General features: G+C 43.0%; 43 protein-coding genes and 5 pseudogenes (1 of these 48 running past the window's edge). 22 read left to right on the top strand and 26 right to left on the bottom strand.

What is annotated here, in order from left to right; genetic code table 11:
• The 10 genes in view from PSE7429_RS23155 to PSE7429_RS00185 are tightly spaced (at most 39 nt apart) and all read right to left on the bottom strand, a layout consistent with a single transcriptional unit that may run on beyond the window.
• Positions 1–458 carry the 5' portion of a hypothetical protein gene (locus tag PSE7429_RS23155; RefSeq protein ID WP_144052464.1) on the bottom strand. It extends 118 nt beyond the left edge of the window, so 458 of the gene's 576 nt are visible here — the first part of the coding sequence; its start codon is at positions 456–458; its stop codon lies beyond the left edge, outside the window.
• A 39-nt stretch (positions 459–497) separates the two neighbouring features.
• Entirely contained in the window at positions 498–1,997 is a 1,500-nt protein-coding gene (locus PSE7429_RS00220) for a TrbI/VirB10 family protein (protein ID WP_009625007.1), read from the bottom strand.
• Between the two features lie 31 nt (positions 1,998–2,028).
• Positions 2,029–2,862: a hypothetical protein gene (locus PSE7429_RS00215; protein WP_009625006.1), complete on the bottom strand. Its 834-nt coding sequence runs from the start codon at positions 2,860–2,862 to the stop codon at positions 2,029–2,031.
• 5 nt (positions 2,863–2,867) lie between these two features.
• Positions 2,868–3,905: a hypothetical protein gene (locus tag PSE7429_RS00210; RefSeq protein ID WP_009625005.1), complete on the bottom strand. Its 1,038-nt coding sequence runs from the start codon at positions 3,903–3,905 to the stop codon at positions 2,868–2,870.
• Positions 3,906–3,916: 11 nt separating this feature from the next.
• Complete coding sequence (locus PSE7429_RS00205; protein WP_009625004.1) at positions 3,917–4,882, bottom strand: hypothetical protein; 966 nt, start codon at positions 4,880–4,882, stop codon at positions 3,917–3,919.
• A gap of 31 nt (positions 4,883–4,913) precedes the next feature.
• Positions 4,914–7,661: a hypothetical protein gene (locus PSE7429_RS00200; protein ID WP_009625003.1), complete on the bottom strand. Its 2,748-nt coding sequence runs from the start codon at positions 7,659–7,661 to the stop codon at positions 4,914–4,916.
• On the bottom strand, positions 7,648–7,968 hold the full coding sequence (locus PSE7429_RS00195; protein ID WP_009625002.1) for a hypothetical protein: 321 nt from the start codon (positions 7,966–7,968) through the stop codon (positions 7,648–7,650). Before PSE7429_RS00195 ends, PSE7429_RS00200 begins: the two co-directional genes overlap by 14 nt.
• Positions 7,969–7,972: 4 nt before the next feature.
• The gene (locus PSE7429_RS00190) at positions 7,973–8,554 is read right to left on the bottom strand and encodes a hypothetical protein (RefSeq protein ID WP_009625001.1); all 582 of its coding nucleotides are present in this window, start codon (positions 8,552–8,554) and stop codon (positions 7,973–7,975) included.
• Entirely contained in the window at positions 8,551–8,691 is a 141-nt protein-coding gene (locus tag PSE7429_RS26130) for a hypothetical protein (protein WP_158467597.1), read from the bottom strand. Before PSE7429_RS26130 ends, PSE7429_RS00190 begins: the two co-directional genes overlap by 4 nt.
• Positions 8,692–8,730: 39 nt before the next feature.
• Positions 8,731–8,979 carry a helix-turn-helix domain-containing protein gene (locus PSE7429_RS00185; RefSeq protein ID WP_009625000.1) on the bottom strand — a complete coding sequence of 83 codons (249 nt, stop codon included), beginning with the start codon at positions 8,977–8,979 and terminating at the stop codon, positions 8,731–8,733.
• A gap of 373 nt (positions 8,980–9,352) precedes the next feature.
• Between PSE7429_RS00185 and PSE7429_RS00180 the strand changes: the two genes are divergently transcribed.
• The gene (locus PSE7429_RS00180; protein ID WP_009624999.1) at positions 9,353–9,793 is read left to right on the top strand and encodes a hypothetical protein; all 441 of its coding nucleotides are present in this window, start codon (positions 9,353–9,355) and stop codon (positions 9,791–9,793) included.
• On the opposite strand, the pseudogene PSE7429_RS00175 reads toward PSE7429_RS00180, so the two are convergent.
• Together PSE7429_RS00175 and PSE7429_RS26775 are read right to left on the bottom strand one after the other, a co-directional pair.
• Positions 9,776–10,538 (bottom strand): annotated as a pseudogene (locus PSE7429_RS00175) (IS1 family transposase). The gene PSE7429_RS00180 and the pseudogene PSE7429_RS00175 overlap by 18 nt on opposite strands.
• 22 nt (positions 10,539–10,560) lie before the next feature.
• Positions 10,561–18,351 (bottom strand): Ig-like domain-containing protein, encoded by a 7,791-nt coding sequence (locus tag PSE7429_RS26775; protein WP_009624997.1) that lies wholly within the window; start codon positions 18,349–18,351, stop codon positions 10,561–10,563.
• Between the two features lie 685 nt (positions 18,352–19,036).
• Between PSE7429_RS26775 and PSE7429_RS00165 the strand changes: the two genes are divergently transcribed.
• Positions 19,037–21,181 (top strand): Tex family protein, encoded by a 2,145-nt coding sequence (locus PSE7429_RS00165; protein WP_009624996.1) that lies wholly within the window; start codon positions 19,037–19,039, stop codon positions 21,179–21,181.
• A 219-nt stretch (positions 21,182–21,400) separates the two neighbouring features.
• On the opposite strand, the pseudogene PSE7429_RS27690 reads toward PSE7429_RS00165, so the two are convergent.
• The 4 genes and pseudogenes from PSE7429_RS27690 to PSE7429_RS26125 all read right to left on the bottom strand — a co-directional run.
• A pseudogene (locus PSE7429_RS27690) lies at positions 21,401–22,239 on the bottom strand (NF041680 family putative transposase); the annotation flags it as partial.
• Between the two features lie 23 nt (positions 22,240–22,262).
• A pseudogene (locus PSE7429_RS24065) lies at positions 22,263–22,947 on the bottom strand (IS1 family transposase).
• Between the two features lie 36 nt (positions 22,948–22,983).
• Positions 22,984–23,109: a hypothetical protein gene (locus PSE7429_RS27500; RefSeq protein ID WP_009624990.1), complete on the bottom strand. Its 126-nt coding sequence runs from the start codon at positions 23,107–23,109 to the stop codon at positions 22,984–22,986.
• A 661-nt stretch (positions 23,110–23,770) separates the two neighbouring features.
• Entirely contained in the window at positions 23,771–23,944 is a 174-nt protein-coding gene (locus tag PSE7429_RS26125; RefSeq protein WP_009624989.1) for a hypothetical protein, read from the bottom strand.
• 445 nt (positions 23,945–24,389) lie between these two features.
• Here PSE7429_RS26125 and PSE7429_RS00150 point away from each other — a divergent pair, with 445 nt between their 5' ends.
• The 8 genes from PSE7429_RS00150 to PSE7429_RS00115 all read left to right on the top strand — a co-directional run bounded on the left by PSE7429_RS00150 (position 24,390) and on the right by PSE7429_RS00115 (position 35,047).
• Positions 24,390–27,473, top strand: coding sequence for a DUF499 domain-containing protein (locus tag PSE7429_RS00150; protein WP_009624988.1), 3,084 nt, complete (start codon positions 24,390–24,392; stop codon positions 27,471–27,473).
• Positions 27,473–28,204: a DUF3780 domain-containing protein gene (locus PSE7429_RS00145; RefSeq protein ID WP_009624987.1), complete on the top strand. Its 732-nt coding sequence runs from the start codon at positions 27,473–27,475 to the stop codon at positions 28,202–28,204. The genes PSE7429_RS00150 and PSE7429_RS00145 overlap by 1 nt, the downstream gene beginning before the upstream one ends.
• A gap of 18 nt (positions 28,205–28,222) precedes the next feature.
• Positions 28,223–28,993 (top strand): ATP-binding protein, encoded by a 771-nt coding sequence (locus PSE7429_RS00140; protein ID WP_009624986.1) that lies wholly within the window; start codon positions 28,223–28,225, stop codon positions 28,991–28,993.
• A 138-nt stretch (positions 28,994–29,131) separates the two neighbouring features.
• A complete protein-coding gene (locus tag PSE7429_RS00135; RefSeq protein ID WP_009624985.1) occupies positions 29,132–29,479 on the top strand; it encodes an STAS-like domain-containing protein in 348 nt (115 codons plus the stop codon).
• Between the two features lie 2 nt (positions 29,480–29,481).
• Entirely contained in the window at positions 29,482–30,156 is a 675-nt protein-coding gene (locus PSE7429_RS00130) for a hypothetical protein (protein ID WP_009624984.1), read from the top strand.
• A 175-nt stretch (positions 30,157–30,331) separates the two neighbouring features.
• Entirely contained in the window at positions 30,332–31,447 is a 1,116-nt protein-coding gene (locus PSE7429_RS00125; protein ID WP_009624983.1) for an ImmA/IrrE family metallo-endopeptidase, read from the top strand.
• A gap of 40 nt (positions 31,448–31,487) precedes the next feature.
• Positions 31,488–32,066, top strand: a complete 579-nt coding sequence (locus tag PSE7429_RS00120; protein ID WP_144052463.1) for a hypothetical protein — start codon at positions 31,488–31,490, stop codon at positions 32,064–32,066.
• Between the two features lie 89 nt (positions 32,067–32,155).
• Entirely contained in the window at positions 32,156–35,047 is a 2,892-nt protein-coding gene (locus PSE7429_RS00115) for an anti-phage-associated DUF1156 domain-containing protein (RefSeq protein ID WP_009624981.1), read from the top strand.
• An 11-nt stretch (positions 35,048–35,058) separates the two neighbouring features.
• On the opposite strand, the gene PSE7429_RS00110 is transcribed toward PSE7429_RS00115, so the two are convergent.
• Genes PSE7429_RS00110 through PSE7429_RS00100 form a run of 3 tightly spaced genes read right to left on the bottom strand, consistent with a single transcriptional unit; the run spans position 35,059 to position 36,984 of the window.
• Entirely contained in the window at positions 35,059–35,568 is a 510-nt protein-coding gene (locus PSE7429_RS00110) for a hypothetical protein (RefSeq protein WP_052017618.1), read from the bottom strand.
• Positions 35,553–36,161 (bottom strand): hypothetical protein, encoded by a 609-nt coding sequence (locus PSE7429_RS23145; RefSeq protein WP_009624979.1) that lies wholly within the window; start codon positions 36,159–36,161, stop codon positions 35,553–35,555. The genes PSE7429_RS00110 and PSE7429_RS23145 overlap by 16 nt, the downstream gene beginning before the upstream one ends.
• On the bottom strand, positions 36,151–36,984 hold the full coding sequence (locus tag PSE7429_RS00100) for a TIGR04255 family protein (RefSeq protein ID WP_009624978.1): 834 nt from the start codon (positions 36,982–36,984) through the stop codon (positions 36,151–36,153). The genes PSE7429_RS23145 and PSE7429_RS00100 overlap by 11 nt, the downstream gene beginning before the upstream one ends.
• Positions 36,985–37,136: 152 nt before the next feature.
• On the opposite strand from PSE7429_RS00100, the gene PSE7429_RS00095 reads away from it, so the two are divergent.
• The 3 genes from PSE7429_RS00095 (at position 37,137) to PSE7429_RS26960 (ending at position 40,857) form a co-directional block, all read left to right on the top strand.
• Complete coding sequence (locus tag PSE7429_RS00095) at positions 37,137–39,884, top strand: phospholipase D-like domain-containing anti-phage protein (RefSeq protein ID WP_009624976.1); 2,748 nt, start codon at positions 37,137–37,139, stop codon at positions 39,882–39,884.
• Between the two features lie 89 nt (positions 39,885–39,973).
• Positions 39,974–40,570 carry a ParA family protein gene (locus tag PSE7429_RS00090; RefSeq protein WP_009624975.1) on the top strand — a complete coding sequence of 199 codons (597 nt, stop codon included), beginning with the start codon at positions 39,974–39,976 and terminating at the stop codon, positions 40,568–40,570.
• The gene (locus tag PSE7429_RS26960; protein WP_009624973.1) at positions 40,567–40,857 is read left to right on the top strand and encodes a hypothetical protein; all 291 of its coding nucleotides are present in this window, start codon (positions 40,567–40,569) and stop codon (positions 40,855–40,857) included. The genes PSE7429_RS00090 and PSE7429_RS26960 overlap by 4 nt, the downstream gene beginning before the upstream one ends.
• Before the next feature lie 205 nt (positions 40,858–41,062).
• Here the strand turns inward: PSE7429_RS26960 and PSE7429_RS00080 are convergent, their stop codons facing one another.
• From PSE7429_RS00080 to PSE7429_RS00065, 3 genes are all read right to left on the bottom strand, one after another.
• Positions 41,063–41,278 (bottom strand): Nif11-like leader peptide family natural product precursor, encoded by a 216-nt coding sequence (locus PSE7429_RS00080; RefSeq protein ID WP_009624972.1) that lies wholly within the window; start codon positions 41,276–41,278, stop codon positions 41,063–41,065.
• 502 nt (positions 41,279–41,780) lie between these two features.
• Positions 41,781–41,960, bottom strand: coding sequence for a hypothetical protein (locus PSE7429_RS00070; RefSeq protein WP_144052462.1), 180 nt, complete (start codon positions 41,958–41,960; stop codon positions 41,781–41,783).
• A gap of 87 nt (positions 41,961–42,047) precedes the next feature.
• Positions 42,048–42,713 (bottom strand): recombinase family protein, encoded by a 666-nt coding sequence (locus tag PSE7429_RS00065; protein WP_009624969.1) that lies wholly within the window; start codon positions 42,711–42,713, stop codon positions 42,048–42,050.
• Positions 42,714–42,909: 196 nt separating this feature from the next.
• On the opposite strand from PSE7429_RS00065, the gene PSE7429_RS00060 reads away from it, so the two are divergent.
• The 3 genes from PSE7429_RS00060 (at position 42,910) to PSE7429_RS00050 (ending at position 44,905) form a co-directional block, all read left to right on the top strand.
• A complete protein-coding gene (locus tag PSE7429_RS00060) occupies positions 42,910–43,227 on the top strand; it encodes a hypothetical protein (protein WP_040686776.1) in 318 nt (105 codons plus the stop codon).
• 110 nt (positions 43,228–43,337) lie between these two features.
• A complete protein-coding gene (locus PSE7429_RS00055) occupies positions 43,338–44,219 on the top strand; it encodes a hypothetical protein (RefSeq protein WP_009624967.1) in 882 nt (293 codons plus the stop codon).
• A gap of 350 nt (positions 44,220–44,569) precedes the next feature.
• Positions 44,570–44,905 (top strand): hypothetical protein, encoded by a 336-nt coding sequence (locus tag PSE7429_RS00050; RefSeq protein WP_009624966.1) that lies wholly within the window; start codon positions 44,570–44,572, stop codon positions 44,903–44,905.
• Here the strand turns inward: PSE7429_RS00050 and PSE7429_RS00045 are convergent.
• The 3 genes from PSE7429_RS00045 to PSE7429_RS00035 form a co-directional block, all read right to left on the bottom strand.
• Entirely contained in the window at positions 44,902–48,354 is a 3,453-nt protein-coding gene (locus PSE7429_RS00045) for a plasmid replication protein, CyRepA1 family (RefSeq protein ID WP_009624965.1), read from the bottom strand. The genes PSE7429_RS00050 and PSE7429_RS00045 overlap by 4 nt on opposite strands.
• Positions 48,355–48,761: 407 nt before the next feature.
• Positions 48,762–49,406, bottom strand: a complete 645-nt coding sequence (locus PSE7429_RS00040; protein WP_009624964.1) for a hypothetical protein — start codon at positions 49,404–49,406, stop codon at positions 48,762–48,764.
• Between the two features lie 34 nt (positions 49,407–49,440).
• Positions 49,441–49,635 (bottom strand): ribbon-helix-helix domain-containing protein, encoded by a 195-nt coding sequence (locus PSE7429_RS00035; protein ID WP_009624963.1) that lies wholly within the window; start codon positions 49,633–49,635, stop codon positions 49,441–49,443.
• A gap of 159 nt (positions 49,636–49,794) precedes the next feature.
• On the opposite strand from PSE7429_RS00035, the gene PSE7429_RS00030 reads away from it, so the two are divergent.
• From PSE7429_RS00030 to PSE7429_RS23135, 4 genes are all read left to right on the top strand, one after another.
• Complete coding sequence (locus tag PSE7429_RS00030) at positions 49,795–50,067, top strand: hypothetical protein (protein WP_009624962.1); 273 nt, start codon at positions 49,795–49,797, stop codon at positions 50,065–50,067.
• Positions 50,064–50,216 (top strand): hypothetical protein, encoded by a 153-nt coding sequence (locus PSE7429_RS26120; protein ID WP_009624961.1) that lies wholly within the window; start codon positions 50,064–50,066, stop codon positions 50,214–50,216. Before PSE7429_RS00030 ends, PSE7429_RS26120 begins: the two co-directional genes overlap by 4 nt.
• Positions 50,197–50,517, top strand: a complete 321-nt coding sequence (locus tag PSE7429_RS00025) for a hypothetical protein (RefSeq protein ID WP_009624960.1) — start codon at positions 50,197–50,199, stop codon at positions 50,515–50,517. Before PSE7429_RS26120 ends, PSE7429_RS00025 begins: the two co-directional genes overlap by 20 nt.
• A gap of 69 nt (positions 50,518–50,586) precedes the next feature.
• Entirely contained in the window at positions 50,587–52,230 is a 1,644-nt protein-coding gene (locus PSE7429_RS23135) for an FtsK/SpoIIIE domain-containing protein (protein ID WP_009624959.1), read from the top strand.
• A 250-nt stretch (positions 52,231–52,480) separates the two neighbouring features.
• Here PSE7429_RS23135 and PSE7429_RS26955 read toward each other — a convergent pair.
• Positions 52,481–53,760: pseudogene (locus PSE7429_RS26955) on the bottom strand (NF041680 family putative transposase); the annotation flags it as partial.
• Positions 53,761–53,864: 104 nt separating this feature from the next.
• Between PSE7429_RS26955 and PSE7429_RS00010 the strand changes: the two are divergent.
• Both PSE7429_RS00010 and PSE7429_RS24915 read left to right on the top strand, forming a co-directional pair.
• Positions 53,865–57,428, top strand: a complete 3,564-nt coding sequence (locus PSE7429_RS00010) for a polymorphic toxin-type HINT domain-containing protein (RefSeq protein WP_009624956.1) — start codon at positions 53,865–53,867, stop codon at positions 57,426–57,428.
• A gap of 34 nt (positions 57,429–57,462) precedes the next feature.
• Positions 57,463–57,671 (top strand): annotated as a pseudogene (locus PSE7429_RS24915) (transposase); the annotation flags it as partial.

Below are 57,671 nucleotides of genomic sequence, written 5' to 3'. Positions count from 1 at the left end.
TTCAGGACTAATTGAAACTGATAGAGATTTCTCAGCCCACCTGCGCCCGTAGTGATTACAGTTAGAGAGGTGAGATCGCCTCGTGCTGAGGTAGGTAGATTCATATCCAAATCAATCGGTTGGGCAAGTTGGCGCAGATTAATTACCGTTGCCCCGCAATTGCTGTCTTTTGTGCCGTCCTTACAGAGGGGACTGTCATAATCCATGACCACCTTAGAAGGATTGCCCAACCATACCTTTTTGATAATCTCGCCTGTCTTGATGAAGCTAATATTCAAAGACTGCATTGGCGATAGGCTAACTACCGAGGTTACGCCGCTTACACCCATCGCTTGACTGATACCAATCTGCCGCTTGGCAGGAAAGATCGGTTCGGCATGAGCGATCGCAGGCAGTGACAAGACTAGAAAAGGGACAATCCCTGAAATGGCATATTTTCGACATGGCAAAAAGTTCATAACCATAGAACTGGATCGTTGATAGAAGATTGGTATTAGCTAGAAAGTCACAGTTTGATTGACAAACACTTGCAGTTCCTTTCCTGCGGGGATAAAGAAGACATTAGGACGGGTTTTGATTTCCTCGATCGCCTCTTGACTGCGACGATTCAAAGTTTCCGAGAGAACGCCAAAGCCACCACTGATCGCTGCACCAAGATAGTTTGGCGGCGGCGCAGTACTGACCGTGGCACTACCGCCAATTGACGAGATGCTGCTGGTAGTTGTGGGACTATTGGTAAGTTTGCCAACTTCCGCTAATGCCGAAGTAATAAAGGTTGCCACATCCATACCGCTAATTTCCGACCCGCGATCGAAGTACTTGTCCGCGACTAAAGGCGAACCATCTCCACCACGAATGGAGATGGCATTGGGTGGAGGAATCAACTCGCGACCATTGATCGCTATACCCACCACATCTAATTCAGCAAGTCCCGACTTCGCATCAAGGGGACGCGCGGTGACAATTAAAACTGCATCCGCAGGAATCACAGGCTTACCATCCGCTGTAGTGATTGGTTCTTGGAGAGTGACGATAAATTTAGGAATGAGTCCAGGGGCGCTACCCATAATCCGACTACCATCGGTGGAGAACACAACTGATGTTTTCAAAGCGGCTTTAGCCGTTGTCCCGACCAGCAAAGTATTCGCAGGTGTGGCGCTTGGTAAAGATTTTTCTGCTTGGGCAAGATAGTTGGTGAGCGAATTTAAGGAAGGCTTCTCAATCGGGGGACTTGCAGAATTGGGATTGTTAACACTATTCGTAGCAACGGGACTGACAGCGATCGCTTTCGGTATTTCCGCAGGTGCAGCCAGATTGCCATAACTGCCAATACTTGCCAAGCGCTGCCATTCATCGGCGGGATTTTTAGCTTCAGGTGGACTCGCGGAAAAGTTACGAGGCGGAAGCATCACAGGTGTGGGCTGTGACATCACCTGTCGCATCGGTATTGGCTCAAGGGGTGGAGCCGATAGATTTCTCACGGGTGAGACGGTTGGGAGATCGGTAGACTGTGCAGGATTGGCTTCTAACTTGTCTTTGGAATCAGCTTTAGAAGCCAATACATCTGACTTGGGTAGATTTGCTGGACGCGGCGGTTTTGATTTACCCGCAGAAAGCTGACTGCCTAAAGCTAAATCCGTTTTAAACTTGGCAATTTCGGCATCCTTCGGATCAGCGGTCGAGGTCAGGGCAAGCTTTTCATCACTGGATTTAGCCGTTAATTGCTTCGCATTAGATGGCGACATGATGCTATTCATGAATAGCCCCACCAGCAAAAATCCTAGAGAACCAACCCCACCAACCAAAGCCATTTTAGAAAAAGGACTACCAACAATACCCCTAATTGTCCGATGTTGCTCTGGATCTGGGGCTTTACTGAAATCATCGATCGCCAAGTCCGCATCATGGTTAACATCGAGTTGAAACCCAGTTAACTGAGCAAAGTCAATCTCATCGCTTAAGCTTGCTGATTGTGGTTCTGGAACTTCGGTAATCATCACAACTCCTTCAAGTATCGACAGGGAAAGGTTATTTCAAATCATTTCGGGTGAGATCCCGCATGGCATAGATTTCTAGCCCAGAGGATCTCACTTTGAAAATGGCTTGCTCCAGAGGTGAAGCATCGGCTTTCAGATTTGGTACATCGATCGCCTGAATAAAGATTTCCTTATTGAAGGGAACCGATTCGCCAACTTGATTGAGGGGACTGAAAGTAACCAGATTTGCCACCAGATTCACTTTCCATTTCCCTTTCTCAATCTCTTCAGGAGTGGTAATCGTCTGCGGTACGAGGATTACCTTGCTGCCACCTGAGAAGACTTCAATCGGCGTGAGTTCCGCGATTGACGAAAGCAATCCCTTACGGAAGTCTTCGGAAAAAGCAAAGCTAGCTTGCCACGCAGTCGTGGTGATTTTCTTTTTTAAGCCCTTGTCCGCCGTAACTTCTACGCCAGTATCCAAAAATGGCTTGCCATTTTGACTAGCATCCGAGGGCAGTTCGCCTGTCCACGTCATTAGCGCCATCACCTGTTGCGTGACAAACTGCTTCACCACTTCAGGAGATCTGGTTTTATTCTCACTGGTGATCGCCGTAATCGCTTTTCCTCCCGACAATTGCACCAGCGTAGGCGGTTTCTGGGAAGCAAGGGAAGCATAGGCTCCAATCAGAGCGATCAGCCCTAAACTATTGAGCGCCGATAAGCCAAGTATGCCGAACAAAATCGATACCACCAATACGTCTTTAGGAGTTTTGGCTTTACCACGGTGGGATAGACCAGCAGGAATAAAGCGATGGAAAGCATTAGTTTCATCTGTTTCTGGGTTTAGTTCAGTATTCACTTCTGTATTTGGATATGAGTTCATGGGGATTACCTAGAAATGCGTAGACCGATGTTTAAACCTGCGGAAGCGGCGGCACTTGCCGCCGAGAGAATGGCGCTAAAGATTGCCATGCCACCACCTGCCGATAGGGATAGCGCCAGAATTGGCGCAAGGAGTCCCAGAACAATCGCAATCGAGAGCGTATCCATCTGTGCTGAAGCGGCGATCGCGGTGGCGGCAAGTCCTGTGACGATGTTCAAGCTCAGCTTTGCCATCCCCAATGACCAGAATCCCGTCATCCATGCATAGAGTGGTTTTGCGCCAATCGGTAGTAAGGAAGCACCAACTGCAAGAGGACCGAGTAGACCTGTAAGCAGAAACCCGACCTCAATCAAAGCTTGAAACGCCGACTGCATCGCTACCATAAAAGTCTCAATCGCCGCCAGCATAATTGACCTTGAAATCACCGTGCCAGGGAAGAGATTAGTAACGGCTTCGAGAGGATTTTCACTTGCCTTCTGGATTTGTTTTTGTAACTTGCCAACCAGAGCCGCAGCAACCGCACCATAGTTAGATTGATAATTACCGAGCAGAGCCTGAGCTTTGGTATTCACCTCTTGCAAGCAGACCTGCATCTCCTCATTTTTGGTGAGTCCATTGCATTGCTGACGGTAAGCAATGATTTGCTCTTGGGTGACTGAGAAATCAGCCAGGGCTGATAGGGTTTTCTCCAATTGGGCGGTGGAGGTAATTGCGCCTAAAACTGAGTTATTGGCATTGTTAATCACCGTCCGCATCCCATTGGTGAGTCCGATCAGGTTTTGACCACCATTGGTGAGCAGCACAATCACAATTACTGGCCAGATTAACTCACCAAACTGACGATAGCTCTGGTCATCAATCAGGTTTTTCGTGAATTGGATGATCCATAGCAACAGTGAAGCCACGGCAATGATTAATCCCAAATTGGTGAGCGCTTGATAGAGAGTGCCATTAAAGGCAAGTTCCCAAGTGTTCTGCCATGCGCCTTGAACCGCTAGCGACACCTCTTCGGAATTGTTGACAATCGCTTGAGCAATCAGCATGGGCTATCTCACTATCTTAGAAAGGTATAGGGCATCCGTTGTTGCACGGTGGAGTTACGCTCGATCAGCCGATCTTGGCGATCGCCCTTGAGTGAGGAGTTAATCTGGTCGAGGTTGAGCAGAGATGTTGCTCCCTGTTGGGTTTGTTGCACTTGCAACGCTAATTGTTGAGCATCAATCTGAGCGCGTTGGCTATTCTGTTCGGCAAGCTGGGAGTTTTGCTCCGATAGCAACCCCAGTTGATTGGCGACATTCCCAACCTGATTGGCATTGTTACCAAACTGGGAAGCAATATTGGCAAGGATTGCCGAATTACCAGCATTTTGTTGCGCCACGATTTTCAAGACATCCTGTGTCGATATAGCAGCTTGCGCCTGCTGCGACAAGCCATCTACCTGTTGAGAACGGGACAATGAGTTCTGAGCAAAGGTGACGGAGTTCGCCGCGATCTGTTGGGAGACATCCGCGATCGCGGTGCTATTTTCTGCACCTGTCGCTGTATTCAAAGATAGCTGCCCGACCTTCTGAGCATTGACGAGCATATCTTCAAGGGTTTTCTTCAGCCTTGCTTGTCCTTCTTGTCCCAATACATTTTGGATCGAGGTATTCGTAATTGCCGAGGTGACGACACCTTGATTGATCGATGTGCCATTTAGCCCCGCACTGTTAAATGCTCCCTCAATCTGGGCGAGGACAGTAGCTTCGGCTTTACTGGGATCTGGTAATCCCAGTTGCCCGATTGACTGAGTAATGGCGGCTTGTACCTGTGGTAAATACTGCCCCAGTAGTTTGTCCATCTGAGCTTTTAAGAAATCGCCAGAATTGATCGAGGTAATCAGTTGGTTGACCTGCTGGATCAATCCTGTGAGTTCAGGTGGTAATGGCACTTGAGCATCCGCAGGGTGGGGACTAAATAGCAAAAGCGAACAAGTTGCGAGGCTAATGACTGAAATCTGACGGGGGTTTCGTTTGTTCATGGCAGTGTCAGGAGTTTCTAGAGGTGAAAAATTAAGCAGCCAGTTCGGGTAATTTCAGCTTGCGCCCATCCCTCAAAGCGCTTGCCATCTCGCGTGAAAAAGCAGCCAGCCCTTTGTAGGGATCTGCCATCGCCAGCATGTAAGCGGTACGCGCCTCTTGCTCATCGGGATTGTTTGCCACTACGCCCAGTTGGATATAGCTAGGGAAAAAGCGCACGAAAGTGTAAATACCCGCATCATCCAGCAGCCATTGCGAATAGATCGCCTCGCGTTTGGGAAAGAAACGCTCCTCCGCATTCTGGGCAATCACCTCTCTGGGATATTTGAGGATGCTCACAAAACTATCCACAGCCGAAGGTTGGATGCGACCAATCAATCGGGTTGATAGGTTTTGGAGAATCTTCGGAGCCGAGGGCGATCTAGCAATCGTGTCAGGATCTTGTGCCGAGATAATTACCTTGATTCCTGCCTTGGCGCCATTGGCACAGAGCCTTGCTACCATCTCGGATATGGTCGGATATTCAAATAGAATCGGTGCTTCATCGATGAATAGGATGCTGGCTGGGGATGATAAAGCGCGTCTCAGGGCGGCGGAATATGCTGATAAAGCTAAAATCGCCGCATCCTCTGCTTCCGATAGGTTTCGCAGGGCAAACACCAATAGTCGGGCATCACTGCGAAAAGTTGATGGACGAGAAATGGCGCGACCAATTCTAGAGTTAAGCCAAAATCGAAGCTGAATCACAATTTGATTCGTCGCCTGATCGATCTGTTCGCTATCGGCAACATCGGATGTAATATCCGCTTTGCCCTCCGTCAAAAAGTAATCGAGAAAGTCCGACAGCGTGGGCATATTACTCCATGCCTCTGTACCGAATCCATCAGCGATCGCCTGATCGTATCTGACTTTAATTTGCGGATCGTCAAAAAAGGCATTGACCACAGGCACTAACAAAGCCCTGATTAACTGCCGCAGTTGTCTTTCCGATGAGGACAGGTCATGCTGACTTGCACCAAATACCATCGTCATCAGCGCCGATTCCACAAAGGATTTGAAATCCCGTAGCCTTTCTTCTGCTTGCTCAGTATCGAAGGTGCGTAAATCTGGCAGTTCCAGCAAATTCGATGACTCTTTACTGATATCAAAATAGGCTCCCAGTTCGCCTATGAAATGGGTATAGTCCGTAAACGTACTCGTGCCATCGGGTTTTGGGAAATCGAGAGCCACAATTTGCTGTTCGTGACACAGTGCTTGAGACAAAACCGCCGATACCAATACCGACTTACCCGCACGAGTAGTCGCGAAAATACCGATATTCCGATGCTTTCGCACATCGATATATAAAGGCATCCCGCCTTCTTCCGTAATCAATTCAAAGCCAGTTTCATCAACCGATCTGGGCATCACACAGCCCGTAAAAGCAACTGCTTCATCTGATAGATAAACATGACGACGGGGGAATGGTTGAGCCAGTAGATTACCCACTGTCACTGGCAAGGTCTGTTTCCACATTAGCCATGCATATTCAGTTTCCCGTTCTACCCATGCTGGACGCTGGAAGCAACTGCAAAAATAACGACAGGCATCATCTAGGGTAATCAAGTTAGGACGGCGAATCAATACCGCCACCGCCACGTTAATTGGCATTGCGCCTTCGTAAAGCGCTTCCTGTGCCTTGACCGCTTTTTGCTGCTTCAGCGATGCATTGACATTGATGTTATTCAATGAAGCAGACTGTTCTTGCGAGACAATGCTCTGCTTGGTAACACGCTGCATATTTGCTTTGACAATCGTTTCATTGGCTCTTGTGAACTGACAGAACACTTCCGTATTTGCCACAGAGTCGCGGGCGATCGCCTCCCAGAGGTAGCGCATCTGCTTACCCTTAGATACCCAGCCGCCTGGTTTATCCATGAAAGTCAGTACACCGATATATTCACCCTTCAAATGCACAAACCCATTGTCAGCAAAGGGAATCGAATCGGGACGCTCTAGCAGCATTGTTTTCAGATGCACTTGGGTATTGATGCGCTCCTCCACACCACGCTCGGACATCACCAACAGTTGGGGAATCGCAGGAGGATTGCTGCTATTGAATTGCCGCCAGAGATACTCCCAGAGTTCATGCTCAGTCATTGGGCGCAGGTCTAAACCCATGCGATTCACCAGAATCTGTTCCCAGTTCAAGAAACCATCGGTAAAGGCTTTGGCAAAAGCAATCTCATGACGCTCCTGCTCAATTTGCTTTTCCTGCCCCATCAGTTGCTGTGATAGTTTCTGTATCCAAGCCAGTGCTTTTTCCAGAACATCATTGCCTTCAGCCGTGGAGCCACGCAGGGTATAGGTGGCATAGAGTCTCAGGAATTTTGGTTTGCGTAGTCCTGATTTGGATAGCTCCTGCACCCTTTGCTTTTCACCCATCACCAGAAACTTGAGCTGCGGAGTATCCGCTTGTTCGTAAAGTTCTTGGAGTTGCTGTTGGCGATCGCTGTCGGAGCTAACCGAACCAAAATGCACTGTCAGCTTTTCACCGTCAGGAATATCTTTCAAGCCTGACTGAATTGCCTCAAATAGGGATTCCTCCTGCTCGGTTGAGAGGGTAGTATGAATCCCCTTTGACTCCCAACCAAATACAAACTGCAATGATTCTAGAGATGATTGACCTTGCTTGAGGACAAAACAACTGACAGCACGACCACGTAGCTCGAACTTGAGCAAACATTCTACGGCTAGCTCTTTTTCAAAGTGTTTATATCTCTTCTGCTTAACGTTCTGCATACTTTCTTACCTCCTGCTTATTCATCCCCCTGTACTGATAAACGCCTCGCGTCCATCGCGGTACAGGGACAAATTTTGATAAAAATCGATAGGGCTTTGAACCTGTCAAAATCCACCATGTTGCATCGCCCCAAGCCACGATCAGCAATACCCACAACCAAGGCAGATTCAGGACTACATAGCAAATCATGAACAGGGTAAAGCTGATAATCGCCCAAGGAATGATTAGCTCGGTGGGAAAAGGTCCAATCTTAGGACTTGCACCCAAAATGGCATTGACCTTACGGAATTTGTACTCTTCGGTCATGACTTTAGGCTGCACCCGTGATAATGCCTGCCAAAATGTCGCCCATTGTCACCGTCACTACCAGAATCAATGGTGTCCTTGCCATCTGCTGCCAGTCATCATCGTTTCTGGCGGATTGAATCACCTTCACAAGTCCAATTCCTAGATAGATTACAAACAAGGCTCGCAATACGTTGAAGATTAGGGCAACTAGTCCTGTATTGATACCAGGAATTGCACCTGTCATCCATGTCTGGGTCTTATTGAAAAACTGGGCTTGGGCTGGCTCTACTGTAAAGAGCAAAAGCAAACCAATCAGAAAGCCGATCACTATGCCCAGTAATAAAACGGGACTGTACTTGTAATGCCGAATCAGTTGCTCGAATTTGCCATAGAGCATCAGCAATACTTTCGGGAAGGCTAACAGCAACCCAATCAAGGCGAGTAGCGCCGTGAGATACATCCCTTTAGAGCAAGTAAAGGTGATGATGATTCCCACAATTGCGGCAGTCAAAGCGGCTAACTGGGGATTTTGAATTTGGTTGAGGAAGTTGCTGCGGTGGGGACTATGGGTAATTCTCATAGGATTACTTAGATTGTTTTTCATAGTGTTTCGCTAGGAAAAATTTGAGATGTGATGCATAGATAGGCAGAAGCCACAAACAACAAGGCGATCGCCTTGCCCTTGGATATTTGTTCTTGAAGAGCATTCTGATCGATAGTTCTTTTCTCGTCAATAACCACACGTCATACCCACAGGCGATTTAGGCTATATTTGAAACATCACGATCGCCGCCGCCGATCTGCTAAAGCATCATTTAATCCACCTTGCAGATATTGCTTCCGCAATCGCCAGAGACGGGTTCTTTTAACCCGCAGCACTCGCATCACTTCTGAGATATCCACACCGTCATGCAGGGCTAGTAATACTTGTGCGCGATTGATCGTTGACACGTGACCATGCCCTTTTAGGCATAAGGTTACGCATTGGCGATAATCGGCTGTAGTGAGGGTGATTTTTAGTTTTTCCATGTTTCAAATAACGTTTTGTAAAGTTTTTCGTAAAGAAATATGCATCCAAATCAATCTTTTTGACGAGTTTTTTGGTGTTTTAGTCTGCTATCCTTGCTTTGTCGGACAATTATTTGTTAATCCCTTTAGTCGTAATGTTTCATATAATTATATCCTTTGATAGTGAATGGAACATTTTCAAGAGTGCGTGGTATGTGTTAGTCAACTCATTCCCAATTGTTTTCTCAATCTCTTACTTCGATGGTGTAGCTATACATCAAGGGAAAAAGCAGAAATTAAATAAGTATTTTTACTTATTGCAAGTTTACCATATATTAATCATAATATATTCGCTTATTGGAATATCCACTCTAGAGACAGAAAAGTAACGATTATGAGTCCTGATGTCAATTTTCTGAACGTATCTGCTTCACCTCTTGCCCTACCCGTTCAAACATCAAACTCATTAATCCCAACTTTACAATCAAACAACTCCTTGAGCATGGCTTCCTATGCTATTCGTACAGACCAAACTGTAACTATTAATGGTGGGGGAGATTTAGATGGTAATCCATTGCTAGCAAATGATGATGCCCTGATTTACGCAGCAAAAGGATTTACATTCAATAACGTCCCTATTCTTCCAGTCAATCGAAATACTAATGGAGATCCCATATATGATGCATTAACAGGAAAACAAGTTCTTGTCGATAATGCCGTAACTGTAGCCAGTGGATATACCACTATTAATGCGAATAATAATCCCTACATCGGACTGCTCCCACCCAAAGTAGTTGCACCTGAAATTATGGTAGTCCTAAAAAGGAAAGGATGACCGAGCAGGTAAAGAAGTGTTGTAATGATGAATAAAACTCCAAATGGCCCCAATGTGATTTTCCAACTTCTTAGAAAAGGATAAGGTCTTTCTAACTAGTCTAGATACTCGTTGACGTAACGTACAGTTGAATCGCTCAATATAGTTGGTCTTTCCCGTTTCTTTACCGACTGCCCTATGACGTTTGCTGGGAAGGACAACTGGATAAGACGAGTAGAAATCAGTGTAAATAATCGCACATTGTCGATAGACACTAGGCAACGATTCCCATAACTTTTGAGCTGAGTCCCCAGAGCGATCGCCAATATAACAACCGACAATTTCACGAGTCTCGGCATCAATGGCAAGCCATACCCACTGTTTATTGCCTTTGTCGTCCACAAAAGACCATAATTCATCCATCTGTACGATCAAACGGTCGTTTTGGTTTGGTTCTACCTCCACCTGCTGAGGAACGTTTTCATATTTATGATTGACGTAACTCTGCAACCATTTCTCTGAGACCTTGAGGACTCTAGCTATTCCAGCTAGTGGGATTTTTTCTAGTCAGTAGTCTCTCTAAAAGGTCATAAGTGTCTTGGATACGCTCTGAAACTCTCTGCCACTGTGGATTTTCTACAAATTGACGACCACAGTCCCGACATTTATAATTTTGTTTTGTCCATGCCGAGTACTACCGTTTTTAACCTACTGATACGGACTGGCAGGATGGACATGATGGACATGATGGACTTGACTCTGACATTGCTTTAATCTGTAACAACCATCTAGATATTTTCCCTCATCCTTTCCTTTTTAGGACTACCAGTTTCTCGGCTACCATCAGCATGAATCGTGGCAATAAGACGATTACGAGCGTCATACTGGTATTGGGTGCGGCGACCAAGTTGGTCAACCATCGCGGTCTGATTACCGATCACATCGTACTCATAACGTGTTTCTGGAGACAGTAACACGCCTGCACCATCGGGGTCAGGTTCAGTAGTTTTGATTAGGCGATCAAGAGCATCATAGGTAAATGTAGTGCGTCTTCCTAGTTCGTCAATTGTGGCAATTTGATTGCCAAATGCGTCATATTCACTCTTAGTTCTAGGATTATCAGCTAATGTAGCTGGCGTTTCGTCTGGATAGATGGTTTCAATTAGACGATTAGCCAGATCGTAACGATACTCAGTACGCCTACCTAATTCATCAATCGTTGCAGTTTGATTTCCTGCGAGATCGTATTCAAATTGTTGAGTTGCTTCATCAGCTGTTCCTTTCGCAAAAGTGATCTTAATCGTGCGTCCTTGGCTGTCATAGTCATAATCAACGATCTTGCCCATTGGGTCGATGATGATATCTTGTAATCCTTTGGCTGTATAGCTATAGCTCGTAATCAGGTCGTCATCTCCACCGACTGCGCCCACTACACGAGTGGTGGTGCGGACATGCCCTGTAAGTGGATCGATGTCGTAGAGTGTCTTTCTGCCTAGTTCATCAGTTTCGCTGGTGACTTGATTGAAAATCGGGTCGTAACTATATTGCCTTGAACCATTGCTTGTGCTGGTGGCGATCACATTCCCTATTGCGTCATAGGTATAGCTGGTGATATTTCCACGGCTATCTATTTGTCTTGTAACCAGATTATCCTGATTGCGTTGAACTGAAGGTAATACCCCAACTGCATCAGTTGCCGAAACTGTCTGCCCTGCTTTATCGATAACTTTAACAGTCTGGTTCCCATTTGCATCGGTATAGGTTGATGCAACTTGACCTAATTGGAAAGCGACTGGTGCATTGACTGGATCAATTGTGCGATTTGCTTCATACAAACCCTGCACTTGAACTGGATCAAATGTTAATACAGAGCCATCTTTGCGAATTGCACTCTTGGCTCTGCCTGCAAAATCATAAAAGGTCTGTTCGCGATCGCCCCGCTTATCTACTTCCGCGATCATGTGATGGTTTGCATCATATTCCCATGTCCGACTTGTACCATCTGGGTCGGTAATTTTGGTCAAGTTACCGTTACTGTCATAAGTTAAGTTGGTAATGCGTCCTGCGGGATCGATAATGGCACTAATCCGATCGCCACTATAGGTAAAGGTGGTTTCTAATCCCACGGGGTCAACCATTTTGATCAAATTGCGATTTTGATAGATGTATTTGGTTTCGTTAGCATAGCGATCGCTTACTTTTGTTAGCAAATTGTCACTATTAAAGCTATAAACCGTCTCATCTTTCATCGTGCGTCGGAATGTGCCGTCACTCAGCTGTTCTAATACTGAGTAGTCACCTGGGGGTGAGTCATAGCTATTATCGACTTTCTTCTCAAATAATAATTCGCCACCATCACCATCAATAATTAGCACTGAACCATCGGGATTGACCACGAGTTCTTCTAATCCTGCTAATCCCCATCCACTTCCAAAGTTACTATTGCTAGTATTTACATGCAGAAATTTACCTTGACTGGTCGAAGTTGTGCCATTTAATTGATTATTGGTAAATCGCATTAATCCTGTCGTTAGGTCATAATCATAGCGACCAGAGGCTAAATCTCGTAAATCTGCTTGCAATGCTGCATCAATCTTGCCGCCACCATTAGGGATTTTCCAGAAGTTTTCGCCTCCATTTAATCCATATTCTCCTCCTGCAAAACCTGGTACTTCTAAGCTGAAATCCCCACGTCTAATCGACAATTCTGCCATCAGTCTTACATTAGAGTCTGACTGGACGTTGTTATAGCCAAAATGCAATATTGGTCTAGCATCTGCTCGTTCAGAATCAAACTTGAGTGTTAATCCTCGACTAACTCCTTGCGATTGATAAGAGATTAATTCATGGGTCTCGATTACAGATCCTGAGTGCAGTTGTACTTCTGATGTGGCTGGCGCTGTAGCTTTGCATTCATTACATCCATCGTCTGGATTGCGTGGATCGGCATTGGGATCGTTAGCGATTGGAGCGGGTGGTGCAAAGAAGTGCCAGCTACTATTCCTAATTCCTCCAGCAATCGTGTTGACGACTTGACCATTTGCACTGACTTGACCCGTACCAACGTTGTCAAAAAATCCTGTGATAGGGTTAATCGACCATAAATCCATTAATGTCCCTGGTGGATATCCTGCTAGATTTGGCAAACTTAGGGGGGCTGGCGTTGAGAACCTCATTTCCCCAGGTTGAATCGTTACCACCAAATCGGGGAAGAGGTTGCTTGGCAAAGCGGCTGGGGTTAATGCTGTCGGCACTTTGGTAATGCTGAGCTGCTCGGTATAGGGATACCCTTCTTCATCAAATAGACTGTTGGCGGCAACAAATACAGAGGAACCAGGTATCGCAGCGCTGGTAATTGTTTGGTTGATATTGGGGTTGATAGTTTGGGCATTAGCAACATCAATAGCTGGCAGATAAATGGGACGGTCTATGATATTTGCCACATTCCCATAAACATCATGCCCCAAGAGTAAAGGCAACTTCTCGGCAATGGAAGGATAAACTACCCCATTGACCTCTTGACCGGGCTGAATGATTAAAGCAATTCCATCGGGAGGGGCTTCTGGTAGTGTCAGGATAAATGAACCATCTGAGCCTGTCGTGACTGAGAAATTACCGATTGTAACCACAACCCCTTCTAAGCCAACCCCATCAGTACTCTTAATCACACCAGAAATACGAGTAGTAGTATTGGAGTCAGCTACGACATTCAAATTGAATTCCTGAGTGGTAACAGTACTACCATCGCGAGCGATCAAATTAAATTGATACGTGCCTACTTGATCTGGTGTGGGTTTAAAAGTCAGCGTGCCATCCCCTTGCAACATACTAACGGGAAGGTCGCGATCGCTGAATAAGGAAAAATTAGCCGTTTTGCCAAAAACAACCTTAGAATCAATTTTCAACTGTTCTCCAGGCTTCACGCTCAACTGAATAACTTCAGGCGGAATCTCAACGCGATTCACAGTACTGGCAAACGTGCTGATATTTCCTGCAATATCTTTAGCCTCAACAGTAAAGGCATTAGCTCCTATATTTAGCGCCACATTCGCAAACGCAAATCCACCCGAAGCATCTGCCGTTGCCGAAGTCCCTGTCGTCTGTCCAGCAACGAATAATGTCACTGCTGCCCTAGCTTCAGTTTGCCCCGTAAGCGTCACATTCGCCGCCGTAGTTTGAGAATCACCTACAGGAGATGTATCAAAGGCGGGGTCAAGACCGAACCTAGGAAATAGCGGCGCATTCCTATCGAGCGTGAAGCCCAAATCTATGAAGTTCAGATTACCGAGGTTATCCATTGCCGAAATCTTCAGCGTCTTCAGCCCATCAGTTAACGTACTCCCCGCAATTTGATTCAGGCGATTAGCATCTAGGGTAAAGCTGCCATTACTATAATTGCTGAGAATATCAAAACTAGCCGTAGTACCAAATCCCGCCTTAAGTTCGACAATCGTTCCCGCAGCCGTTATCGTACCAGTAATTGCAGGATTACTCGTGATTGTATCATTGCTATTGCTACCCGTATCTTGTTGAAGTTGAGCCGTGATCGCTAAGGGATTGAGATTTTCATTCACATCAAGAATCGAAATCGTGAAGATTTTCTCGGCATACGAACCATCCCGATCCGTAGTTCTCACTCTGATGCTATAGGTACTCTTTGTTTCAAAATCAGGCGAACTAATGATATGTAACTGATTGTCGATTAGAGTAAAAGCAACATTATCTGTACTGCCAACCCCAGCTACTAAACTGTAGGTAAAACGATTAGATTCTGATGTCGTGTTAAAAGCACCAATCAGAGAATCAGCAAGCACATTCTCAATCGTTGAATTATTACTTAAAGTTGTTAGCGTAATCACAGGAGCCAATGCATTTTGTAGAATGTAATTCCCCACACTTCTACCCGTCGCCAATCCATCGACATTGGAAAAGTAAAAGTGAATCCCACCATAGATACGACTGATACCTGCCTCATTCGCCGCACTGGTAAAATTGTCGAAAGTGCGATAGATGCCAGGTGTACCAAGGGAATTAGTCGTAAAGCTGATATCGCTTCCTAAGAGCGCCGACAAAATCGTCTCAGCAGTTCCACTAAAAGTACTGTGACCTGAAACATACTCTGGGAAAGGAGGTGTTGTAATTAAAGGCTTCCAATTGGGGTCGGCAAGCGTATTAGAATTGCCATCAGTATCAGCTTGCTGAATCGCCGTAATCGGTCGCCATGAGTTGTAGGTATATTTGGCATCCCAAGCCGCAATCCCCGCATCGGCTAGCCCTATATCTAGCAAAGCAAACAGACGGGCATTATCTAATAAAGAATTCCCCTGATTTGCCACTATATTTTGGGCGATTTGATTCCAATGTCCCGGAGGGGTATAAGTTCCCGCTCCATCAGCCCAGAATTTAGCAATTTCGGTTTGGTCAGCAGTACGGGTGGTGCTGTTAAGACTGCCTAAGTCTTTGACTTGATTAAAGTCAGTCGTATATTGGTCGCTGGTTAAAGCTGGATCTCCTGCTGGGCGGAACTGCGAACCACTAGTTAAGCCAAAGGGTGTCACCAGTCCCCAGTTGGGGAGTAATGCTGTAGCAAAAGATGGAGCGGTGGGTTTCCAATCACCGAGAGTTGTACCAGGGATGTAAGTAGCTGGGTTAGATGACCCATCAGTGCTACGGAAGGCAAGAATATCATCGGCGACGGCGCGACCAAAAGCGACACCAGCCTCCTCAGCAGTACCATCGGCAATTTGGGCTAGGGATGTGGCAAGGGCAGAGTCAAAGTAAACAGTTTGGGTGGGATAGAGGTTGACGAGTGTGCGATAGGCGGCTGATGCGGCGGCGGCTTCGATCGATGCACCCGCTGGTGCTAGTCCCGCGAAATGATAGTTTTTATAGGTGTTGGTAAAGCTATTGATCGCATCAAATATGGCTGTTTGCACGATCGCCATGTTGCGAGAAGCGGTCGGTGGGGCAGACTTATCTATAGCGATCGCATTCAAGAGCGTCGCATTCCAATCTAAAATCACGTCGCTATTATCTTGAGCAACTCGCTTTACAAGTATGGTCGATGTACCATTATTTCCAGTGGCATCTATAGCATTTACTGTGAAGGAGTTATCGCCCAAACTGAGAGCGATATTATCAAAGGCAAATTTACCCGTGGCATCTGCCGTAACGGAAGTTCCCGTGGATTGTAAAGTAACTGTGGCATTTGCAAAGGCTAATCCGACCAGCTTGACCGTTGCAAATGTAGTCTGAGAGTCTCCAATCGGTGCAGAGTCAAAAAATGAATCAAGCATAAACCCTACAGGTTTCATTTCATTGAAATCTGTAATGCCTACTGTGAATACCTTCTCGAAAGATAAACCACCTTGATCCGTCGTTCTAACCCTGATGCTATAAGAACTCTTCGCTTCAAAGTCAGGGGAACTTAGAATACGGAGTTCGTTGTTAACAATTGTGAATGCAGCATTATCTGTACTTCCAGTTCCAGTAGCTAAGCTGTATGTAAAAGTATTACCCGAATCAGGGTCTGTGCTTGCAAAATTGCCGATCAGAGAATTAGCTGCTACATTTTCTGGAGTAATGTTATTGCTGAGAACTAATGCGATCGGCGCTTCATTGACATCAGTGAGATTGACTGTGAATATTTTCTCGTAGGATAGACCGCCTTGATCTGTAGTCCTAACACGAATACTGTAAGAATTCTTAGCTTCAAAGTCAGGAGAGTTTACGATGCGTAACTCATTATTAATGATCGCAAAAGAAGCATTATCTGTACTACCAGTTCCAGTTACCAAGCTATAGGTAAATGTATTACCCGAATCAGGATCTGTGCTTGTAAAGTTACCGATTAGAGAATTTACCGCTACATTCTCTAGAGTTGTATTATTGCTGAGAACTAATGCGATCGGCGCTTCATTGATGTCGGTAATATTGACTGTAAAAACTTTCTCATAAGTCAGACCGCCTTGATCTGTAGTCTTAACTCTGATGCTGTAAGAATTCTTAGCTTCAAAGTCAGGAGAGTTTACGATGCGTAACTCATTATTAATGATCGCAAAAGAAGCATTATCTGTACTACCAGTTCCTGTAACCAAACTATAGGTAAATGTATTACCCGAATCAGGATCTGTGCTTGTAAAGTTACCGATTAGAGAATTTACCGCTACATTCTCTAGAGTTGTATTATTGCTGAGAACTAATGCGATCGGCGCTTCATTAACATCAGTGATACTTACAGTAAATACTTTCTCAAAGGATAGCCCCCCTTGATCTGTCGTTCTAACCCGAATACTGTAGCTATTCTTGGCTTCAAAGTCAGGAGAATTTACGATGCGTAACTCGTTGTTGACAATGGAGAAAGAAGCATTATCTGTACTACCAGTTCCTGTAACCAAACTATAGGTAAACGTGTTACCCGAATCAGGGTCTGTGCTTGTAAAGTTACCGATTAGAGAATTTGCGACTACGTTCTCTGGAGTTGTATTATTGCTGAGTGAAAGATTTGTCGGAGCAGAGTTGCTACTAACTGCCGTAACATATGCCCCTCCATTAAAAATAATATTCTGCTTTGCATTGATGCTGCCAAAGATAAAAGCAGTACCATTCGCAATGAAAGTGCCTTTACTAAGGAAATCACCTCTAGTGTCTAAGGCTCCATTAAAAGTAATATTTCCCTGAGAAATAACCTTGATTGCATCAGCATTAGTTGTGGTTTTGGTAGCTCCATCAAAAGTAATATTGTTACTGTTATTAGCAATCAAGGTCTTCCCACCAAAACGGGCTTGACCATTCATGTTGATTGCACCTGAAGCAAATACGGAGAGATTATTAGATTGAACTTTGCCTAAGTTAATATTGCCATTGCTGGTAACGAGTACAACGTTATCGAGAATGTTACCGTTCCCATTAAAGTTAATATCACCATTATCTACAGTAATGATGTAGTTGCTGAGATTAACTCCGTTAGGTATGTTGAGTCCACTACCCGTGACTCTGACTACTTTTGGATTAGTGCTAGTTCCTGGCTGGGGAAATTTGTTGTTCCAGTCGTTAACATTGTTGATCGGATTGTTACTGGCATTGAAGGTAATAGTTGATGCACCTAGCGGAGTACGAGCATTTAATTCCTGAGTTTTAGTATCGCTATAACTGGGAATAGTGATCGTTTCTGGGGAGACTACTTTAGGGGGTAGTAAGCCTATGTACGGATTATTATTCGCATTGATCGCGGTATAGCCACTGGCTACTGTAACAGCATTATCGACGAGAACTTGTTTACCTGTTAATGGGTCAAATATCGGATCACCAGTAGTAGTTCGGTTAACTGGAAGAATCGGGACGTTATTGAAAGTAAACCCTTTAGCTGCATAAATTAGGGCATCATCATACGGTAGTAATGGGTTGCCATCTAGGTCTCCACCACCATTTATCGTAATAGTTTGGTCAGTACGGATGGCGTAGGATGCCATACTAAGTGTATTACTTGATTGTTGGGTAGGAATTAGTAAGTTCGATGGTTGAACATTGAGAGCAAGGGGTGAAGCGGCAATGTTCAGAAAATTTACATCGGGACTCATAAATCAATTACCCTTATCTGTTTTTTAAGCAATTTACATAAATTATAGGTAGTTTAAGCATAAATTGTCTATAAAATAAAAGCCTTACATGTAATCAAACAAAAATTCTCAGGGTAAAACTGAATTTTGTTTTTTTTCATTGCCGCAGACGGTAAAAAACTGCTGTCAAATTTATGATGTCGTCATTTCTTAAAGCGCTTTGTGCTGTAAATTTACCTTTGTGATTGGAATCGCTCTAAATACATTGACCTAATCCAAACGTTCAGATGCCTCCAAGAAAGCACGTTTCGCCGCTACGCTGAGCAATCGTCCACAAACGCAGGCAAGCGCTCTGTAGCTGACAACATGTAGTGAATGTCAGGCTTACAAGGACCAGCAGTATTAAACCATTTTGGCATAACGACAACTAACTAACAAAGCAGATACCCCTTCAATATATCGCAACACGCCAAGCAAAATCCTCAAACTTAGAATTTACGTTGGCAGCAATGAGTATTTATACTTATTCGTTTAAATTTAATGGCAGATAAGTAATTATTATTTGCTCTAAGACGTTTCTGTGACAAGTTAGACCTAAAATTTCAAAAATGATTGTTTTTGGAATTATGGTCATCAAGAATACAGGCAGAGGCGATCGCACATCTGGTAAAGTTAGCAAGAAGCCTAGTGAAAGTTAAAACGATTAATGCAGAACCTTGAACAACTGATTGCACAAGAACTTTCGCTACGCCCCGAACAAGTCAAAAATGCCCTAAAGCTATTTGCCGAAGGAGCAACTCTCCCCTTCGTTGCTCGCTATCGTAAAGAGCGCACAGGGGAAATGAACGAGATTCAATTAAGAGATCTGCAAGATCGTTATGCCTATCTGACCGAGCTACGCGATCGCCAAGCTGTAATCATTCAAGCAATCTCCGAGCAAGGCAAGCTTACGGATGTTCTGCAAGCCAAAATAGAAGCGTGTTTGCAGAAGACAGAACTTGAAGACCTGTATTTGCCCTATCGCCCCAAGCGAAGAACTAAAGCGGCGATCGCTAGAGAAAAAGGATTAGAGCCACTTGCCGAAGCTATAAAAGCATTCAATCGTCCCAACATTAACACTGCCTCATTGCCTCAAGAAGCCGCCAAATATTTATCTGAACCAGTGAAAACGGTCGAAGAAGCTCTTAAAGGTGCATCAGATATTCTTGCTGAGGAAGTCGCTGAGAATGCCGAATATCGAGCCTACATAAGAAACTACCTGATCCAGACAGGAGTATTTTCCTCAAAAATCAAGGCAGCACATCCAGTTGGCACAACTAAGTTTGAGATGTACCGCGACTATCAAGCAAAAGTAAAAGCGATCGCTGCCCATAACCTGCTAGCTCTATTGCGAGGTGAAACTGAAGGAATCCTTACTCTCACCCTAGCTTTTGACGAAGACCATGTATTAACTTACCTAGATTCGCAGCAAATTCAGGCTAAAACCCCAGCCATCAGGGCTTTTTATCAAGATATGCTTAAAGATGCCTTTAACCGACTGATGAAAACCTCCGCGATCGCTTCAGTAATTGCTGAAATGAAAGCATGGGCAGAAGTCGAGTCAATCAAAACTTTTGAAGCCAACTTACGAGATTTATTACTAGCGGCTCCCGCAGGTATGAAACCGACCCTCGCGATCGACCCAGGTTTCCGTACAGGTTGCAAAACTGCGGTAATTAGTGAGACAGGCAAATTTCTGGAATATCAAACCATCTTTCCCCATCAGGCAATTGCCCAAAGAGAACAAGCAGCCCGTACCTTGAGAACCTTGATTGAGAAGTATCAGATTCAATTAATCGCGATCGGTAATGGTACGGCAGGACGAGAAACTGACAGCTTTGTAATGGAAGTGATTCAAGGACTAGAGAAACCTCCAATCAAAGTAATGGTTAATGAATCAGGTGCTTCAATTTATTCGGCAAGTGTCGTGGCGATCGCGGAATTTCCTGATTTGGATTTGACAGTACGGGGTGCAATCAGCATTGGCAGACGACTGCAAGATCCACTTGCCGAACTTGTAAAGATCGATCCAAAATCGATTGGCGTGGGACAGTATCAGCATGACGTAGATCAAAAATTATTAAAAAAGAAGTTAGAGGAAACCGTTGAGAGTTGCGTTAATTTTGTCGGTGTAGACCTAAATACAGCTTCCAAAGAACTGCTTACTTTTGTGTCAGGACTGAGTGCCAGCGTTGCCAATAACATCATTACCTATCGTAATCAAAATGGCGCTTTTCGCGATCGCCGTCATTTGTTGAAAGTACCCAAATTAGGCGCAAAAGCCTTTGAACAAGCAGCAGGATTTTTACGGATTCGTGGTGGCGATCATCCTCTAGACAATACCGCCGTGCATCCTGAAAGTTATAAAGTTGTAGAAGCGATCGCCCGTGACCTAAATGTCCCTCTCTCAGACATCTCACAGGCAGCCGATAAACTGAAAACGGTTAACCTGCAGCAATATGTAACTGATGCGATCGGCGAACCGACTTTGCGGGATATCCTGCGAGAACTAGAAAAACCAGGAAGAGATCCTCGTGCCGAGTTCAAATACGCTACCTTCAGTGATGCTATCCAAAAAATCTCCGATCTGCAAGTTGGCATGGAGATAGAAGGCATTATTACCAATGTCGCTAACTTTGGAGCATTTGTCGATATTGGTGTGCATCAAGATGGATTAGTCCATATTTCGCAGTTAGCCGATCGCTTTGTCAGCGATCCGAAGCAAATAGTTAAAGTCGGACAGGTGGTAAAAGTGCGCGTTTTAGAAGTAAATGAATCTTTAAAACGGATTGGTTTATCGATGAAATTGTAGTTTGGTAATGTTTCAGACTTGTTTGGGAACAAATAAAACTTGGAAGTTATGATCAATAGCTGACTTGTTTTTCAGTTTTTATCCAATTTTCTGCTCTAACAACTTTGACTGGAGTTTAGACTAAGGTGATTGAGATAAGCAGAAAAAGAGCAGGAAAAAGTAACTCAGAGAATAAAGAACTGAGGAAATCTAAGAGAATGAAAACGAGAATATTGAGGGTTAGGAATTAAGGTTGTCTTTGTTGACCTTTTTGGGACGAGAAACCCGTTTTTTGATGATAGGAAAGCGAGGAAAAGGAGAACGCTTACGCCCAGATTTCCAACCAAGGGACTTACCACGAGGTTTCGGAGAACAAGCAGGAGAGCCGATCCTGACTAAAAGTGCGGCAAAGCCCTGAGCGACTCGACCAAAGGAGAGATTGGTTTGGGGTTTCTGCCAAGGTAAAGGACTATCAATAACCAGTTGACGGGCTAACCACAATTGCCAAGACAATAGAGGCATAAGATCGCTCCAACGCAAAGCCTGTTGAGGAGTCAACAAAATGAGGCAGAGTCCAATGTAAACGTTGTTTGGCAAAGCGATTCCAATGGTCGATAGCAAAACGACGTAAGTACAAACGCCAAATCTGGACTAAAGATGGCATCTGCTCTCCCACCCAAGCTAACCACAAACCAGAGCAATGGGGATGGGTGACTCGAATAACTTGGAAATGGCGTTGGGCAGCTTTTTAAAGTGTAAATCAGACCATTGCTGGATTTGCACCTGTCCGACTGTCTCATCTTCTAAGCTAAAAGTTGCCGATGGGTCTCCCCAACTATCAGCATTGGCAAGTTGGAATTTATCCCCATGCTTGCGGGGACGACCACAGCCTCTATAGGGTGCAGGAGCTTTGTATAAGCATCGGTTAGGACGTAGACGCAGCAGTAAGTCTGCGGGAATATCCTCGGTCAAAATTCATAAAAGGCCGCACTACCATATTCACTGTCATAGGTGGCGATCGGTCTTACAGACAAGTCTCGACATACTTGCCTCAGTTGGAATGCACCTCTTTGGGCTGGGCGTTGCACAAATGAAAGATGAATCAAGCAAAGGTAGTAAATGATTTGTACTTAAGATAGTGAATTAACAAACGAATTGAATACCTCAACATTCTTCCGATTTTGAATAACATAAAGTTTCTGTGTAATCTGGCTAAATAATGTCTAAGTCTTGTGTTTCACCCTCAACTCTTGTCATGTAGGTCTTGCTGATAATTTGATCCTCCGAGTTGATAAACATTTTTGTAGACGCAGTAGCCATCAGTAACCCAGAAATAGCATTGCCAAACTTTAATCAATGCCCACAAGTTTTTAAAGGTTTGGCTACTCCTATCCCCTAATACCCAAGCCAATATGCCTTGACTAAAATGATTCACCGCAGTCCATAGCCAAATCAAGTTTTTTTTGACCCAACAAAGGTCTGGAGTTCATCTAGTTCACCCACATCAGGAATAGTTTCGATGGGGGGATGCTCTGGTAATTGTTGAGCTGCTTGCTTAACCCAGTTGATCACCGAGTTATGACTAACATCGGTACATCTCTCAATTTGTCTAAATCCCATGCCGTTGCAGTACATTTTTAGGCATATCTTTTGACATCTTGCGAATATCCAAGCACTGAGTAGTTATCAATGAACTGACGACCGCAATCAGCACAAATATGATTTTGTTTGTCTCCTCGTTTCCCATTTTTACGAATATGTGTTGAACCACACTTTGGACATTTCATTGTTTTCATTGCTAAAACTCGTTATCTTTTATTTACTCATTCATCTCTCATTTGTGCAACGCCGGTTAATACTGCATCCATCAGGTCAAATATTGCATCCCGTCCGTTTCCTAAAAATCTATATACCTGTTGACGAAATTCTTGTAGTTTGTCAATAATCATGACTGTAGATGTCCTTTTTCTTTTTCATCTACTTTAGGCAGTTTGTATCTCTTTTACTCTGCCTTTTTTTCCTTTTTTAGTCTAAACTCCAGTTATTGTCCGACAAGCAACATAGCTTGCTCCACATCCCACACATCCCTCAAACGGCGCAAACTCGTTCGCAAAAAGTTACGACTAATATACAGAACGCCTACAGGAGAGTCTAGCTAATCTCTATTAGAAGTCTATTTATAGACTACTGATGGTCTACTCAAAATTTATGATTAATCTACGAAAAGTCTACTGACACTCTACGCAGGGACTACTAATAGTCTACAAAAGACTACACAAAGCCTATCAACAATCAATCAAAAATCTACTGAAAGTCAACAAATAGTTATCACTAAAACTAACAAAAAACTACAGATTGCTATCCAAGGTCTACAGGGAGTCTACAAAGAATTTATCAAGGTCTATAGGGAGTCTACAAAGAATCTATGAACTCCCTATAACTTTTTGCGAAAGAGTTTGCGCTGTTTCAGGGGACATCTCCTTTGGCTTTCCCCGCAAAAAAAATCAAGTTTTTTTGCGGGGAAAGCCAAAGGAGATGTATGGCAGTGAAGAGAAGTTAGTTAGGTTAGGTCAGGTGTCCGCTTATTCCGTGATAGTCCTGTTAGTGAGATTAGGCAATATTTTCAATGGTTGGCTGACAGAGGTTATTTGGTTGTTCGTCGTGCGGATGATGCTCTGGAATTTTCTGTGAATTAGCGATCGCCTTTGCCAGACTGATTTTAGATTGGTTGCTAGTGAGTCCCAATTTTGTCTGTTTGCTATCCCAAAGTTGTCCCAAAATCATTCCAGCTTTGTCCCAAAGTTGTACTCAAGTTTTACCAGAGTTGTACTGACCGATACTATCTCTACAACGAGTTTGCGTGCTTTGAGGTATGTGTAAAACTCCTCGCGAGCTATGTTGCTTGTCGGACAAAAAATTGCACTACCGTTTGTTTTTTATCCAACAGCAACATGACGCTTGCCAAAAGGGGACACCCCCTTTGGATACCCCCATCACAAATTTGGTAATAACTTGGGACGAAGAAACCTCTTGAATATAGACGCGCTTGTACCTGAAACATGCGTTGAAAGACTTTGATCCTAAAATCATAAAAAATCAAAAATACTACAGGTTATCTCCTTACATGACTTGATAGTATTACTGGGTTTAAGCTAAAAAATATCTGATACAGTGCATATAGCACTTGATTAGCTCTTCTTAGTCATGAAGACACAACCATAACTAAACTATGAAAACTCTCAGACAAGCCTGTAAACCGAGACAAAGTGTTTTCGATCGCTCCAAACAAGATACGGCTCTTGACCTTAAAAAATTATTGGATGGGCGTATCGACCCAGAAGTTTTTTTTAAAGAAAACTACGTCACGAAGGGGATGCAGTCACTTCTAGAGGGAGCTTTTCAGCGTTTTACAGGATTTTCTGATAATGGCATTTTCTTACTAAAGCAATCAATGGGCGGAGGAAAGACCCACAGCATGATTGCTTTAGGGTTGCTATCTAAATACCCAGAGATTAGAAATGCTGTATTAGGCAGTCTGTATAAGGTCAATTTCGGTGCGGTGCGTGTTGTTGGTTTTACTGGCAGAGAATCGGATTCTCCGTTAGGTGTTTGGGGGGCGATCGCTGAACAGCTTGGCAAAAAAGAAGTTTTTAATGACTATTACTCACCATTGCAAGCCCCTGGGCAAACGGCTTGGATTAATTTACTCAAAGGAGAGCCATTATTAATATTGCTTGATGAGTTACCTCCCTATTTTCAAGGGGCAAAAGCAAAGCAAATTGGAAACACCGATTTGTCCTATGTGACATTGCAAGCATTGGCAAATTTGTTTGTGGCTGTTGGTTCGGAAGAACTAAAAAACGTTTGTATCGTTATTTCCGATCTGAATGCTACCTATGAAGATGCCAGCGAACAAATTAATAAAGCATTACAAACATTAGCGGCTGAGGTGGGACGTGGGGCTGTCCAACTTGAGCCAGTGGGGATGAATACGGATGAGATTTACCATATTCTCAGACAGCGTTTATTTGAGACGCTACCCGATCGCGCCGATATTTTAAAGATTGCTCAAGCCTATTCTCAGTCTGTTCGCGATGCGAAGCAAATGGATATTACTAATGCTTCCCCTGAAAAGTTTATTTCGCAAATCCAAGAGTCCTATCCTTTTCACTTTGGAATTCGGGATTTATATGCAAGGTTTCGCCAAAATATAGGATTTCAGCAAACTCGCGGCTTAATCAAACTGATGCGGGCAGTGGTGGCAAATTTATATGGTGAAGAGCAAAATAAAGCAGATCGTCAGTATCTTATCCATGCCCATGATATTGACCTTAACGATAGTTGGGTTGTTCAAGAAGTTCAGAATATTAATAACACGCTTTCTGAAGCGATATCTCATGACATAGCCTCTAATGGCAGCGCGATCGCAGAAATTCTAGATTCACACTTGGGTAGTACCGATGCTCAAGATGCTTGTAAGTTAATTTATGTGGCTTCCTTAGCTAACGTCCCGAATGCCATTTTGGGTTTAACTTTGCCTGAAATTATTTCCTTTCTTTGTACCCCAGGGCGGGAATTATCACGCCTGCCTAAAGAAGTTTTGGGGACACTAGCGACAAAAGCTTGGTATTTGCACACAGATAACGAGGGCAAGCTTTATTTTCAAAAAAACCAGAATTTAGTTGCGACCTTAAGCAGCTACACAGATTCTTTTCGAGGCGAAGCTTCACGGAAAGAATTAAGGCAGTTTCTATCTCATGCGTTTACGCCAATTTCTAGCTCACTCAAAGATTGTTACCAACAGGTTTTAACTTTTCCGTCCTTAGATGAAATTAAGCTAGTTGTCGATAAAGTCACTTTGGTGATCGTTGAACCCCATCAAGGTGGCTTAAGCCCTGATTTAAAGAAATTTTACGAAGATCTGGATTACAAGAATCGCATTCTATTTCTTACAGGAAACCGTGACACAATGGAGGCTTTGTGGCAAAATGCGGCAGAACTCAAGGCAATTCGCTATATCTTGGCAGAGATGAAGTCCAAGAAATTGTCAGATAGCGATCCACAGGTGACAGGAGCAAAGGACTTAGAAGGCAAAATCTTATTTGCTTTACTCAGTGCGATGCGTGAGACATTTTCGACTTTGCACTATCCTTCGAGTGAGGGCTTGTTGAGCGCGGATTTTGTGATGAGCTTTGCGGATAATGAATACAACGGCGAGAAACAAATCAGAGATACCCTAATCAGCAAGCAAAAGTTTACTGAAGATATTGCCAGTGAAACATTTCGGAAAAAGTGTGAAGTGCGCCTGTTCACTCAAAAAAATATGCTGTGGACAGAGATAAAGCGTCGTGCTGCCACACTGACCCAATGGCAATGGCATCGTCCTGATGCTCTTGATAGGCTCAAAGAAGATCTTCTCAATAAAGATCAATGGCGCGAATCAGGAGGCTATGTAGAAAAGCCGCCTTTCCCAAAGCCAGATACAGCCGTTCAAGTATCCCTATTGCAACGTAATGATGAGACGGGGGAGGCAACTTTACGCATTAATGCCATTCATGGCGATGTCATATATTACGAAGTTGGCGGCAAGGCAACTACGGCTTCGTTGGTGGTGGATAACCCCAAACAATTTAAAACTAGTGAGATGGAAATCTCTTTTCTTTGTGTGGACTCCAAGGGAGAGCATCAGACGGGAGAAGAACAGAAATGGCGCAATACGATTACCATCAAGTCTCGCGAGTATCAGCAGGGCAATGACAAAATGGTGGAGATTCAATCCGCGCCCGCTGCCCAAATTCGCTACAGTACCGATGGCTCTGACCCTAAACAAAATGGTGGTTTGTATGATGCACCGTTTGTGGTGCCGAGAGGAACGGTATTAGTATTGGCTATTGCCGAGAAAAATGGCATCGTGTCTGATGTCCATCAACGTAAAATCAGTACATCTAGTAATCCTAAGCAGGTTGAAATCGATCGCACTAAGCCTGTGATGCTAGAGCGATCGCAAAACTATGTCACTAAGCAAGAGTCCTTTGAATTTTTAAATCGTTTGAAAAAATTTCAAGGTAAGGCTGTAGGGATGCGGGTCGAAATTCAAGAAAGTGCAAACCGTTGGTTAGACTTTTCGACAGCATCGGATTTACAGATCAGTGCGGAACAGCTAGAAGCAGTAATTACCAATCTGCGATCGCTACTGCCTAATGGTGAAATCACGATCACATCTGAGTCCCTAAGTTTTGAAACAGGACAAACTTTGCTGGACTGGGTGACGGATACTAAAACTGAATTGCGTCCCGATGAGGTAAAGCAATAATGACTGTCATGACTAATGCCAAAAGCAAAGCCCAAAGTAAAGTAAAAATTGAAGGATTCGGCTTTATCCCTGCGGAGTCTGAGCATCATTTCTTAGTAACGATCACCAATAACAAAAAAGACGATGTACTAATTAGCGAGCATCTTACATGGGATGAAAATGCTAATAAACGCGAACTCAGCTTTGCTTTGGGGCAGAATGACAACAAAATGCGTGTAATTTTAAATCGGCAAAAGTGGGATGCGATCGCCGATCCTGTCAAAGCAGAATTTAATTACCGCTTAAAACGCTCTGAACAAAAAACAGGACAATGGAAAACAGGACAGATTCCTGTCTCTAGGCTATTTGGTAAGGAGTTAGTCCTATTGGCATGGGCGATCGAGGATGCTGACCCTGGGCTAATTTCGACTGCGATCCGTAATTGGCTAGGGCTAACCCCTGAAGAGCGTTGGTGGCTATTTACGATGACCAATGCGGCGACAGGTCATGCCATCACTGGACGCGCTAAGGGTTGGCGCAAGGCGATAAGATTTGCTTTGACCGAAAATCCTGTCTCTGACTCTACTTATTATGATGAAAGGTTTAATTTGCCGATTTTTCAGGCAAGTGAACCACCCGTATATATTGCAAACACAAGCTTTCAGCCAGATAAGTTAGACAGTAAAAGTGATGTCTCTAGCGAGAATGTGAATAAGGGCGATCGCAAACCTCGTGCTAAGGGAAATAAGTAACCAAATTCATCTGTATTTATGACAACTTGTCTTTCAATTCCCAAAATTTGGAATGCTTCTGAGGACTACAACAAGCTTTTTAAGTTGTGGGAGCAAATTTGTAAATCACCTTTAGATGAAGATTTTGAATTAGAGTTCAAAAATTGTAAATTTTTAGGACATAACGGTGTTGCTTTTCTTGGTGGGATTGCTCACTTTATTCAGCACCGTGGCGGCAGAGTTACTTTTTTATGGGATACCGTTGCACCAAGTATAAAAATGAATTTAGCTCAGAATGGCTTTTTATACTGTTTTGGTGAAAGCCAAGAACCTTGGTATGGGAACTCTGTACCCTATCGTAGCGATTGTCATCATGACAAACCTGAAATTATGGAGTATCTTTTAGAAAAGTGGCTAGGCAAAGGTTGGCTCAACATAAGTACACCTTTACAAAATGCTATCGCAGGAAAAGTCGCAGAAATTTACGGTAATGCTTTTGAGCATAGTCATTCGCAAATTGGTGTATTTAGCTGTGGGCAGTATTATCCCGCAAAAAATTGTTTAGATCTCTCGGTAGTTGACTTTGGTGTTGGTATTGCTGAAAAAGTTAGGACATTGACGGAAAATAAAAAATTTTCCTCTGAAGAAGCTTTATTTTGGGCGCTTGCTTATGGCAACAGTACAGTTAGAGGTGTATCTAGGGGCTTAGGGCTAAATTTGCTTCAAGAATTCATACAGTGTAATAAGGGTACTCTCAGAATCTTTAGTAATGACGGTTACGTCAAGATCGAAGATAATAAAGTTATATAAAAAACAAAAAATTAATTTTTTAGGGACATTGATCAATATCACCATACGGTGTGATGAACTCTATTACTGTTTAGACTCTGAGATATGAGATGCAGACAGTATCAGCTTTTAGAATATTTTTAAGTTGGGAGAAGGGCTATGCTTTTCAAGGTATATGAGATTACAGGTAAGTTTGCCACTGATTCTGATAGTGGTCAAAAACTATATGATTTGATTCATCCCTACTTGATTAGGGGTGAAGCTGTGCAGTTAGACTTCACTGATGTTACAGTTTTTGCCTCTGCATTTTTTAACTATGCGATCGGCGCACTTTTACGCGATATCACTTTAGATGACCTAAATCATTTGTTGACTTTTAAGAATTTTCCTAACACAGGGATGAGTGATCTAAAGAGAGTTATCACCCGTGCCAAGCAATACTACTCAGATGCTCAGTATCAAAAAGCTATAGATGCTGTAATTGAAGAGTATGCGGCTAGTTGTTAGCTATGACGATAACTCTCAATGTCCAAGCAGATGTAGTTGATATTAACTCTGACACCCCACAGCCAAGTGATATTTTTTTGGTAGATACCAACATTTGGCTGTGGCAAACATATTCTAGATATTCTGTCCCGAACCTTGCACAATCAGCTCTCTCTTTAAGCAGTTCTCAGGATTTACGAAGATTACAAAGAAAAATAGCTAAATATCTTACCTACATTAAAAAAGCAAGTATTACTGGTGCAATACTTGTTTATTCAGAGCTAATGCTTTCAGAACTAGCTCATGTTATAGAGACCACAGAATTTAAAATATACCAAAGTAGAAATAATTTAGCTCAACTAACCCTTAAAGAGTATCGTAACAACTTCCCTACTGAAAGATCTGATGTTGTTGATGAAGTACAGTCAGTGTGGAGGCAAGTAGAACAGTTTGCCGTTCCAGCTAACTTGATGGTAAATAACCAAGTAGCTCAATCCGCTTTAACAAGATTTGAGACTCAATCACTTGATGGCTACGATCTATTTATTATTGAGGCTATTAACCGCGCAGGGGCAGGACAGGTTCGTATTATTACAGACGATCAAGATTACGTGACTGTAAATAATATTCAAGTCTTTACGGCTAATGGTAATGCTATCTCGAATGCTAGAAGGCTTAATAAGCTACTGGTAAGATGATATCCAGAAATTAAATCTAGTAAATAACTACATCTAGTGTCTCAAGCTAACGTAAGCCGCTATATCTATGGGTTACGCATTTTTAATAAAAATGTCATAATAAAAGGCTAACCTAAAGCCTAACGTAACTCTAGATTTAGTTGACAAAAGCCTTAGATCGCTTTGGAGGTGAACTATGACAAAAACTGAAGTCAGACCTGAAACCATCGATCTTAAAGCCTTGTTTAGCCGAATGAATGCGCTGGGTTTCCCAAAAGATTTTGTAAGTAGCACCCTGTTACCTAGCTGGTGGTGTGAAGAATTTGAACAAACTAAAGGTGCTGTAGTTGAAGCAGCAGCCTATATTTCACGTCGGACTAGCTTAGACTTTCGTGCCTTGCTCTCGACTGATGAATTAGTCACTTTGCCAGAAACGGTGCGACATAAATATAAATTGCGTGAAGGGACACAAAAAGCTGAACTGAAACCTGCTCAAGCGATCGCCGATCGAGTTGCAGAAGTAGTTTCTTATGCTTGCATTCAACCAGTCAAAAATATTGAAGGACTGACAGCCCAAGAGATTCGGACTGAGATTTTAGAAAATTATCCTTGCGTCACTCTTGAAAGCTTAATTGATTTTTGCTGGAAAAATGGCGTTCCTGTAGTGCATCTCAACCATTTCCCAAAACGTCCACGCATCAAGAAGTCTGAAGAACCATGTGAGCCACAACCTAAACAGAAAAAGTTTGACGGGATGGTGGGATATTTTCGAGCTAATTTAGAGCAGACGATTAATCGTCCTGTGATTGCGATCGGCAAAAATGAAAAAAGTCATGCTTGGCTGTCATTCATCTTGGCGCATGAAATTGGGCATATTGTCTGCGGTCACGTCAGAGAAGAGTCAATTATTGATGAAAAAATTACGCCCGAACCTAGTGACGATCCGCAGGAAGTAGAAGCAGATGAGTTTGCGATCACCCTTTTATTTGGGCGCAAAAATGCCAGCTATTACAGTCTCAAAAATCTGAATGCTCCAGCTTTGACTCAATATGCCCAGAGTTATGCTGAGGCTGATAGTGTTGATGCTGGGGCAGTTGTATTAAACCATTCTTGGTACAAGGCTCATATTGCTAAAGATAACGAAGAAAAAGCAATAGCTTGGAAGATTGCCAGAGCATCTCTTAAAACCATAGAAAAACTGTCAAATGCCCCTGCTTATATCAATAGATATTTAGTCGATAATTTGGATTGGGAAAATCTAAGCGATGATACACAGGAGTTTTTAGAACGGATGACAGGGATCGAGGTCTAGCATTTTGGGGATTACCTGCTTTATCGATAACGATGTCATTTTGAAATTAGTTACTTGTGATTTGTTTGATGAGGCGATCGTCGCTTTTGAGATTGACAGATCAAATATCCATGTTCTAGAAACCGCTAGATTTTCTTTTAGAAGTGGCAAAACCAAGAAAAATTATTCTGAAGCAGTAATCGAAAAGGCGATCGCCATTATCAAAGATTTTCATACTGTGGAGGCACAGGCTGATAACCCACTTTTTGAGCTTAAAATCCCCGATATGGATGATGAGTTAAAGCTAATTGTGGCAGCAAGTGCCGAACCTTCCTTTTATTTTGCAACGGGAGATAAACGCTGTCTTCGGGCTTTAACTGGTATTAACGAGTTGGCAACGATGCGCGAAGAACTAAGCGGTCGGGTCATTTGTCTCGAACAAATAATCACGAAAATCATTCAAGTGTATGGTTTTGAGTTTGTAAAGCAGAAAATTGTCCCTGCTAGAAGTTGTGATAAGGTTTTGCAAGCAGCTTTTGGATCGGGAGAAAAGTCTGAAGAGCATAATGCTTTAGGGGCTTTAAACGCCTATATTAACGAAATTGAGCAAAAATGTCCCTCTCTTCTATCAAAAGCATAATCACAATATAAAATTAGTCTAATATTGCTTTGTTCCTGCAAAAATTTCACCATCTTTCCTTATCATCAACAAATTTTCAGAGTAATATCGTGCGTTCATTCATTGAAGTTCAATTTCCTATTTCCAAGCTCTCTAAGGAATCTTACAAAGAGCGCAAATCTAACTATTCGCAGACCCTAACGGGCTTAGGGAAATGGTGGGGACGCAAGCCATTGATTTTAGTACGGGCAACGATTTTGGGGTTGCTATTACCTGCAACTGACGACCCGCAACGCGATCGCGAAATCTTTCTCAAGCTGTTGATGATGGATGAGGAGGGGCTATGGCTACGGAAAACTAAGGCAATTTCGCTCAAAGAGATGTGGGAGCGCTTGACCGCAAAAGAGCGTCAGGAATGGTTTGCGGAGGAGGGGAAATTAAAAGCGCAAATAACAAAAGATGATCGCGAAGCTTTACAGAAATTGGTATTTAGCAAGCTCTCCTATGATGAGAAGTTGGTTTATTGCGATCGCCCTGAACAGATGGAAAATCTGTCAGAGTCAGCATGGCAAGCGATTAACGATCATTTGGGGACGAGTGCGACTAACCTCAGTGAATTTGTACAACAGCTAGGGGTGAAGCGGTTTGGGCATATTCCCCGTGTGGGCGATGCTTTTTGTGGTGGGGGTAGCATTCCCTTTGAGGCGGCGCGAATTGGTTGTGAAGCCTATGGCTCAGACCTAAATCCTGTAGCGGCTTTGTTGACATGGGCGGCGTTAAATATTGTCGGTGGTGGTGAGGAAGTAGCGGAGCAAGTACGCACGGCGCAAAAGTCGGTGTATGAAGCGGTGGATCGGCAAATTATAGAATGGGGAATTGAGCATAATCATTTGGGTTGGCGTGCGGATGCTTATCTCTATTGTGTGGGAACGGTTTGTCCTGAATGTGGCTGGAAAGTACCGCTTGCGCCAAGTTGGGTGATTGGCGAGAAGACTAAATGTGTGGCGAAATTAGTTCCTGTTGCCATAGAAAGTGAAGAGAGTGGATATTTTCAAATGGATATCAAATCGGGAGTATCTGATACCGAAATGGAGGCGGCTAAGAAAGCAGGGACGGTGAAGGATTCTAAATTAAGCTGTCCACATTGCCATCAAGAAACACCGATAACGATGATCAGGGGTGATAGGAAATCGGCAGATAAATCAAGTGCCTACGGGTTGCGGATGTGGAAAAATGACGACCTTGTACCGCGTGCTGAGGATGTGTTGCAAGAGAGGCTCTATTGCATTCGCTGGGTAGAGACTTACATTGATGAGAAGGGTAAGGAGAAAACGCGCCGCCATTATCGCGCCCCTGATACTGAGGATTTGCAGCGAGAAGCGAGGGTTTTAGAACTTCTCAAAGAGAGGTTTAGGGATTGGCAAGATCGGGGTTATATTCCTAGTCGGAAAATTGAAGGCGGTTATAACACCGATCAGCCTATTCGTGAAAGAGGCTGGACACATTGGCATCATCTCTTTAATCCAAGACAGTTGTTAATGAATGGAACATTTTCAGAAACTATTGAAAGATTATCAGAGAACAATACAGACTATATTAGTTGCCTTTTAAATGTTGGAAGGTGTGCTGATTGGAACTCTCGTCTTGCTAGATGGATTGCTGATTCTACAAAGGAGAATGGCGCACAAACCTTTAGTAATCAAGCATTAAATACACTATTCAACTATTACACACGTTCTCTCACACTATTAAAAACTAGCTTTCTAGTTGATTTATCTGCCAGTGATGTTAAGGGAGATAATCAGACAATTACTAGCGATTCTAGACAGAGAGAAAGTTGTGTAGATTTATGGATCACAGATCCACCCTATGCCGATGCAATCAACTATCATGAACTCTCAGAATTTTTCTTAGCGTGGTACGAACAACATATTAAGAAACTATTTCCCGACTGGTACACCGACTCAAAACGCGCATTAGCCATCACAGGCAAAGACTCACACTTCCGAGAAAGCATGAGCGAATGCTATCGCAACCTCGCCAACAATATGCCCGAAGACGGAATGCAAGTCGTCATGTTTACCCATCAAGATGCCAGCGTCTGGGCAGACCTTGCCCTCATCCTCTGGGCATCAGGACTCAGAGTTACCGCCGCATGGTGCATCGCCACCGAAACCGACTCTGCGCTCAAAGCAGGAAATTATGTACAGGGGACAGTCCTACTCATCCTTCGCAAACAAACCAGCGATGAAACCGCCTTTCTCGATGAGATTTATCCTAAAGTCGAACTCGAAGTCAAACGCCAACTCGATGAAATGTTGCGCCTAGAAGACAAAGAAGAACCAAACTTTGGTGACACCGACTATCAACTCGCCGCCTACGCCGCCGCCCTACGCGTCCTCACCCAATATCAAAATATCGAAGATATCGATATTCAATACGAGCTATCCAAAACCCGCAAAAAAGGCGACAAATCCCCCATCGTGGAAATTATCGATAATGCCGTCAAAATCGCCTGTGATTACCTCGTCCCCGCCAGCTTCGATAGCTTCATCTGGAAAAGCCTCACCCCCGAAGAACGCTTCTATCTCAAAGGCTTAGACATCGAAAGTCATGGTGAATATCGCTCAGGTGCATACCAAGAACTAGCACGCGGCTTTGGACTCAAAGACTATAAATTTTGCCTAGAAACCAGCAAAGCCAACGAAAACCGCCTCAAAACTGCCACCGAATTTGCTAATAAAAATCTTGGTGACTTAGGATTCGGCTCATCCCTCACCCGCACAGCCCTCTATGCCATCCGCGAAGTCGTCGCCACCGAAGACGCGCAAAAAGGCAAAATGCTCTTGCGTAGCGAAATCAAAGACTATTGGAACCAACGCAAACTGATCATCGAAATCCTCAAATATCTAGGCACAATGGAATATAAAATCCCCCATTGGCAACAGGATGCAAAAGCCGCGATGCTTTTGGCGGGTGCGGTGGACAATGACAATGTGTAATTACGCAAATGCTAATCCAATCCATCTGGCTTTATCTCCCATCCATGAGCCAGAAGATACTCATCAGCCAACCGTGCTAACCTTTGCTGCAATCTTTTAAAAACCTTATCATTAGAATATTCTGGCGATGGTTCTATACGAGCATGAGCCTTGTTTTCTAGTTTGGGTCGATGAATAACATCAATCTTATACAAAGCAGTAACATTCCCCTTAGCATCACCACTACTCAAATCATCAATAGCTCTCACATTGCCAGCAATTAACCCAATTACCCCATCAGTATCGAATAACTGGGTTTTAGTTGGATCATTTTCATGCAGACAAGCTCTGTCAACCGAAGGTTTTAAACCACGATCGGCAAATGCCAACCTACTAAAGTTTACTTTGCCTTCGGATGATTTTGTATAATATTCGTTAGTGCCAGAACTACACGCAAGTATTCTCCTGTAGAGCAACTCTTCATCGCCTACAAGAGATACTTCAAGCTCACAGTCTAATTTAGCTTCTAGTTGCTTATCCACTTCCACAGGCTGATTAAATCACGTTCATTAATAGCAACAGAGCCATCTTCCATTTCTTCATCAATATCAGCGCCCCAAACTTTCATATATTCAATGTTTGAGCCTAGGATATCAAAATCTAATTTCTTACTATTGTGCCACCATTCCAGTAAAATTTCAGAACTAAATCCAACATTAATAAGGGGTAAACCCCACCACAAACCAGTTGTTTGAGATATCTCAAACAAATTAGCAAGTAATTTAAAAGTAGTATGAAGAGTTCTTGTGTCAACCTGATGAGAAAGTTTTTGTAATCGAATTTCTGAAAGATTAAGTTCAGGAAATTTAGTTAAAATATTATCTCCATCATTTGAGCTAGCCTCTCTTTCTGTATAAGTATAAGAGGCTACAGATAGACTGTTATAAATAGCTTCTGGGATTGTTGAAATCGAACCTACTAATTTATTTTTATTGATATGCTTACGACGTTTACTACCACTACGATGTTGCTTTGATTCAATAAAAATACTAGGAGATTGAATAGCAAATAGAGATTGCCCATCAACATTTGTGATAATAAAGTTAGTAGAACTATTTAAAATTTTAGTTGTCATTATTTTTAATCCATACTAAGTTTTGCATATCTATATTTGTTAAATCAACAAAACTTTGAACTACCCAATCATGAGCGAGATTAAACCAATCCAAAGATTTATCAAGTGAGGTTTGATTACTATCAATACCACGTACTGTTATATCCATTAAAAATTTTGGTTCTTGATTATCAATACCCTTTAAAGTTTTTATATTGACATGAACTCTTCCTTGATTATCAGGAAGTAAAAAAGTTGCATTCCAGTTTATAAACTCTGGATTAAGTAAAAATCTATCTTGATTCTTACGCCAAGTAATATCAGGGAAAATTTGACCTATATCAGTTAATTTACGATCTCCTATACCTGTTGAAATGATATTTACATATACAATTTCATATTGTAGAGGCTGAATTTCACCAAGCTTTTCTCTAGCTAAAAATTCTTTAAAAGTATGTAGATGTTGTTTGAAAATCTGTACAACTGTATCAAACATTGGATATTCATCATCTGGACTTACTTTTCTCCAGTTATGAAGAAATCGATTGCGCTGTATTTGAATAATTCTATCTTTTTGATTCCGTAAAAACCAAATTCTAGGCAGTGGCGGAGTATCAGAAAATTCAAATCCAGTAACTATTTCTGATTCAGAAAAGGTTTCAATTTTAACTTCTAATTCTGGCTGTTCTTGGCAAATAGGGTATTCTGACTTAAATTCCTCCCACAGTAAGCCAAAATGTGGCACGAGCAAACCTTTAAGTTCATTAAAAACAATGCCACAAGCCACTTCTACAACTGGCGGTTTTTTAAAATGAATTTGAGATGAGGTCTTTAGATCTGCCACGTCTTTTAACTAAGCTCTAAATGATCGTTACTTATAGGGAGTCACGAAAATAATGTCAATATGTACCAAGAGTATATGTCAAAAGCACACAGACATTTAACAAATCTTGAATGCTGTCGTTTGTATCCCACTGTCTGTCAACAATCTAGCCAATGACTATCAATCGCTTCTCGTCACGCCGACAACAACTCGATCGCACATTTCTATGTGACAGATTACAAAATGCCCAGTCCTACGATCGCATCGCAGGATATTTCAGTTCATCGATGCTCGAAGTAGCAGGAGAGGCGATCGCCTCCATGACAGGCATGGTGCGCGTTATTTGTAACTCTGACCTAAACGTGCGCGATGTCGAAGCCGCCAAATCCGCCGCTAACTATGCCCTCCGCCGTGAATGGTGCGCCTCTGAACCAGAACAAAAACTTTTAAATGGTCATGAAGGAGGCAAAGATCGGTTTGCCAAGCTCCACAAATTATTGCGATCGGGCAAGATGGAGGTCAAAGTCTTACCCCGCGACAAATTTGGGCTAGTTCATGGCAAAGCAGGTGTAATCACCCTTGCCGATGGTCGTCAAACATCATTTATCGGTAGCACCAACGAAACCTATCACGCTTGGAAACTACATTACGAACTACTCTGGGAAGATGACGCACCCGAAGCCGTGCAATGGGTACAAGAAGAATTTAATAGTCTCTGGAATCATCCCCTCGCGATTCCCCTTGCTGATTTTGTGATCGAAGACATTGGGCGGATTTCCCAACGCACCGTCATTCCTAGCATCGAAGCATGGCGCGAACTCGAAGATCCGATCGCCCAAGCAGGGGCAACCATTGTCGAAACTCCTGTCTACCGTCAAGAATACGGACTGTGGGAACATCAAAAATATTTTGTAAATCTTGCCTTTCAAGCCCACCAAAAACCGCATGGGGCGCGTTATATCCTTGCCGATATGGTGGGCTTAGGCAAAACCGTTCAGCTAGCCATGTCCGCCATGTTGATGGCACTCTATGGCGATAAACCAATCCTGATCCTTGTGCCCAAACCCTTACTCTGGCAATGGCAAGCAGAGATGAAAACCTTGCTAGATTTACCATCAGCAGTATGGAATGGTAAGCAATGGGTCGATGAAAATGGTTTGGATTATCCTGCGATCGGCTCCGAAGGAATTAAAGACTGTCCCCGTCGCATTGGTTTAGTATCTCAAGGCATCATCACCAGCAAATCTGAAGCCGCCGAACATCTCAAGCAATTGAAGTATGAATGCGTGATTGTCGATGAATCCCATCGCGCTCGCCGCGAAAATCTTGCTACAGGTTGTGAAAAAGAAGCCTGTGAACCAAATAATTTACTGCGATTTTTGTTTGAGATTTCACCACGCACCAAAAGCCTACTACTCGCTACTGCTACCCCCGTCCAACTCAATCCCGTTGAAGCATGGGACTTACTGCAAGTCCTCGCTCAAGAAAATGAGATGGTCTTAGGAAATGCGTGGAGCAATTGGCGAAATGCTGAAGGAGCCTTAGCAATGGCAAGAGGTGAAAAAATATTTAAAGAGAACGACCCCGAACGAGATCGCCAACTGTGGTTATGGGTATGTAATCCTTTACCTGCCGCTTCAGAACATAAAACCTTTGCCAAAATTCGCCGCACCCTTGCCCTCAAAGACACTGACTTTAACGCAGGGATGAATCGCTGGGACAAACTGCGCCTCGGTGACAAACAAGAAATTCGCAACCTCGCTGATACCTATGGCAGCCAATACAATCCCTTCATTCGCCATATCATCCGCCGCACCCGCGAATATCTCGAAAATACCTACGACCCCGAAACAGGCGAACCCTATTTGCAACCTGTCCGCGTACAACTCTTTGGCGAAAATGATAGTGACGCGATCGCCTTAACACCGTACTTAAAAGATGCCTATGCGATCGCTGAAGAATTTTGTCAGTCAGTTAGCCAACGGATGAAAGGATCGGGCTTTTTAAAAACATTGCTATTACGGCGCGTTGGTAGTTCGATTCACGCAGGGATGATTACTGCTCAAAAACTATTAGGCTCACAGGAAGACCTCGATCCTGAAGAAGATGATGATGAAGAGGAATACATCAACAAGCAAAAAAGTAGTGAGTTTGCGGACAAAATCACCCAAGAAGAATCGATTCTGCTCGAAAAATTTATCCAATCCCTCAAAGTCGAACAGGATAACGATCCAAAATATACAGTCGTTAAAGAAATCCTAATCGATCGCGGTTGGCTAGACCTTGGCTGCATCATTTTTTCGCAGTACTTTGACTCCGTATGGTGGTTAGCTAACCAACTCACCCGCGACCTTTCCCCACAAGAGATAATCGGGATTTATGCAGGTGGGCAAAAATCTGGACATATCCGCAATGGCTTATATACTCGCTGCGATCGCGAAAACCTCAAGGAAATGGTGCAATCAGGAGAAATACGTCTGCTCCTTGGTACAGATGCCGCTAGTGAAGGATTAAATTTGCAACGTTTAGGTACATTGATCAATCTCGATTTACCTTGGAATCCCACTCGCCTCGAACAGCGCAAGGGCAGAATTCAACGCATCGGACAAAATCGTGAAACTGTCTATGTTTACAATATGCGCTACAAAGGCTCAGTCGAAGATCGAGTACGCGATCTATTAAGCGATCGCTTGCAATCTATTCATCAAATGTTTGGGCAAATACCCGACACACTCCAAACGATTTGGATTGACGAAGCATTAGGCGATCGGGAAGTTGCCAAACAGACTATCGATAAATTCCCTGAGCAGCATCCCTTTGAGATGAAATACAACCAAATTCAAAATAAAGTGAACTGGGAGTCTTGCACCCAAGTTTTGGATAGTAGCGATCGGAAACAAGCCCTACTAAAAAGCTGGTAAGATACCAGTCAATCAGTTAATCACTAAATCAGTTAGCCGATTATTCACCTATTCACTTAATCAAATAAGCGGTTAAGCACTTAATCAAAATGATTATCACTATAACCTCCTATAAAGGTGGTGTCGGTAAAACAACCACAGCAATTCATCTTGCTACTTACCTACACCAAACCAAAGGCAACGTCCTCCTCATCGATGGCGATCCAAATCGTAGCTGTCTAGCATGGCGCGATCGCGGCTCATTACCATTTCAAGTCGTTGACGAAAAATCCGCAACCAAACACGTCCGCAACTACGAAAACATTGTCATTGATACCGCCGCTCGACCCGATCGCGAAGAACTCGCCGCCCTAGCCGATGGATGCGATGTCTTATTACTACCAACAACTCCCGATGCCCTATCTCTCGATGCCCTCGCTCTAACCACCACAGCACTCAAAGACATCAAAGTAGATAAATATAAAGTCTTACTAACGATCGTCCCGCCCAAACCCGTTAAAGATGGGGATGAAGCCCGTGAAATGCTCACAGAATCAGGAATGCCCTTACTCAAAAATGGGATTAGACGATTTATAGCTTTTCAGCGATCGGCTTTGCTAGGCGTTCCCGTCTACGAAGTCAAAGACTCAAATTCTGGCATTGCTTGGAATGAATATGTAGCAGTATGCAAGGAGCTACTGGAATGAGCAACAAATTTCGTGCCTTGTCCAATGCAATGAAAGGTAAAGTCCTACCTGAGCAACAAGAGTCAGAACCAGCAAATGAGGTACAGCCACTACCCGAAATTGCTCAAACTCCAAAAAAATCCAGAGCAAAAGGTAAACGGAGCAATCCCGATTATGAGCAAATTGGGGTCTATATACCCAAGAAAATTAACCTAGAAGTCAAAAGACAACTACTAGAGCGCAGTGATTTAGACTTTTCCGATCTAGTCACAAAGCTCTTAGAACAATGGTTACAGGAAAACAAATAATCGCTTAGTTGATTAACTGATTAAGCAATTAACTGACTATTCAATTATTCGATTAATCATTTTAGTGATTAACCGAATAATTGAATAGTCACGCTGTTAAAGTAAACGAAATTTATAGGTCGGCGATCACCAATTTATAAAAGAGGGTCTAAATCTACATCTAAGCCGTTTTAGGATAAATGCGATCACCCCAGCAAAAAAGTATTTAGTTGTACTCTCCAGGAATATCAGTTTTTCTAACAGTAACCCTGTCAACCTTCTGACCCGACATTCTCAATAACTCATCACCTGAAAATTCAAAACCAAGCTTTAGTGCTATTCGCGCAACATCATCTGCGGTTGATGCTGCGACCACCTCATTTTTAAGTTCAGGTTCAGACTGCATTTTCTTTAAAAATGCTTCGATTTGCTCAAAAGCCATATTTAAAATTCCTATTCTCGCTAGCTACTCGTCGAAAAACAGCAGCATATTCTTTAAGACTAGCAGCACAAGGGTATCAAGATTTAGGGAAAAGATGATTATCGCGACGCTCTGCTCTTCCTTCGGAATATAGAAAAGAAACCTATCCCATATAGGTTTTAAGCATCCAAAAATAAAGGCAGCAATCTCTAGAGGATTACTGCCTTTATTGTCATTTTGACCTAAGAACATCTTAGATTGTCTTAATATAAATTTTCCAATCGGAAAATTATCGTCAGTATGATGTTTGAGAACTGCTTGTGACAATGCTAAAAGCTTTAGATCATATCAAGTCCTGATTAAGCCCCAGCAACTCAATCCTAACCAAAAACATTTAGCTGATTACCACAAGCAAATCTCAACACATGCATCCCGTACTTTTAAACTAGCATTTATATCTTTATTTGGCAATCGCTACTTAGGGTTATATCTAATCTGATTTTTTAGTATTTACAGAACATAGTCAAACTTCGATTAATCCCATATCTGCGATCGCATCAGCACTGATATCACCTATCAGATTACATATCAGGCAATTCCGTAAATCAGTATCCAGTCCTTCTAAATACTCCTTAGCGCCGCCATTTTGCCAATAGTCCAACAATGTCAAACAATGTTTGCTAACTAAGCTAGGATGTGCCATAGAAAAGCTTTTTACCTGTTTCTTATTTCGTAGCGCTAGGCTTACCATTGCAAAGCCTAGCGATTGTGTAACTATGTCTAACATTGTTTAACCTCTAGCCAATACTCGACTAACTTGCATAGGTTGCCACTTAGCACCGCGCTTTGTGGTTATGCCTTGGTTATTCAGTTCATCAGCGATCGCCTGTAAGTTTGCCCCGTCTGCTTTCATTTGTTGGATGAGTGCGATCGCCTCATGCTCCTTAGCAACCTTTACTAACTTCTTCTCTACCATTGTAAAGCCGAACGCAGGTGATCCGCAATGTTGCCCCTGTTCCTTTTTATGTGCCATTGCCATGATGGTACGCTCTGAAACTTGATCGCGTTCTAGTTGTGAGAGAGCAGCGGTCATGTTTACAAAAAACTTACCCAATGCTGACTGTGTATCAAGTTTCTCGACAATACTATGCAGACTAGCGCCATGAGACTCAATCTCAGAGATTAGGTTAAGAGCATCAAGAACTTTGCGAGATAATCTGTCCAACTTATAAACCACAAGGGCAGAGGCTTCATTGTTAGACAACATTGTTAAACATTGTTGTAAACCATCGCGATCGGTAGACTTGGCAGACTTACCAGCATCACAAACAATCTCGACTAACTCTAAATCATTGAGTTCGCAGTAAGCCCGAATTTTTGCGCTCTGTGCATCGAGGCTTACTCCTTCATTTGCTTGCATCTCAGTGCTTACTCTGATGTATCCGATTGCTTTCATTTGTTTAACTTTGTTTTACTCTATATTTAACATTGTCTAACTTTTGTCTAACATTGTCAAGTATTTGTTTGACATTTGTTAGACTTTGTTTAACAAAAGGGAACGGTTTTGTTAAACAGGATTTTGTTAAACATTTTGTTAGACTTTGTTGGACATAAGCTATAATGTAAACATGAGTTAGACAATGTTAAACATTATGACTAAAGATCCTAATTTCGTTTCGGTACGGTTGCCTGATGATGTGGCGAACTGGTTGAGAGAGTATGCCACTGCTAATAAGTTGATTAGAGCAGATAAACCAAATATGGGAGGCTCGATTATTGCTGTTATTCGTAGTGTGAAGTCAGGTCAAACAATTTCTAACAATGTTGGACAATCTAGCGCCGTCACTGATGTGGATATTCAAGTGATTATTAATGAGGCGATCGCCCCGTTGCTTGCCAGACTAGAAGATCTCGAAAATACTCGCAGCGAGGCTACAGCACCCGCAAAAAAGTTGAAGATAGTCGCTTAACTGAACTTCAAACCGAAATTAAGCGGCTTAATAATGCTATTGCTATTAAAGATAATGAGATTGAACACCATAAAAAGGAGATATCGAACAAGACACATAAAATAAATGATTTGCAGATCGAGATACAGGATTACCACCGCGATCAACTAGAAAAAGATGGGATCTCTCTCCCGACTAGAGAAGAAACAGTTCTAACTATTAGTGGCAATTTTACACAAAAGGATTTAGATAAAGCGGCTAAAAAAGGAACTAAGAGGCAATCCTCTAGAAGCGAAACTATCGCAGCTCCCACGATTGAAAAATCCTTAGATAGTGAGGGTTGGAACGATGAGATCGCCACGACTTTTGCTTTTAAGGAAGGGAATCGAATCTCATTTGATGAAATGCTGCAAGCATTGGCAATCCAAAAAACGGAAATTAAGGCTTTATCTGAAGCGCAAAACCAAACGCAATTCGATTATGTCAAGCAAAGAATTTTTGAACAGACTGGCGGAATTTGGGAATGGGAGGGCGCTCCTAAAGATGGTAAATGGGTAAAAGTTGATGATGCAACTATCGCAGATCCATCGATTGAAAAATCCTTAAATGGTAAGGGTTTAAGCGATACGATCGCCGCGACTGCAAAGCCTAAAATTACTTACAAACTTAATCGCGATGGGTCTGTAATTTTGCGATCGCTTAGAGGGATTACACTTAAAGCTCTTAAAAGGATGACTGATGCCGAATTGAAGGCGATCGGGTTAGTCAAAACTTTGATTGGGGCTAACGAGAAATTTTTTCCAACGGATGAAGCTCTTAGCTTGCGATATCAGGAAAAAGAATTAGCAAAATCTAATGCAGATAAGCGATTTACAGCCGATGAAGCTGCTAAGTACTACTCAGAGAAAAGTGGTAAGTCTTTATCCATGAGTTCATTAAGAACCAATGCTAAAAAGTATGGATTCATGATCAAGGAAAAAGGATCGGGCTTATATGCTCTCATTGACAGCTAAAACCCTTACATAGCAACAGTTTTAAGCCTATAGCCTGATTTAAGCGCTGTAAGCTTTAGGATTAGCTAAGGTAGAATAGCACCAAAGCTATAGCTATCATGCTTTCTAGGTACATCCTAGGGCATGAAATTTTAAAGATATACCTGTAACACGCTGAAACATGCTGAAACACCTTCAAAAAACTTAGTAAGAATGTGCTTAGCATTATTTTTTGGCTATATTTGCAGATGTTTGTACGTGTTTGCACGTCACGCAGATGTTGATGCTGAGATTGTTTCTGTGTATGGATTTGCAGATCTGCAACACGCTGAATTACCTTGAATTTATTAAACAAACTAGGAACAAACTGTATGGCTTATTCCGAAGCTGAAAGAGAGCGCCGCCGTCAACAATGCCTTAAAACTAAGCCGTGGGAAAAATCCACTGGCGCACGGACTGAGCGAGGCAAAGCGATCGTTAGCCAGAATGCTTTGAAGACTGGCTTATATTCCAGTTTTGAGCCGATCCGCATATTGGCTAGATTGGATATCGAGAATGAAGCAATGGCACGAATCAGGGCGATCGTACTCAAGCAGAAGCAAGCGTATGAAAATAGCAATGCAAAGCCTCACCCATTTTGGGAGCAAGTTTTTGAGGGAATCGATGATGACGATTTTTTGAAGGAACTGCGAAACTCCAAATGCTAGGCAATCGCTAAATCTGGAAGATCGACCCACAACTCAAAGCCATTTCTAACGATTTTCGCTGTAGCACTGCCAAGCGTACCAATAACCCAGTCAGTCCCCTGATATATTGCCCTCATACCTTTTTGCCATTGGATAGCTTTTTTTGGCGGTTGTGTGGGTTTATTGCTTGGAACGACCTCATGAACTAGGGGAATGTTGTTTGGACTAGGCTGTAAATCTTCCTTTGAGTTTGTCTGTGCAATCGGGATAGGGGCGATCTCTACAACAGCAGATCCAGCTAACTCAGATCCAGCATCAGTAATAGTATTTATTATTATCTTTGGTGGATCTAACTCAATGTTAGATATATCAATGATTTCAGGCATTTTTTGAGCCAATTTCTGAGCATCAACTTTTAGCCAATTTTGCAAAATCTGATAGCGGATATCAGTCGCCAAAATCGGCATAAATTTATAAACTCGATGCCCTGCTTTACCATCTACCAATTTATCTCGACTGACTTGGTTTAGCTTTAATCCCAAAATACTCAGCAGTTGGTTAGCACTTGCGATCGCACTTGCAGAAGGATCAATCACAATGCCAAACATGGTTCTTATTGCATAGCGATGTCTGATAACTCGTTTCTTGAACTTGACTAAATCTGCATCCGCGCCGCGATATTCCCGATCGGGTTGCATCAGTACATTTACGATGTCCAACTTAATCAGCAAGTCAATTTGACCTCGTATCAGTGCTTTATTTGTGGTTGGTTGCCATAGTTGTCCCTTGCTGTTGAGTAAGTTGGACAGCTTGGCTTTGTCTCTTGGTTTTAGATATTGCTTACCATCAGTCAGGAAGTAGAACAAACGCAGTTTTTTATAAAGCCCGTCGTCGTCGAGTTGGACTAATTTGGGCGTGACTTCCACACCATAGGACTTGATTAATTTGTACTTGCGTAATTGGTATTTATGTTCATCGGTTCGAGATTTTGAGTCTTCGATTTGTTTCGCTCGCTCGTCGTCTATGGTTACTTGCTCGGCGATCGCCTCACACTCTTCTGAGTAGGACTCATCACAGTTAACTGTCGCAATTTCCAAAAGTTTTTTAGATTCCGCTTTATTGATGTCATCAGCAGACTGGACAATGTGACCATCAGCTTTTAGTCCGTCAATGATCGCATCTCTAAACCGAATAGCATCAGCTTTGACCCTTGCTTGTATCTTTGCCCATGTGGTTAAAGCAACTGGACTAGGATTAACGTCGATGTGTCCTAAGTCTGCATCCTGTAACCCTCGTGTGTGCGCTCTAATTGCTTTAGATTGCCTTGTGAGGGCTTGTTTATAATCAGGATTCCCAGATATAGGTGAGTAGGTTTTAGCCCAAATATAACGCTCTACTGGTTCTCTGTACCTTGCTAATGCTTGTCTAGCACTATCAGCAGATACGACCCCATGAAATATTCCAAATACTGCATCAAATAAGCCTTTAGCGTCGATGCTTACACCCGTTTCGATAGTTGGAGTAGCAATAACCAAGTCATAACCAGATAGGCGATCGCAGATATTCGCATCCGTCAAAATCTTGTAAGCAGGATGATCGGGGTTTTGAACTGTGTGGGAATCAATGAGAAGTGTTTTTAGGTGTGGATATTTTTGCGTGACCATCCGCTCAATGTTCACGCCCGAATACTTACCTTTACGCTGTTGGCTGTCGAGATGCAAGATACATTTTTTACGATTGCCTAAATAATCAAATAGCTTCTTCTGTAGTCCAGTTGGTTCGTTCCCAGAATAAATAGTTATATTCCAAGGTTCTTCAAATAGATAATTATTCAGAACGATGTAAGGCTCAAAGTCTGGACGGTTAACTAGTCCTGATGTGAATTCGATGGCAGTATTTGTCAGGTCAGCATCAAGCAACCAAGTGCGATCGCAGTCTTGGAGCAGTTGGCTAAACATGGCGATCGTATCAACTCGATAGTTTTCGATATCGGTGGTCGAGTTCAGTAAATGCCAAATACTTTGCTCAGCTTCATCCAAAATAATCTCGCAATCTTTCCAGTCATCAGGATTAATTTTGTGTAGGCTGTCCCATGTCGTCACCATGCCGAATAGTGATATCTCGCTAGCGATCGCCGCCTTAATATCCCCTGTCGCATTTTCTAACTCGTAATGGGTTCGCAGTCCTAAACGATGTCCTAATTGTTGGGTTAGTTGCGAGCGATGGCAGATTACTAAAAATCGTTTGTAACCTCTTTGACCATCGACATATTTGGCAATGTATCCAGTTTTGTTGGTTCCTTTGGGCGATCGCAAACAGACTAATTTTGCACTTTCGGGAATCTCTAGATCGGTCAAATATCTTTGACTGATGGTTACTGACTCATCCTTTAAGGCTTTGTGCTGTAGTCCTAAGAACTCATACCAGCTAATTTCTTTGATGCCGTCGATGCTGTCGAGTTCGTCGATGTCCTGATGTTTGGTTTTAGATGTTTGCCCATGCCATGCGACTTTCATCTCATAGCCCAGCTTTATAGCAAGTTTGTATGTATTGCTATAGGTATTCATCACATGAGGATTTTGAATAGCTCCTGCATCAGGATATAGAAGCAAATAGGGTTTAATTCCTTGCTCTACTTCGATTAGTTTTAGGGCTTGCTCAAACTGTTCTGGACACGCTGCAAAGTTCCCTGATGACATACCAAAGCAAACGTGACCTACTTTGTCAGAAGCAATAGAGGGTTTTAGGTATCCCTCAATAGTGCCTACAACACCTTTTTTAATGAGGTTTTGAGGACGGTAAACTCCCATCGGTAGCTCACCATTAGGTAAGTGAGCAGTTGCGCCATCAGGATTATTTTTTGTCTTGGATGTCAACCAAGGGTATTTATTCCCGTCGATTGGCTCAAATACTCGATATTGACTACCAACTATTAAGCCGTCGATGTTTGGTATCGGTACTAAGTACCCATCAGTCATGACGTTTAATTTGTTGCCTTTACCGATAACTCCTGCTAGTTGGGTAGTCATGGCATGGCGCAAAGGATGCCATTGTCCGACGGATGCAAATAACATCCGCTCGATCTGCTCAGCATTTAAACCACGTCGAGATAAGTCAGACAAGGCTCGATCTGTGAGCGGCAACTGCTTAATTAATTTGCGGTACTCGCGATCGCGTTCAATGAGGTTTAAGGATGCCTCATGCTTCTGTTTGGTGATTAAATCACGCTCTACTTTTTGGGCTTTGTAGACTCGTTTAGCATCGTTGCTATGGGTTTGTCTGTTGTCTTCGGCATAGACACCCCATAACCCATCTTTGGACGCATGGAGATATTTATATCCTGAGATCTCAATGACTCCATCAGGACTATTCATGCAAAGTGAAATTTTATCGACGATCCGACACTTGCCTGTGTTGTCGTCGCATATTGGGCAAATTAAACCCTTTTTGGTGGAAGTGAATTTACTCATGATCGCCGCCCTCCAATGAGATAGTCTGGCGATCGCTGATTCTGGATGCAGTTCGGCTACATGGGAGAACTGTTAGGCAACCATATAGGCTTAAAAAGAGAATATAAGTCTTAAAATGAGACTTTATGTTAGAATATTGAAAGGTTGCAGGTTTAAAAATTTGTGTGCAACCTGAAGATTTTTCAGGCATACTTGTAGCAGATCCTGCGGTTTTTAACCGCCGATTTGTTTGTTGATGCCTAAATAACGCCCCTCCTACAGTTTGTTATTTAAGCTATTGAATTAAAAAGGCTCTTGAGCGTTAAGCTTGAGAGCTTTTTAGTTCCAATCATTTATAAGTTACTGCACTTGCATTGATAAAAAACAGCAAAATAAATTTGGGATGCGAGATTTAACAATCATGATTTTTATCTGGGATGAGCAATTTTCATTAGGAAGTCAGAGCGATTGCGACACGCTTCGTTATAGTGCCTTAGCTCAGTTTGAACGATGCTGGACGAACTATCCTCTGCAATAGATAAGCAAAAATGTTTTAGAAATTGAATCTCTTCATAGTTCTTGGGGACTCTATTCCAGAGTTCCGCTACTAAATTTGATTTATTGATTTTGGATAATTTTTCAAATTTGTTGGGTTTGAGTTTGACTCCAAGACGGTAGTGACTTGCAGTGGTTGGAATCGGCATCTCACTTTTTTCTTTGCTTAGTAGCCAGTCTTCAAACATTACTTGTTTGAGATAATTAAGGGCTGATTGTGGAAAGTTAATTTCAAGTTCGTTTGCTAACTCTCTGATATCTGTCCAAGCCAGAAAAATGATGTTGTACAGATTCAAATAGATCATCATGTGAATGTCTATTTTTTCTCTGTATTGCTTTGTCCAATGTGCAGGCATATCAGCTTGTCCTAGCCAATAGCAATGCAACCTGTAACGTAAATCACCCCAGAATTGTTGTTGGTTGACATCAAAATGTAAATCACTTGTTTGTGGAGGCATACGACCTAAAAAATCAAGTAATTCGTTTTTATTCAGGGGGGAGATAGAGAGATTTTCCATTTTTTTGTTATTTATTTTTCCATTTGTGCCATCGCTAACCTTTTTCTTCGTCCTTGATCAAGCCTTTCTCTCTAGCATCATCGACTGCTTTCTGGATAAGGTACGCCGCCATGCTAGAGACAGAGCGACCCTCTACGCTTGCTAATTTTTCTATTAAAGCCCCTGTCTTATCAGGAAGCGTTACGTTAATTCTCTTACTCACAGGCTTATTCTCTACAGTTGAAGCCATGATACGGGATTACCTCTTGTTTAGCGCGATATGACGCGATTTTAACACGTACACGCATCACATATGTGTTAGCCTAAAAACGACAAAGGCGATCGCTGTCCAGTCCGCAAAAACTTTAGCGATCGCCCTTATTTATCCCCATTCAGGAATATAAATATTATGGCAGCAAAAGCCGTCAAACAGGCTGTAGAAGTAACTACACAGCCAGAATCACTCACACCTGAAGCGATCGCCTTTGACCTTGAAGAGCAGATCGTCGATGAACTTTTAAACAATATCGACTGGGCAAAGGTGCGCTCAGCGCTACTCAAAAAAGCGCCTGCTAAACTTTTTGCTTGGCTAACCAGTGGCAACGATACACCCGTAAATATTTCGGCTTATCCCGAACTTGCAGCACTCCCTAGCGCTGATGGTGAGGAGAAAGCAGCATGAGCCAGCCTGATAAAACTTGGAATTTTTGGGACGCTTTGACTAATGCAAATCCTGATTGGTGGGATAGCAACAATGACGACGAAGATGGCGATCTTGATGAGGATTTAGAGGAAGAGGAGGTCGATCAAGATGCTGAATCGCAACTCTAAATTAATTCTGTGTGCAATGGGCTTGATGCTCGGATTCGGGTCAATAGTTGGCTACTTTCTTGCTAAATGGGATTTGCAAAGCAATGCCATAGTATCTAGCAACAATGCGATCGCCGCGACTGCATTAGACAGTAAGCCCAAACAAATAAACCTCAAACCCGCACCAATACCACCCCGATCCGAACTCGAACTTAAATACCGAATCTGCACTAATACTCAAGTTACTAGCAAGGCATTGTCCCGCTTTGACGATAAACAGCTTAATGATTTGGTGTTTAAAGTCTGCACTGAAAACAGTTAATTCGTTCCTGGTTGCAACCAACTCAAACCCTTGTTAATCAAGGGTTTTTATTTTTATTTATGCAAACTTATGTTCACAAGCGATAAATTCCACACTAGCCAAGCGGTACAAGTTACTGAATCTCAGCGAGTCGTTAGGAGAGCATCTACCTTTATTTTTGTTGGGTCAATGGCTTTGTATGTCAGTACGCTTATCCCTAGTCATTGGGCGCAAAAACTAACCACTATGGCGATCGCAACTGGTTTGGTTTCTGTTTCATTACGTCTTGATAAATTGGAGGAGTCTCATAAACCCTATGAAGCGATCGCTCATCAACAAAGTGCAGCCTCATACCAAGCTTGGCTAAATTATGCGATGCAACCGCCCAAAAAGGAGGCACAAGTCACTCAGGAAATTATTAAACCCACTCCCACTCATCCGATACTCAAAGCTCTCTATGGCTTAAAACTTGAGTGTGATTTTGTCCAAGAACTGCGATCGCCTTCTTTTATTCGTACATTAATTAAACCAACTAATTGCAAAGTATCTCAAGTTTTAGCCACAGGTCAGGAATTGCAATTAGAGCTAGGTTTAGAGCTTCCGCCTGTGATGTCTATCAGCAAAGGGGCGATCGCCATTGATACCCCACGTCCTGATCGGCAGTCAGCTAAGTTCATAGACTATTGGCAAAAGTCATCAAAGTTTGAGGCGGCGATCGGGGTAGACATTAATAACAAACTGGTATCGATTGACCTCTCACAGCCTGAAAGCTGTCATGTTTTGGGCGCAGGAACTACAGGATCGGGTAAGTCAGTATTCTTACAATGTTTTTTACTGAGTTTGTTGCTAGAGCGTCCTGCGAGTGAATTAGGCTTACTGATTTGTGATGCCAAGCGGGTATCGTTTCTTAAATTTAAAGATTGCCAAAATCTCATCGCGCCGATCATGTCTCAGCCTGACGAGGCGATCGACTGGTTGGAGCAGATGGTCAATGAGATGGAGAAGCGTTATCAAATGTTTGAGCGCTTAGGTGTAGAAAACATTGAAGGCTTTAATCAGCGTTCATCTGAGAAATTGCCACGCATCCTGTTTTTATTCGATGAGTTTGGAGATCTCTGGGATTCATGCACAAAGGTACAAGTCGATAAACTGGAAAACTTAATCATCAGGCTCGGACAAAAAGCGCGAGCTGCGGGGATTCACTTGGTTGTATTCACCCAACGTCCTAAGAAAGTTGTCTCACCACGTTTAAGGTCAAATTGTCCTGCTAGGGTTTTGCTCACCGTTCCTGATTCCGCAGAGAGTGAGGCAATTTTAGGGAATAAAAGTTTTGATGGTTCGCAGTTACTCGGACGTGGTGATTTGTTTTTTAATGGCGATCGCTTACAGGCTTTATTGGCGGATGATTCTGATTTTGACAAATTGACAAGGGGTAATAATTTACAAAATCCTGCTCAAAATGTCGATTTAGATAACCCGTCAATCGTGTCAACCCTTGTCAATTCGTCAATTGTTGTCAATTCATCATCAACTTTGTCAACGCCCCTAATTAAAATTTTGGAGTACGCAAAAGAAAAAGATTGCTTCATTACCGCTAGTCAGGTTAAGTCTGGTATCCGTTTGTTCCGTGATAGTCCTGTTGGTGAAATTCGCTCATATTTTCAATGGCTTGCCGATCATCAGCATGGGGTTGTTAGAGGAGAAGCGGATATGCTTGAATTTTCGGCGCAGTAGAAAAGTATAAAAAATCTGAGTGGGCGATCGCTAGATTTTTAACATAGGGGGAACCCAAAGGGGGTGTCCCCTTTTGGCAAGCGGTCGTGTTGCTGTCGGATAAAAAATAAACGGTAGTGCGATTTATTGTCTGGAGTTTAGACTAAGTTGATTAAGCTAATCAGAAAAGAGCAGGAAAAGTAACCCAGAGAATGGAGAACTGGGCAAATCCAAGAGAATGAAAAGGAGAATATTTAGGATTAGGAATTAAGGATGTCTTTGTTGACCTTTTTGGGACGAGAAGCGCGTTTTTGATGATAGGAAAGCGAGGATAAGGATCGCGCTTGCGCCCAGATTTCCAACCAAGAGACTTACCACGAGGTTTCGGAGAACAAGCAGGAGAGCCGATCCTGACTAAAAGTGCGGCAAAGCCCTGAGCGACACGACCAAAAGTAAGATTAGTTTGAGGCTTCTGCCAAGGCAAAGGAGTATCAATCACCAGTTGACGCGCCAGCCATAACTGCCAAGAGAGTAACGGCATGAGGTCACTCCAGCGCAAAGCCTGTTGAGGAGTCAGTAATTGTGGCAGCGTCCAATGTAAACGTTGTTTGGCAAAGCGATTCCAATGGTCGATGGCAAAACGGCGTAAGTACAAGCGCCAAATCTGCTCTAAAGTTGGCATTTGTTCACCGACCCAAGCTAACCATAAACCAGAGCAATGGGGATGGGTGACTCGAATAACTTGGAAATGTCGTTGGGATGCTTTTTTAAAGTGCAAATCAGACCATTGCTGGATTTGCACCTGTCCGACCGTCTCATCCTCTAAGCTAAAAGTTGCCGATGAGTCTCCCCAACTATCAGCATTGGCAAGTTGGAATTTATCACCATGCTTGCGAGGACGACCAGAGCCACTATAGGGTTCAGGTGCTTTGTATAAGCATCGATTCGGGCGTAGACGCAGCAATAAGTCTGCTGGGATATCCTCGGTCAAATTCATAAAGGCAGCACTGCCATATTCACTGTCATAAGTAGCGATCGGTCTTACGGACAAATCGCGGCATACTTGCCTCAGTTGGAAGGCTGCTCTTTGGGCTGCTGTCTCAAAACTACTGATCCGCTCGTGACATAACGGGATTGCCCAACTCCCTGACATTTCTGGTACCCATCCCAAGGTGCTGTAGTCATGCCCCAACACAATTGGTTTGTTGCCTTCAACCAAATTCGGTTGATGCACAAAACTCCTGTCTTTTAGCGTTTTGGCATGGGGTCTTCCCCACCCTGTATGGTCTCCTGCTAGCAAGGGGCGAATGTCTTTGGGTATTTGTTCTACACATAGTCGTCTAAGCCTTCCTCGTCTCGGACGACTATCTTTAGTGATTCATACAGGCTTGACCATTTCCGCCGATACACCGCAGATAACGATAATTCCGCAAATGACTTTACGCTTGGACTGGTTAATACTGCATCCATCAGGTCAAATATTGCATCTCGTCCGTTTCCTAAAAATCTATATACCTGTTGACGAAAGTTCTGTAGTTTATCAATAATCATGACTGTAGATGTGCTTTTTCTTTTTCTATCTACTTTAGGCAGTTTGTATCTCTTTTACTCTGCCTTTTTTCCTTTTTAGTCTAAACTCCAGTACAAGTCAAGCGATGACTTACGATGCGCTCGGACGGGTGTACGACCAGAACAATAATCTGATTGCCGAAATCTCACCCACAGGTTTAGAAACCCGCTATGTCTACGATGAATTAGGGCGCTTAATCGAAACGATCGCTCCTGATACTACCCCTGATAATTGGAATGATAATCCACGCCTTAAGACTAGTTATTCATTGGCAGGTCGCGTCAAAACTCAAAGCGATATTTTTGGCAATGATCAGAAGTATTTCTATAACAATATTGGGCAACTGATTAACTATCAAGATGTGCTTGGTAATGCTACAACCTATACCTACAATCAGGGTGGACAAATCGAGACCGCTACCGATCCTCGAAATCGCCTTACCAGATATATCTATGATGACAAAGCTAGAGTTACGGAAGTGAGTTACTTTGATAACTCTTCCTATAAGCTGACCTATGATGAATTGGGAAGGGTGAAGACGGAAACTAACGAACTCAATCAAACGACGACCTACGAATATGACGCTTATGGTCAAGTCAAAGCGGTGATTAGCGCCGATCGCTCTCGCACTGAGTTTGAGTATGACAACCGTCGCAATTTAGTTAAAGTTACCGATGCATTGGGACGCAGCACCAATTACAAATACGACCAGTACGGACAGCAAGTTGAAACCCAGTTTGCAAATAGCGATAAGGTATTACGCAACTATGACCAGTTTGGTCGAGTGACGCAGGTGACGGATGAGAACTCCCATAGCACTAATTACAGCTACAACAATCTCAGCCAACTGACGGAAATTATCCAAGCTAATCAAGCTAAGACTACATATACCTATGATAATTTGGCAAGGCTAACGGCGGTTACGGATGCTAATCAAAATGTGACTAAGTATGAATACGATGCTTTCTATCGCCAAACTGCAACGATTTTGCCGATGGGTCAGCGCAATCTGACGGTTTACGATAAGTTTGGACAAACTGTCAAAACCACTGATTTTAATGGCGATAGTATTAATTATGCCTATGATGCGATCGGGCGGTTAGCAAATAAAACCTTTACTGATTCTAGGGTAGCGACGGTTTCCTATACCTATGATGCGGTGACTTCGCAGTTAAAGACGGTCACTGATGGGCGTGGTGTAACCAGCTATAGTTACGACCAACGCGATCGCCTCAAAACGATGCTCACGCCAGACCAAAAGTCAGTGACCTATGGTTATGACTTGTTGAATAACGTTACTTCGGTAACGACTCAAGCTTCGACAACCAACTATAGCTATGACTCTCTCAATCGTCTGGATAAGGTGAAGGATGGAACTCGTCTGTTGGCTGATTATGATTATGATTTGGTTGGGAACTTGACGCAAAAGAAACTGGCTGATGGTTCGGTGGAGTCGCGGCAATATGATGTCAGAAATCGTCTGACTCAGATAACTACCAAGAATGTTACGGGGACGGTGTTCTCTGGCTTTAGCTATACTCTCGATGGTGTGGGTAATCGCACGCAGGTGGTGGAGAATAATGGTCGAACTGTGGATTATTTCTATGATGTGGTCAATCGCTTGACGCAGGAGAAGATTACGGATGCTACTGTGGGCGATCGCACAATTGGCTACAATTATGACCTTGTGAGCAATCGCTTGAGCAAGACTGATACGCTGGAGGGTTTGACCACCTATGCCTATGATGCGAATAATCGACTGACGAATACTACGGCTGGAACCAAGGTTACGAATTTCTCCTATGACAATAATGGTTCGCTGAAGTTGCGGAGTGATGGGACTAAATCTACTGTCTATGATTGGATTAATGACGGTGAGAATCGTTTGATTGGTGTAAATACGAACAATGCTGGTATTACTTCGCAGTCTAATTTTGTTTATGATGCTTTTGGCAATAGGGTGTCCAGTACTACGAATGGAGTCAAGACTAATTATTTGACGGCTGCTATTTGGGATTTGCCTGAGGTGTTGATGGAGTATGACGATGATGGTAATGTTTTGGCGGATTATACTCAGGGTATTGGTTTAGTCAGGTCACGACATGATGGGCTTGAAGGGTTCTATCATACGGATGCTTTGGGTTCGACTAGGGTAGTGACGGATAATGTTGGTTTAATTACTGACCGCTATACCTATGATGCTTTTGGGGTGTTGTTGGATCAATCTGGTACTTTTGGTAATTCTTCGCAGTTTGCGGGTGAGCAGAGGGATAGTGAAACTGGTTTGGATTATCTCAGGGCTAGGTATTACGACCCACTTATAGGGAGGTTTGTCTCAAAGGATGCTTTTGGTGGGTTTATGGATGACCCTACGAGTCAAAATCCTTATGTCTATGCCAATAATAATCCTGTGAAGTACACCGATCCATCAGGTTATTTTTCAGTTGGAGAACTTGCAGCAGGGTTAGCTGTTACGGGCATTCTAGCTAGCATAGGTGGAAGTGTTGGGTACGTTGGAGCTTCTTATCTAACAGGAGCAGCTAGCAGTCCCGAAGACTTGTTGAATTTTGCCGACCAATGGGTAGCAGGTTTTGCTCACGCAGTCTCTTTTGGACAATCAACCAGATACCGCAACTGGGCTTATGGAGAAGTAGCCAATCAAAATCATCAAGGATTCCTCTGGAATATGGGATCGCTGTCAGGGGTTAGTGTGAGTTTCTTGACAGGATTACGAGTTGCACAAACCTTGACATTTGGCATGGGTACAGCCCAGTGGCTAGCTGTAGCGCATACTGCTGGTAGTACCTTCACTGCTGCCTATGATGCTGGTAGTCGAGTTCGAGACAAAGGCGTTGGTGGGTTAGAGTGGCAAGATTCATTTCTACTGTTACCATTTATCCCTTACGCTGCATCTGCCGCTAAGACTTTTATTGCTAATGCTAAAGCAGTTAATGGCAGCCTCAAAAACTGGGGTCAGATGAAAGTCGGTAGTTCGGTAGAACCTGTAGGAAAGCCAGTAACAGGCTCAAATTGCTTTGTTGCGGGTACAGAGATTCTTACGACTGAAGGTGAGAAGAAGATTGAAGATATTAAGGTTGGCGATTGGGTAATTGCTGATGACCCAACTACTCTTGGCGAAATTGAAGCGAAGCAAGTTCTGGAGACTTTTGTCCATAATGCTTCCAATTTAGTTGATGTTTATGTTGATGGAGAAAAGATTTCTGTAACTGATGAACATCCTTTCTGGGTGAAAGATAAGGGCTGGGTAAAAGCGAAAGATTTACAATCTGGTGATGCGCTTCAAAATGATAAAGAAGAAAGTGTAATTGTTGACCACATCGAACACAGGGAGGAAAATGTTAAGGTTTACAACTTTAAGGTAGAAGGTTTTCATACCTATTTTGTCTCCGATCTTGGTATTTTGGTGCATAATACTGGGAATAGTGTAGGTGGTCCAGAATACTCCTCACCCATTGATCCAAAATTTCCAGGTCGCCCTGATCCCAGTAGGTCAATTGACACCAGTCAGTACAGTGGTTTAGATAAGACTGCCAATGGTGGAGTCAGAGATAGTAAACAGTTTTGGAAAGATTGGCTAAATCTAAGACCAGAAACGGCGTTGTTGCATAAAAAGGGGGTTAGAAGGTAAATTAAGTATTAAGCAGGAGATGAGACCCCGAAAGATGATAGAGAAATATGAGATCCGCAACTGGTCAGAGTATAACGCAGGGCTGAAACAAAGAGGAAGCCTGACCTTTTGGATTAGCGAAGAAGTAATCGAAGGATGGTTAAAATCAAACATTAAGCGGCAAACGGGGAGCATCCAAAGACTATAGCGACATAGCAATAGCGACATTTATCACAGTCAAAGCGGTATATCATCAAGCAGGAA

The organism is Pseudanabaena biceps PCC 7429 (assembly GCF_000332215.1).
GTDB classification, from domain to species: Bacteria; Cyanobacteriota; Cyanobacteriia; order Pseudanabaenales; family Pseudanabaenaceae; genus Pseudanabaena; species Pseudanabaena biceps.
This window is presented reverse-complemented; position numbering and strand designations above follow the sequence as displayed.

Bases quoted from the DNA above. Each gene is read 5' to 3' on its own strand.
- PSE7429_RS00220 (WP_009625007.1), bottom strand. From the start codon at position 1,997: ATGATTACCGAAGTTCCAGAACCACAATCAGCAAGCTTAAGCGATGAG.
- PSE7429_RS00215 (WP_009625006.1), bottom strand. From the start codon at position 2,862: ATGAACTCATATCCAAATACAGAAGTGAATACTGAACTAAACCCAGAA.
- PSE7429_RS00210 (WP_009625005.1), bottom strand. From the start codon at position 3,905: ATGCTGATTGCTCAAGCGATTGTCAACAATTCCGAAGAGGTGTCGCTA.
- PSE7429_RS00205 (WP_009625004.1), bottom strand. From the start codon at position 4,882: ATGAACAAACGAAACCCCCGTCAGATTTCAGTCATTAGCCTCGCAACT.
- PSE7429_RS00200 (WP_009625003.1), bottom strand. From the start codon at position 7,661: ATGCAGAACGTTAAGCAGAAGAGATATAAACACTTTGAAAAAGAGCTA.
- PSE7429_RS00195 (WP_009625002.1), bottom strand. From the start codon at position 7,968: ATGACCGAAGAGTACAAATTCCGTAAGGTCAATGCCATTTTGGGTGCA.
- PSE7429_RS00190 (WP_009625001.1), bottom strand. From the start codon at position 8,554: ATGAAAAACAATCTAAGTAATCCTATGAGAATTACCCATAGTCCCCAC.
- PSE7429_RS00185 (WP_009625000.1), bottom strand. From the start codon at position 8,979: ATGGAAAAACTAAAAATCACCCTCACTACAGCCGATTATCGCCAATGC.
- PSE7429_RS00180 (WP_009624999.1), top strand. From the start codon at position 9,353: ATGAGTCCTGATGTCAATTTTCTGAACGTATCTGCTTCACCTCTTGCC.
- PSE7429_RS26775 (WP_009624997.1), bottom strand. From the start codon at position 18,351: ATGAGTCCCGATGTAAATTTTCTGAACATTGCCGCTTCACCCCTTGCT.
- PSE7429_RS00165 (WP_009624996.1), top strand. From the start codon at position 19,037: ATGCAGAACCTTGAACAACTGATTGCACAAGAACTTTCGCTACGCCCC.
- PSE7429_RS27500 (WP_009624990.1), bottom strand. From the start codon at position 23,109: ATGATTATTGACAAACTACAAGAATTTCGTCAACAGGTATATAGATTT.
- PSE7429_RS26125 (WP_009624989.1), bottom strand. From the start codon at position 23,944: ATGATTTTGGGACAACTTTGGGATAGCAAACAGACAAAATTGGGACTC.
- PSE7429_RS00150 (WP_009624988.1), top strand. From the start codon at position 24,390: ATGAAAACTCTCAGACAAGCCTGTAAACCGAGACAAAGTGTTTTCGAT.
- PSE7429_RS00145 (WP_009624987.1), top strand. From the start codon at position 27,473: ATGACTGTCATGACTAATGCCAAAAGCAAAGCCCAAAGTAAAGTAAAA.
- PSE7429_RS00140 (WP_009624986.1), top strand. From the start codon at position 28,223: ATGACAACTTGTCTTTCAATTCCCAAAATTTGGAATGCTTCTGAGGAC.
- PSE7429_RS00135 (WP_009624985.1), top strand. From the start codon at position 29,132: ATGCTTTTCAAGGTATATGAGATTACAGGTAAGTTTGCCACTGATTCT.
- PSE7429_RS00130 (WP_009624984.1), top strand. From the start codon at position 29,482: ATGACGATAACTCTCAATGTCCAAGCAGATGTAGTTGATATTAACTCT.
- PSE7429_RS00125 (WP_009624983.1), top strand. From the start codon at position 30,332: ATGACAAAAACTGAAGTCAGACCTGAAACCATCGATCTTAAAGCCTTG.
- PSE7429_RS23145 (WP_009624979.1), bottom strand. From the start codon at position 36,161: ATGACAACTAAAATTTTAAATAGTTCTACTAACTTTATTATCACAAAT.
- PSE7429_RS00095 (WP_009624976.1), top strand. From the start codon at position 37,137: ATGACTATCAATCGCTTCTCGTCACGCCGACAACAACTCGATCGCACA.
- PSE7429_RS00090 (WP_009624975.1), top strand. From the start codon at position 39,974: ATGATTATCACTATAACCTCCTATAAAGGTGGTGTCGGTAAAACAACC.
- PSE7429_RS26960 (WP_009624973.1), top strand. From the start codon at position 40,567: ATGAGCAACAAATTTCGTGCCTTGTCCAATGCAATGAAAGGTAAAGTC.
- PSE7429_RS00080 (WP_009624972.1), bottom strand. From the start codon at position 41,278: ATGGCTTTTGAGCAAATCGAAGCATTTTTAAAGAAAATGCAGTCTGAA.
- PSE7429_RS00070 (WP_144052462.1), bottom strand. From the start codon at position 41,960: ATGGCACATCCTAGCTTAGTTAGCAAACATTGTTTGACATTGTTGGAC.
- PSE7429_RS00065 (WP_009624969.1), bottom strand. From the start codon at position 42,713: ATGAAAGCAATCGGATACATCAGAGTAAGCACTGAGATGCAAGCAAAT.
- PSE7429_RS00060 (WP_040686776.1), top strand. From the start codon at position 42,910: ATGACTAAAGATCCTAATTTCGTTTCGGTACGGTTGCCTGATGATGTG.
- PSE7429_RS00050 (WP_009624966.1), top strand. From the start codon at position 44,570: ATGGCTTATTCCGAAGCTGAAAGAGAGCGCCGCCGTCAACAATGCCTT.
- PSE7429_RS00045 (WP_009624965.1), bottom strand. From the start codon at position 48,354: ATGAGTAAATTCACTTCCACCAAAAAGGGTTTAATTTGCCCAATATGC.
- PSE7429_RS00040 (WP_009624964.1), bottom strand. From the start codon at position 49,406: ATGGAAAATCTCTCTATCTCCCCCCTGAATAAAAACGAATTACTTGAT.
- PSE7429_RS00035 (WP_009624963.1), bottom strand. From the start codon at position 49,635: ATGGCTTCAACTGTAGAGAATAAGCCTGTGAGTAAGAGAATTAACGTA.
- PSE7429_RS00030 (WP_009624962.1), top strand. From the start codon at position 49,795: ATGGCAGCAAAAGCCGTCAAACAGGCTGTAGAAGTAACTACACAGCCA.
- PSE7429_RS26120 (WP_009624961.1), top strand. From the start codon at position 50,064: ATGAGCCAGCCTGATAAAACTTGGAATTTTTGGGACGCTTTGACTAAT.
- PSE7429_RS00025 (WP_009624960.1), top strand. From the start codon at position 50,197: ATGCTGAATCGCAACTCTAAATTAATTCTGTGTGCAATGGGCTTGATG.
- PSE7429_RS23135 (WP_009624959.1), top strand. From the start codon at position 50,587: ATGTTCACAAGCGATAAATTCCACACTAGCCAAGCGGTACAAGTTACT.
- PSE7429_RS00010 (WP_009624956.1), top strand. From the start codon at position 53,865: ATGACTTACGATGCGCTCGGACGGGTGTACGACCAGAACAATAATCTG.